Below are 55983 nucleotides of genomic sequence, written 5' to 3' on the forward strand. Positions count from 1 at the left end.
CACCGGCGCCGAGAAACCGTAGCGGACCATCGCGGTGCGGTGTCGCGCCGCCTCCCAATCGAGCGCACCGCCCAGTCCGACGACGTCGCGAGACAAGACCCCGCCCTCCCCCGCCTCGACCCCGGCCAAGTCCCCCTCGACCGCGTCGCCCGCAACACCGTCGAGATTGCCGATCGGGATCAGCGTATGCCCTTCGATCCGGTACCCGGCATCCGCGACCAGCGCCTCCCACTGACGCCGATAGCCGATGCGTTTGGGATCATCGAACAGCCCGATCGATTCGGCTTGCTCGGTCAGGGCGACATACTCTGCACGGCCGGGATAATCGCCCGGCAGCAAAAGCTCCTTGCGATGCAGGATGGGTGGATTCAGCGAGTCTTCGTAAGTGCGATAGCCCGTCTCGCCGGTGGTAAGATCCACCCGCCAGCTCTCCTTCAGGGCCGGGAAGGGGGTCTCGAAAAAATCCGGATAGTTGAGAAATGCCACCTCGGAGCCGTCCTCGGCAACGCGCACGACATTGAATGCGGGCTCGACCGACGCCCGAAGCATCTCCAAGGCCGCGGCCACGCCGCTCGTCAACGCGGGCTCGGCGCTGTCGAGCAGCGTTCGATGCAGGTAACGCCGTCCCGCGACCGCCTTTCCGGAACCCATCGGTTCGTCAGTCTCCCGTGCTCATCAACGGATCCGTCTCGGGAGCCGGCCAGTGGATCTCCAGACCATCGACCACGCCGACAGAGGTCTGTCCTTCCAAAGCCTGCACGTCCGGCTTTCCGTAAGCGCCGTCCGCACCGAGCCGATAGATGGTCAGCACGCGATCCGTCGGGTGCAACAGCCAGTATTCGCGGACGCCATGACGCTCGTAGAGTGCCCGCTTACGGACCTGATCATGGACTGCGCTCGACGGCGAGAGGATCTCGACGATCCAATCCGGCGCCCCGCGGCATCCCTTCACGTCGAGTTTATGCGGATCGCAGATCACGGCGAGATCGGGCTGCACCACCGTGTCGACCCGAGCGTCGGACTCGTCGTGTTTCGGCAGACGCACGTCGAAGGGGGCGACATAGACCCGACAGCCGCTGCCCGCGAGTTTAGGGTGGATCTGCGCGGCCAGTTCGACCACAAACTCCTGATGCATTCGCGTCGGCGCAGGCGCCATGGCGAATGCTTCACCGTCGATCAGCTCCCAACGTTCATCCTCGGACCAGAGGCAATAGTCGCCGTAGGTGAAAGAACCGGTTTTGAGTGAGCTGTGAGGCATGACAGTCTCTCGGTTGCAACCTCGTCAACATAGAAACAACTTGAGCATAGCGCCGGCCGGAAGGTTGGACGAGCCGGCGTGAAGTGCAACAAACCCTTGCGCCATCGCATCGGCAGCCATCAACAGGGCGCCAATTGCAGGGCAAGCCACGCGAGCAGTTCCTGCCGGCGCTCCGTTCCCAATTGCTCGATCCGGGCCATGATCTCGTCCATGCTCATCTGATCGTAATGCGCGTTCAGCGCCTCGGACGGTCTCGGCATGCTCGACATGGCGCGCGAGATCTACCGCAAGTTCGGCCTGGTCTACGTCGCCCCGATCCAGCACGACGCGAACATCATTCACTCCAAGAAGCCGGTCAATTCGCTGGCGGATCTGCAGGGTATGAAGATCCGCCTGCCGGGCGGCATGGTGGCTGAGGTGTATCAGAAATTCGGGGTTTCCACGGTGTCGCTGCCGGGCTCGAACATCTTCCCGGCGCTTGAGAAGGGCACCATCGATGCGGCGGATTATGTTGGCCCCGCGGTGAACTGGGACCTCGGGTTCGGCCAGGTGACCAAGTACATCCTGTTCGGCCCTCCGGGCACCATGTCCCTCTACCAGCCGGTCGACCTGATGGATCTCACGGTCAACGCCCGTGCCTGGGATCGGCTGACGCCGCAAATGCAGCAGTTCGTCGAGGAACAGGTCCACGCCTATTCGCTGCATCACTACGTCACCATCCAGAAGCGCAACATGGCCGCGATGGACGAGTTCCTGAAGAGCGGCAGCGAGGTCTCGCGCTTGAGCGGCGCGGACGTGATCGAGTTCCGCAAGGCGGCCATCCCGATCTGGTTCGAATGGGCCAACAAGGATGCGGATGCCAAGCGGGTGTTCGACTTGCAGCTCAACGACATGAAGAACGACATCATGGTGTAAGTCACGGAGGCGGATCTGAAGGGACTCGTCTGATCCGTCGACCGCAACGCGAACCGATCCGGCTGTCGGGGCGACGGTATTCGCCCCGACAGCCGGCATCGGGGCCGATGCCGGCATGACCAACACAAGAGCTGGTTCGGGCCAAGCCCCGCAAATCGGCCGGAGAGTCGCGCGTCCCTCGTGATACCTCGCGGGGGCATCCTGCTGCCGCGAGGACTCGGTCCTTGGCGACCGCCTTTTGTGCCCGGGTTCGCCCTGCGGTCGCAGCCGTGCCCGACTCCCCGTTGGTCCGCCGGGCACGACAGCGCCCTCAAATGGCTTGACGGCGTGTGGGATGCGCTCTGCATGTTGCCTCCGCGGCGTCGGGACTCCCGCCCCTTCGCCACTGCGGCAACACGCTCGCGCCCACGCCTACCCAAGACTACGCGCCTTCGCTTCGCTCTCCATGGCGCGCAGCGCCGGAGGAGGAGTTCATGTCCAATCCAGAGGGTTTCGGTTTCGTTGTCCCGCACTGGGGCTACTGGGGCTGGCTGATGCTGATGCCGCCGGTGTTGATGCTGTGGTCTGCGTACAGCGAGCGGCGCACCAAGAGCCGCTCCGAGCGCGGGGACGAAGAGGAGCACGATCCTCTGGAGGTGCTCGCCGACGAGGATCCAACGGTCCATTCCGAGGGCAACGCCTTCACCCGCGTCATCGACTGGGTCTCGGAGCATTCAGGCATCTTCGTCGCGTTTTGGACCATCAACGCGGTGGTCGCCTACTTTTACGAGGTGGTCGCACGCTACCTGTTCAACGCGCCCACCATCTTCGAGTCCGCCGTTCGGCTATGCCCTCTTCTACATCAAGGGTGTCTGTCCACCCGAGGTGACCATAGCGACCATCTTCAAGTCGTCGCTGGTGTTCCTGGTGTTGCAGACCCTCGGATTGGTGCTGTGCATCCTGTTGCCGGGATTGATCCTCTGGCTGCCCGATGCGGTGTAACCCTAAGCGGCCCGTAGCCCGTAGGGTGCGGTGAGGGACGAACCGCACCGGGCGACGAAGGAACCGCACATCGGTGCGGTTCCTTCGTCACCACACCCTACAGCACGTGTATATCAAGGGTGTCTGTCAATCGCCCGCGCGCAGGATAAGGCCGACCGCCTGCCTCGGCGATCGGCTGCATGACGCCTGTCTCGTTGTTGGTGTGCATCAGCGAAACCACGAGGGTATCGGGCCGCAGTGCCGCGAGGATGGGCTCGGGTGTCACCCAGCCGCCGCGGTTCGGCTTCACATAGGTGGTTTCCACAGCGTCGGATTCCAGACCTCGACAACATGCGAGCACGGCCTTGTGCTCGATCGCGGAGGTGACGACGTGTCGCCCCTGCGCGCGATGGGCCAAGGCGATACCACGCAGCGCGAGGTTGTTCGCCTCCGTCGCACCGGCCGTGAAAACGATCTCATCCGCATCACATCCGAGCTCCGCAGCGACCGCTGCGCGCGCGGCCTCGAGACGTTGCGCCGCCTCCCGGCCTTGCGGGTGGTTTGTCGAGGAGGGATTCCCTGGGACGTTGCGCAGGACATCGATCATGTCCTCGATGACGTTCGGATTGACCGCGGTGGTCGCGGCGGTATCGAAATAGAGCGGCTGCATGGCTTATGGTGCGTTGGGTGTCGACATCGGACGGTCGTCCGTGAATGGCAGCCAACTTATCTGCAGTCTCAACCAATAAGCAAGGCGCGGGGCGCCCATTGACCTGCCCTCGGCAAGTGAACGGGCGCCCCGCGCCTTGTAAACCGACTCCCCCGTAACGCGGGGGATTGCAGCGATTTCGCGCCTCAGTGGCTTGCCGCACCCTCCGCACCGATGCCGGTTTCGCATCGGATCCGCTGGGCGAAGTAGGCCGCCCGATCGATCTTGGCTCGCTCGGAGTTGTCGAGGATCGAGAAGAGCCAGATGCAGAAGAAGGCGATCGGGATCGAGATGATCGCCGGATTGTCGAGCGGGATCAGCCCGACCGGAACGGCAACACCATCTGCATTGACCGCCGTGAAGCCGAGTACGTCGCCCCACACCGCCTTGGAGACGATCGTGAGGCCGACCGCGCTGAAGAGCCCGGCGAAACCGCCGATCATCGCACCGCGCGTCGTCATCTTGCCCCAGAAGATCGAGGCTACGAGCACGGGGAAGTTTGCGCTCGCCGCAATCGCGAAGGCCAGACCGACCATGAAGGCCACGTTCTGGGATTCGAACGCGATGCCCAGACCGATCGCGAGCACGCCGAGGCATAGAGTTGCGATACGCGAGACGCGGATCTCGGTCGTCTCGTTGCTGCGACCGCGCGCGATGACGTTGGCGTAGAGGTCATGCGAGATCGCCGACGCGCCGGCCAGGGTGAGACCCGCGACTACGGCGAGGATGGTCGCGAAGGCAACCGCCGAGATGAAGCCGAGGAAGAGATTTCCGCCGACCGCTTCGGCCAGGTTGATGGCAACCATGTTGGTGCCGCCCGACAGTCCGCTGATCAACTGATCCCGAATGACCGAGCCGTCTGCCGCGAGCGCTTCGGGTTTGAAGAACTGCGGATTCTGCGACAGCAGTACGATCGCGGCGAAGCCGATGATGAAGGTCAGGATGTAGAAGTAGCCGATGAAGCCCGTGGCGTAGAAGACCGACTTGCGGGCCTCTTTGGCATTCGGGACGGTGAAGAACCGCATCAGGATGTGCGGCAGACCGGCGGTCCCGAACATGAGGGCCAGCCCCAATGAGATCGCGTTGATCGGATCCTTCACCAGAGAGCCGGGGCCCATGATGGCGTCGCCCTTGGGACTGACCTCCACGGCCTGTCTGAACATCTCCTCCGGGGAGAAGTCGAAGGCGGCAAGTGCAGCTACGGCCATGAAGGTCGCGCCCGACAGCAGCAAGACGGCCTTGATGATCTGCACCCAGGTCGTGGCGGTCATGCCGCCGAAGATGACGTAGGTCATCATCAGGAGCCCGACGGACACCACCGCGATCCAATAGTCCAGCCCGAACAGCAACTGAATCAGCTTGCCTGCACCGACCATCTGAGCGATCAGGTAGAAGGCGACGACGACCAACGACGAGATGGCCGCCATGGTGCGGATCTGGGTCTGACCGAAGCGGTACGAGGTGACGTCGGCAAAGGTGAATTTGCCGAGGTTGCGGATCTGCTCGGCCATGAGGAACATGATCACCGGCCAGCCGACCAGGAAGCCGATGGAATAGATCAGGCCGTCGTAACCGGAGGCAAACACCAGGCCGGAAATACCCAGGAAAGATGCGGCGGACATGAAGTCGCCGGCGATGGCCAGGCCGTTCTGCATGCCGGTAATGCCGCCACCGGCGGTGTAGAAGTCACTCGCGGTGCGGGTCCGCTTGGACGCCCAATAGGTGATACCCAGGGTCGCGCCCACGAAGATGACAAACATGACGATCGCCGTCACGTTCACGCTGCTCTGAACGACCGTTCCGGTCAAGGCGGGGGCGGCGGCCAGCCCGAAGGGCACTAAGAGGGCGGCAAGCACGCCCCACATTCCGAGACGTGTCATTCGAAATCCTCCTGGATCTCTTTGGTGAGACGATCGAACTGCCCGTTCGCGCGGGCCACGTAGACGCCCGTGAGGATGAAGGCGCTCAAAATGATCAGGATGCCGACCGGCATGCCGACGGTCATGGTCCAGCCTTCGGCGACGGGAACGGCCAGCCATGCCGGCTCGAAGGCGATGACGAGAATGAAGCCGTAATAGATGATTAGGATGGCGGCGGTCAGGGTCCAAGCGAAGCGCTTACGCGCGCCGATCAGCTCCCGATAACGCGGATGTGCCGTGATGGCATCGACCGTGTGTTGCTTCATAAGGGTACCTTTGGAGGCGGTTGTTTTTGATCGTCCGACGCGCGCCAGACGGGACACCATCGATCGGCATCGAAGAACGGCACGTGAGGTCCGGGCCTGCGGCACCCGGGAGGTCTCGGCGGACAGGGGCGCAGTGTCCCCGATGGGATGATTCGATCAGGCGATCGCCGGGCTCTGGGAGCGCGCGATTGTGTGGGTCGTGGGAAGCTGCGTCAACGATACAAGCATTCTTTCTATCTATCCGAAGAATTGTTAGATCGGAAGGTGCGGCGCGGGGCACGCGTGGCTCGCGGGAGGGGCTGCGACGGAGACCTGAACGAAGCAATCCCCCGCGGGCCGGGGTGGAATCGGCGGCGCTGAGCCGCCGACCCCGCTGAGTTACATGAACGGGTAATCCGCGATACCCGGATTGCCTGTGACGTTCTTGAGCTTAGGCGTGTTGAGCTTCTCGATCTTGACCGTCTTGATATCGCGCAGATAAGTCGCGACCGTCTCCCAGATGGGCTCGCCCGGCGATTGACTGCCGACCGTCGCCCAACCGGCGACCACATAGGTCTTGTCGGCCTCGATCTTGGTGCCGTCGTCAAGCGCCATGTCCAGGATACGCTCGCCCATCGATGCGGTCGGATCGCAGACATAATCCAGCCCGCCGAGCCGCACCATGTCGCCGCCCTGCTGGACGTAGGGATCCGGGTTGAAGAGGTTGTCGCAGACGTCCTCGAGGATCAGCTTGATGTCGGCGCCGGTCATCTCGCGTCGGTAAGTCTCCGGGTAGGTAATGCAGGTCTGATCCATGACGTTGTCCATGGTGATCTTCTGACCGGGCAGTACCGTCGTACCCCATCGGAAGCCCGGCGAGAGACTGATCTGGGCGTCGTTGACCTTGCGCAGCGCGTCGCAGATGACCTGGTCGAAGGTACCGTTGAAGTTGCCGCGGCGGAAAAGCGTCTCCTCGGCGGTCGCCAGCTCCTCTTCCAGCTGTGCCTTATAGGGTGCACGCACGCCCGCGATGTACTCGACCATCTCCGCGTCCGGGGCGAGCAGATTGGAAAACACCGGCAGCAGGCGATAGCGGTAATCCTGCAGCTTGCCGTCCTTGACCTCCATGTCCATGACGCCGAGGAACTTGCCGTTGGAGCCGGCGTTGGTCACCAGGGTCTTGCCCGAGGCGTTCTCGACGATGGTCGGCGCCGGCATCCCGTCGTGGGTGTGACCGCCGAAGATGACGTCGATCCCGGTTACGCGCGAGGCCATCTTGAGGTCGACGTCCATCCCGTTGTGCGAGATGACGACAACCAGATCCGGCTTCTCGTCCTCACGCACCCGGTCGACGACCTCCTGCATCGAGCTGTCGTCGATTCCGAAGGTCCAGTCCGGCATGAAGCGTTGCGGGTTCGCGATCGGCGTGTACGGGAAGGCCTGCCCGACCACGGCGACCTTGACCCCGCCGACCTCTTTGATCGTGTAGGGCTTGAAGGCGCGCCCCAGATCCTCGTCGAAACCCGGGAAATCGGCGAAGCGGTAGTCGAAGAGCGCCTCTTCGCGCACCTTGACGTTCTGGGCCACGAAATCGCCCTTAAACTCGGCGATGTTCTTGATCACCTCCTCGTCGAGATAGGTGAACTCCCAGTGACCCGTCATGACATCGACGCCGAGCAGGTTACATGCGCCGACCATGTCCATACCACGGGTCCAGTAGGCGGTCCCCGAACCCTGCCAGGTGTCGCCGCCGTCGAGCAGCAGACTGTTGCCGTCGCCGCGCTCGGCACGGACTCGATCGACCAACGTCTTGAGATGTGCAAAGCCACCGACCGCGCCGTATTTCTCCGCACCGGCGTCGAAATCGAGGAAGGTGAAGGCATGCGCTTCGATGCCGCCGGGATCCACTCCGAAGTGCTTCAGAAACGCCTCGCCCACCACATGCGGTGCCTGCCCGAAGGCCGGGCCGATACCGAGGTTGACGTTCGGCTCGCGGAAGTACACAGGGTTCAACTGGGCGTGCGTATCGGTGATATGCAGGAGGGTCACGTTGCCGAACTTCGGCACCTCGTAGAGGTCCGCCGGCATCCGCTTTGCCGCGAAGACCGACGAGGGGAACATCCCGGCAGCGCCGGCGATTCCCATGAGTCGCATGAATTCTCTTCTTGATAGTGACATTGCTTTTAGAGTCCTCCGTTTGGCTGCAAGTACGCCCCCTGCCACTGGGGCCGGCGGCGTGATGAATCCCGACTAGTATGCCCGGTCATCGGTCCCGAATGCCATCTCCGGGCACGCCGTGGATCGGAGCCGCGTGCGCGAAATCTCGTTATCCGTCGCACTTTGGGAGTCGGACATTTTCAATTCGACGTGATAGGATTCGTCCGACAGAACATCGCGGCGTCACCGAACGACCGCGGGATGACCGCGCGACGACGCGGAGATCAGACAAGAAATCAGGCTCCGGAGCAACTCCGAGCCCATGTCGTTACAGCAGAGACCTCAGGAGGCTACACGCATGCTGTCCCAACGCCCGATCCGAGCGAGCGCTATCGCTCTTGGCCTTGGATTATCCACACTCGCCGTCGTCGCAGCAGCGACCGACATGCCTCAACTCGATCTCAACGGTGATGCCGCTGCGGGCAAAGCCGTTGCCGAGGACCGCGGCAAAGGCAACTGTATCGCCTGTCACATGATCGTCGGCGCCGAAAGCCCCGGTGCCATCGGTCCCGCCTTGATCGCGATGCAGACTCGTTACCCGACGAAGGAAGCCCTCGCCCGTCAGATCTGGGACGCGACCGTCAAGACCCCCGAGGCCGCCATGCCGCCGTTCGGCAAGCACGAGATCCTGACCAATCAGGAATTCGTCGACGTCGTCGAGTACGTCTGGACACTCTAAGAGCGATCCCCGGAGGCAAATCAACAATGTCAAAGCTATTGCTGTCGTTCACCGCTGTCGGTCTTGCTTACTCGCTCGCCGCCCCGGCCCTCGCATCGACACCCGAGGAAGACAAGGCGACTTTCCAAGCCTATTTCACCGAGCGTTTCCCGACCGTACCCGTGCAGGAGTTCGCCAACGGTGTCTATTCCATCGATGCAGTCGGGCGCGAGAACTGGGAGGCGATCGAGGAATTCCCCCCTTACGAGAACGCACTGACCAACGGCGAGGAGATGTGGAACACGCCGTTCGCCAACGGCAAGACCTACGCGGACTGCTTCCCGGAAGGCCCTGCGATTGTCGGCAAGTATCCTTACTGGGATAAGGATCGCGGGATGGTCATCACCCTGCCGCTCGCCATCAACGAGTGCCTCGAGGCCAATGGTGAGAAGCCGCTGGACTACTCAAAGGGTCCGATGGCGGACATCACGGCCTACATGGCCTACGAGTCCCGTGGTCAAGTCACGAACGTGGAGATACCGGAGGACGATCCCCGTGCGCTGGCGGCCTACGAGGCGGGTAAAGAGTTCTACTTCGCACGGCGCGGCCAGTTCAACTTCTCGTGCAGCCATTGCCACTTCGGTAACTCGGGAACGACGCTGCGCACCGAGATACTGAGCCCCGCCTACGGACACACCACGCACTGGCCGGTGTATCGCTCCAAGTGGGGCGAGATGGGCACGCTGCACCGCCGCTACAAAGGCTGCAACGAGCAGGTTCGGGCGGCAGCATTCCCTATGCAGGGCGATGAATATCGCAACCTTGAGTATTTCATGACCTACATGAATAACGGGCTGGAGCTCAACGGGCCCAGGGCACGGAAATAAAGCACGCCGATAACGCCGACCGCTAAAGGCACGAGGGCGCCCGCCTGCGGCGCGCCCTCTTGGAGAGCGCACGAGAGGAGTTCCAATAAGATGTCGATTCGCAGTGTATTCAAAACGATCCTGGTCGGAGGACTGTTGTTCGCTTTGCCGATGACCAGCGCATGGGCGACCCACAGGTCCGAAGCCGAGCAGGCGATCGAAGAGGCCCAGGCCGCATACGCGGCCGCCGTAAAAGCCGGTGTCGCCTCCGAGGAGACGGCATCGCTGATCAAAGAGGCAGAGGCGATCATGCCCGATCGCCAATTCACCAAGGCAAAAGAACTGGCCCTCAAGGCGATGAAGCAAGACACCTTCGCCGTCGAGCAGGCCCAAGGCGCCACCGTCGACGGCGGCGCGGCAAAGCAAGCCGAAGCGGCGATCGCCGCAGCCGAGGCTGCGCGCAAGAAGGCGAGCTCCGTCGGGGGCGAGTGGCGTGACACCGGCAAGATGATCAAAGAGGCGCAGGACCTCGCCAATTCCGGCGACTTCGCCGCCGCAATTGCTCTGGCCGACAGCGCAAGGCGTCAAGGCGAGATGGGCTACGAACAAGCCATCGGCCAGCAAGGCGCGACCTTCCCTACCTACGTGAAAAAACCGCAGTGACGGGATGACCGGGTCGCAGCAGACCCGCGACGGCCGCCCTTCTCAAATCGGAACAAGGAGACCAACGATGCCGAAACAGACCACCACAACGATGCTCTTGATCGTCCTCGCGAGCACCCTAGCTGGCTCCGTGCTCGCTGCCGACAATCGGATCTCGGCCGACCTCGAGAGCGTGGATGTCATCCACAACGGCCAAACCGTGACCATTCAGCGCGGGCATGACCGTGACGCAACACTTCCCGCGATGTTCCAAAAGACCGATCGCGGCTGCCCGCCCTTCTGCGTCCAGCCCATCGTCGCCCTTCCCGGCATCGGTACCATCGGCGAATTGGAAGTTTTGGACTATTTGCGCCGCAAGTCCCAAGGTGACGACAGCATCCTGGTCGTCGACTCGCGTACACCCGATTGGGTCATGCGCGGGACGATCCCGGGCGCGATCAACATTCCCTGGAACAGGATCAGCTCAGATGCCGCCGGGACCTTCGAAACGCCCGAGCAAGCGGATGCCTTCCGGCAGATCCTTGCGGACGAGTTCGACGGCACCTACGACGCCGAAAGCGATTCGTGGGATTTCACCGACGCGAAGACCCTCGTGCTCTTCTGCAACGGCCTTTGGTGCGGACAGTCCACCGAAAACATCAAGACCCTCGTCGATCTCGGCTACCCACTTCATAAGCTCAAGTGGTATCGCGGCGGCATGCAGGATTGGGTCAGTGTCGGCCTGACAACCGTCAAGCCCTGATCGATAATGCCGGTTGGCTCTTGAGGAGCCGATCGGCAACATCTCGCGGTGAGGCGCCCTCCGGGCGCCTTTCTTCGTCTCGTCCAAAACTAACCCTTTCCTCGGATCCGCAGTAGAATAGCGGCGCGCGCGGGTGGCGGAACTGGTAGACGCACTGGATTTAGGTTCCAGCGGAGCAATCCGTGGGGGTTCGAGTCCCCCCTCGCGCACCAATACTTTCAAAGGCTTGGGTCATCCGATCCGCGCCAATTCGGTAGCTTCGTCCGGAGCGTGACTAAAACGTGACATATCGAGCCTGCCGACGGTCGTCCTGAGATTTTCCGGGGCGAGGTGGGCGTAACGTTCGGTCATCATGATCGTGCTGTGTCCCAACAGATCCCGGATCTCGGCGAGCGGTGCACCACCGGTCACCAGCCAAGCCGCGCAAGTGTGGCGTAGGTCATGGAAGGTAAAGTCGGCAAGGTTTGCCGCCCGGCAGGCGGAGTAGAAAGCACCGCGAATATCCTTCGCCTGATGGCCGTCACGATACGCAAACACCCACTGGCTGTCGGGGCAATGCTCGGCGCGAAACCGAGCACGGCGCAGAATCGCCGCGCGTGCGGTTTCGCACAGTGGGACGCTGCGTCGCTTACCCGACTTGGTATGGCGTCCTTCAAGGTGGATCAGATTCTGCTTGAGATCCACGCGGGCCCAATCGAGACCGAGCAATTCCCCTCGCCGACATCCCGTATAAAGAGCAACCGTGATGAGATCCGCCATGAACGGGGCTCGCGGGGCTCTCCCTGCAGCCGCGATCAAGGCAACCGACTCCTCGCGGGTAATCCAGCGCACCCGCCCCTCCGGTTCGGCCAGCTTGCGACCCGCGACGGGATTCGGCAGCATCCACTCAAGCTCGACGTTGGCGTACCCGATCGCCGCCGACAGTAGCGCCAAGTCCCGATTGATCGTCGTGTCGCTGACTCCCTGCTCCCGTCTGCGCTCCACATACCCGCGCACATCCGCCGGTCCGAGCTCCTGCATGATTCTGCCGCTGAAGTGCCCGCGCAACGCGATCACGCGATACTTGTCCGTCTCGGCGCTGCGCTTGTGCCTGGCCGTTGCGTTCAGATAGACGACCATCAACTCTTCGAAGCTGCGCTTGGGTTGTTCGCCCCATTGTCGCTGGCGGTGAGTTTCGAGCTTCCATTTCGCAAGGAGTGCGTCGGCTTCCTGCCGGTCGCTCGTTCCAGTAGAGCATCTAACTCGCTGGCCGCTCGCGTCGGTGTAGGACGCCCACCACTTCTGGGAGTCGGAGCGACGATAGAGGCCATCTTGGTCTTGCTTACGCTTTCTAGGCATGTGCTTCTCTCCCGCACAGCCTGCCCCGCGCGGTTTGGATTATTACTCGGAGCGTTCTCCCCGTCTACGAACTGCCGCAGGCTGGCCGCACTGACCCGCACCGCACGGCCGATCCTGATGCGCGAAAGCACGCAGTTCGGGTCGTCGAGAAGTCGGCGCACGGTGCGCGGGCTCACCGACAGCGCCAGGGCGGCGTCCTGGAGTGTGAGGGCAAGGGGTTCTTTCATTGGGTCGATGTCCTTGATGTATCGGAGCTGTCGCGATCGCCGCCGCATACTGCAGGAGCGCAGCCTGTGCACCCGGTGGCCTTTGATGGTTTGGTTCTCAGCGCAAAGATCGCTCTTTCGAGATATATACTTTGGTTTTCGCTGTTTGTTGTCAAGAAAAAACATAATAACGCGAGACAAAATCGCTCGACTCATAAGCACATAACATGAAGTAATGTATGTTTTATCGATCATAGATATCTATAAAAAATTATTTTTATTATTCTTCTTGCCGTTCTTTCAAGAGAAGCAGAAGTTTTCACAGACCGTGATTTCGCTCTAAAGAGATTGCTATCCTCGCTTTAAAGTAACCCTTCCTCAGTTATCTCTTCTGGATGCGCAGCGTTCGTAGATCACGTGTGACGATCGAGCATCTGGGCGGCCATCGTCTGAACTATGCGGTTTCCGACTCCGGTTAGACGCCCAATCTGCTGGGTAGGCTGATGTTTGGCCTCGCCTAAGGGGTGCCGCCCGAGTGCATCTGCGTCCTCGCCTTCAACAAATCCGCCACCCGTGCCTTTGCTCCAGACCAAGGCGCCGCCAGCGACGGCGAAGGCCCCGATGTTCTGCACCTCCCGTGATCCACGTCGGCGGCTGGCCCGGCGGCCCGGATATCACAGACAACGATTCGGAGCCCGGAATGAACAGCACCATCGGAGGAAACCTCCGTTACCTGAGCAGGCGACCCGGTCGGACCCGGGCGGAGATGGCCAAGCGTGCCGGGGCCTCGCAAGCCTGGGTCTGCCGCATCGCTCGCACTCTGGATGTCGAGGTCATGGAACTGCTGCAACGCCGCGCCGAGCAGACGCGCGATTGGGCCTTGAGTCGGCGGAGACTGACGCTCGCTCAACGGCTGGTGCTGCTCGCGCTGGTTGAGTATGCCGACGAACGGGGAGAGCAGTGTCTCGCCCCCTCGGTCTCCTGAAACGGATAACGGAGCTCAGCCGCCGCGGCATCATTAAGGCCCTGGGCAGGCCCGATGGCACCCTGATCGAGCGCGCGAGAGGCGAACCCGGACGAGCGACTCACTACCGGCTTCTGTTGTCCGCGCAGAAGGATCAAGGGTGCCTGGAATCGGGAACACCAGTTCCCGGGCGAGGGCAGGAAACCGGAGTCTCAGGGAACCCTGTACACAGCGCAGGGGAACCCAGTGCCCTATCCGGAGTAGGGAACACCGTGCCCATGGGTAGGGAACCCGGTTCCGTCCCCAGGGAACCCGGTTCCGTCGGTAGGGAACCGAGTTCTCTTTGATAGGGAACACAGTTCCCCCTAACCGGTATATTAACCGTCATAGAACCGTCAGTAAGTCGACGTCGTCGCGCGCGACCCCCGCTTTTCGCACGACACCCCGAAAGGGTCCACGATCCGGCGCGCCCGATTCCGCCCGACCGGGGATCCCGGCGCGCGTCGCCTCCCGGTCCGACACCGGAGCGAACTGCGCGCGTCGGGACGCCACCGTCATCCAGCGCCTGCAGACGCTTCGGCACGCGGACAAGACCCCGACTCGACCGCTTGGCATCCGCCACTCGCACAACGCACACGCCACCCTCCCCGGATCCACCGCGCACGATCGCGCACGGTCTCGCCGGGGCCGTCCGGCCCCCGGGCATTCTTCGACCGGCGGAGGTTCCGCCCTGCCCTGTCCGGCGCTTAGCCACCTCGAGCACAGGTTATCCACACGACCGACCACAGGGATTGTGAACAAAAAGGCCGGCGGCGCTTTGACGACCTCCCCGCTGCGCCGTCTGCGCAACGGCCGACACACCTGCGAGTAAAGCCGCGTTTTCGATCGCTTAGCGCCATCGCCGTCACGCCCGTCGGCCGGCACTCTGTCCGCACCTTCACCGACCGGGCAGCGGCATGCGACAGAACCTCGATTCACCCTTCGACGAGACACCCGGGCGTATTGCCCGACACCTCGCTGCCTCGCTGGCCGCCCTCGGGCTGGCGGCGGCGTCGTCGCTCGCGAACCCCGGCATGGCCGAGCCGTTGCCGAGGGCCTCGATCGCGCGCATGGCCCAGCTGCCGTCCGGCGGGCTGCAGGCGGTGGAGACCACCGACGGGGAGCTGCTGTTCTTCTCCGAGAACGGACGCTACGTGCTGCGCGGCAGTGCCGTGGATCTCTGGCACGGGGCCAAGCTCACCGCGTTCGATCAGACCCAACGCCTCGCCGGGCGCATCGATCTGGCGCGACTGAAGCTCGACGTGGCCGATCTGGGGGCGATCGACTTCGGCGAAGGCCCTGAGGTGGTGGTGTTCGTCGATCCCTTCTGCCCCCACTGCAGCGCACTCTACGCCGACCTGGCGCCGCTGCGCGCGACCTATCGCTTCCGGCTCGTCCCGATTCCGGTTCTGGGCGAGCCCTCGCAGCGCGCCGTGCTCGCGCTGGCGTGCCTGTCCGGATCCGCTCCCGAGCAGGCGCGCGACGCGCTGCTCGGCGGGCTGACGGCGGATCTCACGGAGCCCGCGGCGGGATGCGGCGAGTCGGTTGCCCAACGCACCCTGATCGCGGCCCAAATCCTCGGGATTCGCGGGACGCCGTTCCTGATCGCGCCGGACGGGCGCCTGCATCAAGGCCGCCCCGCCGACCTGGCAGCCTGGCTCGCCGCAGTCGAGGAGCGCGGCGAATGATCCATGCCACACCCCTGCTGCTGTGCGCAGCCCTGCTCGGGGGTTGCGCCTCGGGCAACCCCGAATACGCCTGTCCCGGCTATCCGGGCAAACCGCTCTGTCTGCCGCCGAGCGCCGTCTACAGCCTCAGCGACGGGGCCGGGCCACCGCCCGCGTCCGTCGCACGCGCCCTGCCGATCGAAACCGAAAGCGGGTTTGCAGCCGGGTCCGGTTGGGCGTGGACCACACGCCTGCGCGATTAGGAGACCGCCATGACCTCACGCCTCACGCTGCCGCTCATGCTCTCGGCGCTCGCCGCCCTGAGCGGCTGTGCCACCCGAGCGCCCGTCCCGGAACCGGTGGCGGCCAAAGACCAACGCCCCGCCGAGTATCAACCCAAACGCGCCGCCGCCTCGGCGATGCAGGCCTGGATCGCCCCCTGGGAGGATGCGACCGGCGATCTGTATCCGCCTTCCACGGTGTACATCGAGGTGCTGCGCGAGCACTGGCACTACGACGGCACTGCGCACGGGCGCTTGACCGTGCTGCGGCCGTTGCAGGTGCAGCCGCGATCGCCCGCGCCGAGCGGTCCGCCGGTCATGCCCCCGGATGCTGTCGGGGCGGATCCGGCACACGCACCGGTGCACCTGCCGCGGGAGCAGAAGCGCGGCGCCTGAACACCGTGGTCCGGCGCAGGCCGGACGATCGGCCCCCTCGAACCCGCGCGCGACGCGCGGTCATCAACCCTTCGGAGAAGCGCTTCATGTTGTCCCCGCCCCCGTTGTCCGGCCGCGACCGCCGGACCCTCCTGTTCACGGGCATCGCCGCGACGCTCGTTGTCGTGGCGATCTCCGCGACCGCCACGGCCGGAACCACCGGCACCGAGTTCTCGGCCCTCTACACCCTGCTCACCGGCTGGATGAGCGGTTCTCTGGGTCGTGTGGTGGCCGTGATCTTCATCATCATCGGCGTCATCGCCGGTGCCGCACGCCAGTCGATCATGGGCTTCGTCCTGGGGATCGCCGCCGGTGTGGGCATGTTCCTGGCCCCGGCGATCGTCGACGGCGTCGTCACCGCCACCCTGCCCGTCCTCTGATCGGAGTCTTCCGATCGCCCGGACCCCGACCATCGGGTCCATTGCCGGGTCCCGACCACGGGACCCTTTCCACGCGAGGTCTTCATGGTCGGATTCGACAGGCGCGCCATTGCCGGCGTGGCTCTCCTCATGGCGGTCTCGGTCGCGCACGCCGAGGTCGCTCCGCGGCTTCCCGAATCTCTGATCGGCGCGTTGCCCGGCGTCGGCGATCTCGTTGTTTATCCGCGCTCGGGCGAGGTCCACGTCTGCCGGCGCATCCCCCCGCGCGCTCCGGCCTGCACGAGCGCACGGCAGGTCATCGACGGTGCGCTCGCCAACCACGACGCCTGGCTCACCCGTACCGCCGATCTGCTCTATCCGAACGATCCGGACATCGCGGTGCTCGATCGCGCCATCGCCCTCGCGCCGGATCGCGCGGACGGTCTTTTCCTCGTCGCCTATCGACTGGCACGGCACCGCGTCGCCGGCGTTGGGTCTCGGTCCCGGACGCTCGTCGTCACCCGCTGTGCGCCGATCCGGGATTCCGACGTCGGATCCGAACCGACGGCGCTCTGCAGCGAAGCGGAATATCCCGTTGAACCGTCCGACGACGCGCAGACGACAGACGCGCACGCACGCGACGGTACCGGTCGCCTCGCCGTCGCCACGACCGCGCACGGCGTGGCCATCCTGCTCCCCGATGTTGGCGCGCTCTTCACGGCCGACGCGGTCGACCCGCTCGCCTGGGGCGCGGCGCACATCCGACGTCACACGCAGCCGGTGTTCGAACCGGCCTCCGCAACCGCGACCGAGCAGGCCAGCGAAGCGCACACCGCCGTCTTCGGACTGCATGCGGCCGAGCGCGGCGACGCGCTGATCGTCACGCGCGAAGCCCGGCTCGTCGCGCGCGGCGCACGCCTGGTATCGCACGGCATGTTGAATCCCGACCCGTGGGCCTCCGACCCGATGATCCGGGTCGAGGAGATCGTGCTGTTCGACCCGAACGAGAAGAGAACGCCATGAGCCGATCCCGCACCGCCCCGGTCCAAGTGCGCTCGCCCTCCGGCAAACCCTTGAGCGACTGCGCCCGCCGCCGCGCCCGGGAGATGGTCCGCCGCGGCCGCGCGACCTGGATCTCGACGCAGCCCCCGATCATCCAACTGACCGAGAAGCTCTCATGACGAACCTGCGTCGATTCACCGGCTCGCGCGCCAACGCGCTCTTCCCGACCCTGGCCTACGACCCGGACAGCCATCTGTTTCTGCTCGACGACCAGTCGCTCGCCTTCGGCTATCTGTGCGAGCCCTTGTCCGCCGCCGATCAGTCCAACGCCGACCGCCTGCTGGTGCTCGGCAATCTCGACTGGCCGCCCGAGACCCTGCTGCAGGTCGCGCTCTGGACCTCGCCGGATGTCGAGGAGACCGTCGCCCGCATAGAAGGACTGCGCATCGAGACCGCCACCGCGCTGTTGCGCGAATCCACGCGCCGCACCGCCGCCTATCTGCGCGCCGGTAGCACCGCCCCGCTCTCCCCGTCCGGGGATCTGCGTCTGCGCGAGCTGCAGGTGCTGGTCACCGCCAAGCTGCCGCTCGCCGCCCCGCAGCCGAGCGCCCACGAGCTGCGCGATGCCCGGGAGTTGCAGGCGACCGCCCTGCAGGTGCTGGTCACCGCCGGGATGCGCCCGACGAGCCTCACGGCCGATCGCCACGTGCGGATTATGACGACCCTGCTCAACTGGGGACCGCAGGCGGGGTGGCGCGACCGCATCACGCCCGAGTGCGATGCCCGGCGTCCGGTGCGCGATCAGTATCTGGACTACGACGTCGGCATCGACGTCGACGCCAAGGGGATCACGCTCGGGGAGCAGCGCATCCAGACCTTCTCGGTCAAGCGCTTTCCCGATCGGGCCGGCTTCGGGCTGGCCGCGCGCTTCCTCGGAGATTCCTTCTCGGGCTCGCGCGGAGTGCGCCACAATGCGCTGATCACCCTGAACCTGCATTTCCCGGACCCCGAGGCGACCCGGGTGAATCTCACCTCGCGCGCGCAATGGGCGGCCCATCAGGTCAGCGGCAATCTTTCGCACTACATGCCGAGGCTCGCCCACAACAAGCGCGATTTCGACGCCTTGTTCGCCCGGCTGGATCACGGCGACCGGCCGCTGCAGGCGTACTTGGGGATCGTGCTTTTCACCGCCCCGGAGGAGGCCGCCGGTGCGGCCTCGAATCTGCGCACCTATTGGCGCGAGCTCGGTTTTCAGATCCTGACCGACCGCTTCTTTGTGCTGCCGCTCTTCCTCAACTGTCTGCCGTTCGGGGCCGATCGCGGGGCGATCCGCACCAGCTTTCGCTACCGCACCCTCTCCGCCGCCCATGCCGTCGCGCTCATGCCGGTCTTCGGCGACTGGAAGGGCACCGGCACCCCGGTGCTCAACCTGATCGGGCGCACCGGTCAGCTCGTGGATCTGAGCCTCTTCGACTCGGCGACCAACTACAACGCCGTGATCGCCGCCTCCTCGGGCTCGGGCAAGTCGTTTCTCGCCAACGAGCTGCTCTCGACCAACCTGAGTGTCGGCGGGCGCTGTTGGGTGATCGACGTCGGGCGCAGCTACGCCAACCTCTGCGAATCACTCGGCGGGCAGTTCGTCGCCTTCACCGCCGACTCGGACATCGTGCTGAATCCCTTCGAGCTGCTGCACACGTGGGAAGAAGACGCCGACGTGATCGCTGCCATGGTCACGGCGATGGCGGCCCCGACCGAGCCGCTCGGCGACTACCGCACCGCCGGGCTGAAGCGCGCCCTGCGCGAGCTGTGGGACACCCACGGCACGGCGATGAACGTCGATCTGATCGCCGCCGCCATGCTCGCCTGCCCCGACGAGCGCCTGCAGGACGTCGGCGTGCAGCTCTACCCCTTCACCTCGCGCGGGGAATACGGACGCTGGTTCCACGGGCGCAACACCATGGACTTCAGCGCGGATCTGGTGGTGCTCGAGCTCGAAGAGCTCAAAGGACGCAAACACCTCCAGCAGGTCATCCTGCTGCAGCTCATCTTCCAGATCCAGCAGGCGATGTACCTGGGCGAGCGTTCTCGCCAAAAGCTGGTGCTGATCGACGAGGCCTGGGATCTGCTCACCCAAGGCGATGTCGCGACCTTCATCGAGCACGGCTACCGGCGCTTTCGCAAGTACAACGGGGCCGCGATCACCGTCACCCAGTCCCTTGCCGACCTCTACGCCAACCCCACCGGGCGGGCGATCGCCGACAACAGCGCCCACACCCTGCTGCTCGCCCAGCCCGGCCATGCCATCGATCGGCTCAAGGCCGATCACCGTCTGCCGATGACCGCCGCGGGCGCGGAGATGCTCAAGACCGTGCACACCGTTCCCGGTGCCTACTCCGAGATCATGACCTTGACAGACAGCGGCGCGGGAATCGGTCGGCTGATGGTGGACCCCTTCCGGCAACTGCTCTACTCCACCAAGCCCGCGGACGTGGCGGCGATCCGGCGTCTGCGCGAGCGCGGCATGAGCGTCGAGCAGGCGATCAACCGCTTGCTTGCGGGGGCCGAGACGGAGGCGTCCGATGCCGCCTGAGACCCTGCCCGCTCCGGCGGGAAAGACCGACGGCATCCTGTTGCTCGCGGTGATCCCGTTCTTGGCCCTCGCCGGCGGTTACCTCGGTGCCGAGATCGCGTCCCGGCCGCTGCGCGAGGCCATCGCCACCCGCCCGCCGGTGCTGATCGTCGATGTTGCCGCCGCCCTGGAGGGGATCGCGCCGGAGGCGGTGGGCGAGGCGATTGCGGACCTCAGGACAACCGCCGTGCGTCTCGCCGACGGGGGCGTTCTGGTCTTGGACGCCCAGGCCGTGCTGGCGGCACCGCAGGACGCCTATGTGTTGTCGGGGAAGCAGCCATGAGCGCACGCACGGACATTGCCGCTTCACCCGAGGCTCGCCTGGCGCGCACCATCCGACACGGTCTGCCGGTGCTGCTCGTCGTGCTGGCCTTGATGCTGTATCTCGGGACGCGCTATCGCATCGCCATCAACGATCAGGTCGACAAGTGCTTGCCGCCCTATACGGTCTTTCTCGTGGATCGCCACGACAGTGCCCTCGAGCGCGACGGCCTCTACGCCTTCCCCGCCGGCGAGCGCATGGCGCCGTTCTTTCCGATTCAGATGCAGGTCATCAAGCGGGTTGTCGGATTGCCCGGAGACACCGTCGCCGTCACTGAACAGTCTACTCGGGTCGACGGCCGAACGGTCGGCGAAGGACTGGATCTGGCCGGCACGCCCGGCAGGCCCGTGGCGACGTTCGTTCGCGAGGTCGTGGTCCCCGCCGATGCGCTCTGGATCATGGGTGCCACCCGCGACAGCTTCGACTCGCGCTACTGGGGGCCGCTGCCCCGTCATCAGATTATCGGGCGGGCCTATGCAGTGTTCTGACCTTCGCTACCCTGCCCTGCTGGCTTTATCGTTTCAGCTCGTCTCGACGGCCTCCGTTCAGGCGAGCGAGCGCTCTGACCTGCGGGCGCTTCGCGACCAGGCCGGAGCCGTCCAAGAGGCGGTCTCCGGCACGACGCTCCCGGACTGGTTGCGGGCGGGCTCCGGAGCGTCGGCGCGCGCGGGCGAGACCCTCGGCACGGCCGAGCGCGAACGGCTGCACCGACTGACCACCGCGCAAGTGCCCGCCCTCCCCGACGCGCAAGCGACCGCGACCGCAACCCCGACGCAGACGATCACGCTCCTGGTCTCGCGCGCCTTGGGTGCGGCTGCCCTGCGCGATATCTTCGCCACGGCGGCCCGACCCGACATGCGGGTCGTCTTTCGCGGTGTGGGCGAAGGCGAACCGCTGATCGACTTCATGCGCGGGATCCACGCGGAGCTTGAAGGGCTCGATCCGATGCCCGCGGTCGCGCTCGATCCGACACCCTTTCGCGAAGCCGGCGCCGAGGCCGTCCCGCTGATGATCCTGTCCGGACCCGACGGGGAAATTGCACGGGTGGCCGGCCTGTCGGATCCCGCCTGGCTGCAGGCGCAGGTGGCGGCCGGTCGGACCGGGGATCTCGGCGTGCGCGGCCCGGTCGAGGCGATCTCGGAGGCGGACATGCTCGAGGAGATCGCGCGCCGGGTCGCCGCGCTCGATCTCGCTGCACTGCGCGAGCAGGCACTCGCGCGCTACTGGACGCGCGCGGTCTTCGAACATCTGCCGACCGCGCGGGAGCCCCGCACGCGGGTGATCGATCCCGTGATCGAGGCCAAGGCCGACATCGCCCTGCCGGACGGCACCCTGCTGGTGCGCTCCGGCGAGCAGCTCAATCCGCTCGATCGTCTGGCCTTCGGGCTGCGTCTGGTGGTGTTCGATCCGACCGAGCCGGCCCACGTCCGCACGGCCCGTGCTCTGGGAGCCAGTGCCGGGGCGCTGCGCCCGGTGTATCTGGCGACCCGTTTGAATCGCGAGGCCGGCTGGGAGGGCTTTCGTGCGCTCGAGGATGCCCTGGACGAGACGGTCTATCTGCTGACCCCGGACCTGCGCGAACGCTTCGCCCTGGAGCGCGTGCCGGCGAGCGTCGAGGCCGCGGGGCGTGTCTTCCTGGTGCGCGAGCATCCGCCGGAGGAACCCCGATGAAGGCACCCACCCTGCCCCGCCTCGCCGGACTGCTCGCGGTTGTCCTCGCCCTGTCGCAGTCCCCGGTTCGGGCCGCCGACCCCGCCTGCCCGGACGCCGAGCTGTTCTCGGGCAAGCTGATCACCGATGTCTGCTGGGCCTGTTTGTTTCCGATCCGCATCGCCGGCATGCCCCTGTTCGGCGGCGCCGCACCGGCGGGTGCGGCCTCCGTCCCCTTCTGTGCCTGCAACGACGGTCTCGGCGTGCCGCATCCGGGCTTCACCGTCGGGATGTGGGAGCCCGCACGGCTGATCGAGCTGGTCCATGCCCCGCGCTGCGCCCCGGCCTTGGGCGGAATTCGCCTGCCGCTCGGCAGTCGCCGTCTGCTCGGCACCGCGGGACAAGCCGAATACGACGCGAGCGACACGGCCTTCTACAACTTTCATTGGTACGCCTTCCCGCTCCTGATCCTGCTGGATCTGTTCTGGGACGACCGCTGCAACCCGGACGGCTACGTCGATCTGGACCTGCTCTATCTCTCCGAGCTGGATCCGACCTGGAACCACGACGAGCTGGCCTTCTTCACCAACCCGGAGGCCGCCTGGCTCGCCAATCCGGTCGCCCTGGCCGCCTGCCTGGCCGATGCCGCCGCGTCCACCGCGGGCACCCCGATCGATGCGCTCTTCTGGTGTGCCGGGACCTGGGGCAATCTCTACCCCTTCACCGGTCGCGGGCCGACCGTCGGCTCGCGGGCCCGCGAAACCAGTCTGGCCTCGGCCCGGTCGCTGGCGGCCCTGCATCGGCGCGGACTCGCGCGTCGCACGATGGGCAACGACGCGCTGTGCGGCGCACCGCTCGCGCCCTTCCTCCCGAAGAGCCAGTACAAGCTCTCGATGTTCTACCCCCTGCCCGAGACGCAGCGCGCCCACGTGATCGGCGAAAGCCCGCTGACCTGGGGGGAATGGCGCAACATCCCCGCCCTCGGGGAGGACCATCTCTATCTGCTGTGGCGCTGGAACGACTGCTGTGCGACCTTCTGAGCGGTATCCCCTCCCGGTTCGGGTCCTGACCGGCCTCCTCTGCATCGCCCTGGCATGGACCCCGTGGGCGTTGGTCTGGGGCGACGACTTCGCCGACGCCATCGACGCCGGCAAGGAAACGGGACGCGCGGCGGCCGGCGCGCTGACGGTGCCGGCGCTCTCCGGCGAGACACTGACGCTGCCGGGCGGGGATCTGCGTCTCGACGCCCTCTTCCCCGGCGCCGCCGGGGGCGACTCGGCGAACTTCTCCGGGCTCTACGGCAATGACCACGGCACCCTGATCCAAGGCCAACAGGCCCAAGGTGCGCTGCTCTCCGAGGGCTCGGCGACCGGCGAGGCCTATCGCACCCTGCGCGGCTCGGTCGAGCGCTCCAGTCCCGACGTGCGCATCGACCCGCTGTGGGTGCAGACCGACGACGTGCTCGACAACTTCGAGGCCATCGCCGAGACCTTCGGCCATTGCGAGACCGAGACGACCTTCGAGAACGGGACCCGCGAGGTCCACATCCCGGACCTGCGCACCTGCGATCGGTTGACCCCGCAAGGCGGGTCCTGCTCCTGGTATCACGATTACGAACTGCCCGCGCCGGACAGCCTCGTCACCGTGACGGGCAGTGCTGCACTCGAAGACTGCGGACCCGGCTGCAAGCGGGTCGTGCTTGCGCGCGCTGGGTCCTGGCATGGATCCGCGGTGCTGGCCCTGCAGACGCCGTTGAACGGCGGCTTCGGGGTGAGCGATCCGTCGCGCGTGACGGATATTCGGGTGACCCTTGCCTTCGAGGACCGACCGGCGCAGCCCGAACCCGAGGAAGGATTTTTCTTCGAGCGCTATCAAGGGCGGTATACGGCGACCTTCCCGGGCGTGAACCGCGTGCAGAGCACCGCGTTCGGCTATTCGGCGCAGCCGATGACGCAGGCGCTGCGCAACGGGGGCGATTTCACCCTGCGCCACGGCCATGTCTGGACCTTCGACGACGGCACCCTGCCCGAGCCGGGCTGCGCCTGGTGCATTCCGCAGGTCTACGACGCCGCCTGGACCGGCGGGATCCGACTCGAGGTGGAGATCCGCTACGTCTCCCGGCCGCTGCGCAGTCTCTGGGGCGCAAACGACGGCTGCTACGACCTGCTCGAGACCCTCGGCAGCGACTTCTGCAGCGGGAGTGTCGAGTGCTTGGGCTCGCCCCCGCTCGCCGCCGACGGCTGCTACGAGAACGCCGACGTGCGCATCTGCCCGGACGCCATGGCGGCCCCGCCCGTGGCCGGTCAAAACCCCTTCTGTACGCAGATCAAGGTCACCGCGAGCTGCTCGGGCTTCAACCAAGGGCCGATGCCATGCTGGACCGATCCGCAGGGGCAGCTGCAGTGTCCCTACAACGACGGCGATCAACCCTCCGACTGTATCGCCCTGGAGGCCGATCCCGCCTGCGGCTTCATCAAGTCCGAGTGTGTGGAGGGGGCCGTCGACAACCGTGGAACCTGTTTTCTGTTCGAGGAGACCTGGGACTGCGGCACCGCGCGCACCATCCCGGTTCTGGAGCGCAACCGCACCCTGGACTGTGCCGGTCCGGTGCGCTGCCTCGGCACCGACTGCGCGGAATTTCCCGAGGAGCAATCCGCGGACTTCGCCAAGGCGGTCGGGGCCTTGCAGACGGTGCAGATGGCGGTCTCGGACATGCAGTGCACGCCGGGCGGGACCTGTCGGGTGTTCTCGGGCAGCGCCCATCAATGCAAGCGCGCGGTCGGGGAGATCGTGAACTGCTGCACGCGTCCCCAAGGCGTGTCGCTGGCGGATTACATCAGTCTGATCTTCGCACTCGGGAAGATCGATGCCGCGATCATGGGGCTCGACAAAGGAGCGGCGATCCGCGGCTCGTGGGAGACGCTGCGCCAACCCGTCACCGCCACCTGGAGCGCGGTCAAGGAGTCGTTCACCAGCGTGGCCAACAGCTTCACCGGCAAGACCGCGGCGTCCGCCACCGATGCCGCGGCCGAGGTCGGCCTGAGCGCCGTCAAACAAGCCCTGCTGAAGCAGACCGCGGAATGGGCCGCACAGCTCTTCGGCGATGCCGCGGTGAATGCGCTGTTCTCGACCACGAGCGGTGGAGTGGCGGTCAGCGGGGGCGCGGTGGCGGAAGGCTCGGTGTTGCAGCTCGGCGGCGGCACGGCCTGGCTCGGCACGGCCATGGCTTGGGCCATGTATGCCTACATGATCTACACGGTCGTGATGATCCTGATCCGAATCATCTGGACCTGCGAGCAGAGCGAGTTCGAGCTGGGTGCCAAACGCGAGCTGCGCGCCTGTCATCGCGTCGGATCCTACTGCAAAAAGGAGGTGCTGACCTGGTGCGTGGAGAAGCGCGAGAGCTATTGCTGCTTCAACACCTCGCTCGCACGGATCCTGAACCAGCAGATCCGCCCGCAACTCGGGCGCGACTGGGGCGAGGCGCAATCACCGGAGTGCTCCGGGATCGACATCCGGGATTTTGCACGGGTTGATTGGAATCAGGTCAATCTCGACGAGTGGCTGGCGATCCTCTACGAGACCGGGCACTTCCCGACCCCGGAGACCCTCACCGTCGAGGACCTGACCGGCGGGGGCAGCCCCTTGGCCGTGCATGCCGTCGGACGGGCGGATGCGACGACGCGCGCCGTGCAACGCAGCGACGGACTCGACAGCGAAGAGGTCCGCAAAGATGTCGAGTCCGAGCTGTGGCGCGGGACGCTTCCGGCTCTGCCGGCCGAGTAGGCGGGACTCTTGACATGTATTGCAGAGCGCTATACGTTTTCCGGCATCATGATCGATCCGAGGATGCCGATGACCAGCCCGTCGACCACTCTCATGGTCCGTCTCGACGCCGTCAGCAAGGACAGCGTTGCGCGGGCGGCGAAGCTGCGCCACGTCAGTATCAGCGATTACGTGCGCACGGTCGTCGTCGCGCAGGCGCAACGCGAGCTGAGCGCCGCGGAGCAGCGCGTCATCGCCCTGACCGCCGACGAGCAGCTCGCCTTTTGGCAAGCACTCGACGAGCCGGCTCGGCTCACCGAGGCGCAGCACGCACTCGGTGCCTTGATGCGGGGCGAATGAACGCTGTCCGTTTCCCGGACGGCTACCGTCTGGAGGCCCTTCGCAAGAGCCACCCGCGCGCGGCGTTCCGCTGCGGCCAAGCTCAGGTCGACGACTGGCTCGCCACCAAGGCGCTGCAGAATCAGGACAAGCGCCTGTCTGCAACGAAGGCGCTGATCGCGGCAGCGGGCGACATTGCCGGGTTCTATACGCTCGCAACCGCTCAGGTCGACTTCTCCGACCTGCCCCCGGAGCTCATCCGACACCTGCCCCGCCGGGATCTACCGGTGGCGGTATTGGCCTGGCTCGGCGTCGACGTAGGTCACCGCGGTCTGGGTCTCGGACACCGCCTGCTCGCGCAGGCGCTCGTGGATTGTCACCTGGCGAGCCGAATCTTCCCGGTCGTGGCGGTCATCCTCGACTGCATCGACGAGCCGGCCAAGGCGTTCTATCGGCGCTGGGACTTCCGCGAGCTGCCGGGATACCGGCAACGCCTCTATCTGAGTTGGAAGCAACTCGACGCCATGATGCAGGATCAATGAAAGGCCGGTCGTTCAACGCCCGTCCAGCGTGGCCGCGCATTCTCCTCCTGGCCCTTCTGCTGCCGGCTTCGAACGCGCTCGCCGCGGACTGGACGCCTGCCGGGGAGTCGCAGCGGCAGGACATCGGCGCGGACCTCGCCTACGCCAAGCGCACCGCGGCGCGCCCGTCCGACGGCAAACAAGTCAGCGCACACATCGCCTTCTTCACCTCGCGAGCGTTCCGCTTGGAGGTCATCGATCTAGGGGCCGGCCCCGAGCCGGCATACCCGACACTGGAGTCCGCCTTCCGCAGCGGGGGCTGCGTGGCCGGGGTCAACGGCGGCTTCTTCCATCCCGATCGCCAGCCGTCCGGGCTCGTGATTCCCAAAGGACGACGGATCAATCGCTTCGAGAGACCGCAAAACTCCTGAGCGGCGTGATCGACAGCGACGAGCGCGGCATCCACCTCGCCCGGCGTGGCCGGTTCCGAGATCACCCGCACATCGCCGCCTTGTTGCAGACCGGGCCCTATCTCGTGGAAAACGCACGCCCGGTGCGGGGCCTGTCGGCCACCGATCCGCGGCGGCGTACCTTCATCGCTACGGATTGGCGCGGACACTGGGTCATCGGTACGACCACAAGCAGTCTCACCCTCGCCGAGCGCGGCGAAATGCTCGCTTTCCCCGACGTCCCGACGCCTTGGCGGGTGGATCGCGCCATCAACCTCGACGACGGATCCTCGAGCGGATTCTTCTTCGAGCGCGGCGCCGACCGGGTTCCCGTGACCCTGCAACCCTGGAAACGCGTGCGGAACCTGCTCGGAATCTACCCGCGTTGAACCGTGCCGAGGGCGCCGATACCGATTGGTCAGCACCCCCCTGTGAAGGCGGATTCCGGAAAGCGACATCGGCGTCGGCACGCTGAGACCCCAAAGGGCAGGAGCCGGCGATGCCATCACCGGCGTCCGGCGGTAAGCCGACTGTTGCCACGAGTCTGCTCGACTCGGTGGACGCGGTCTGCTGGCAGTCGAGTCGCCGGTATTCGTGTCCCCTCCGCCCCATTATGTAGAGCGCTACATAATGGGGCGGAAGAGTCATTTGGCTGGCTCGGCTTATTGGCAGGAGTGGGTCGTCAGTACGCGCCTGGGCTAAGCGCCTTCGGTGACAGCTACGCGCGTTTACCTGTCTGTCGCCTCGCCGGGATCGGCGACGGTTGGGCCACACAGGCGGCCACTGCGGCATGAACGCACAAAAAAGCCCGCCAGGCAGCCGGCGCGAAACCTACCAGCTGGCACGGGGCGACGGAGGAAGGCACGGGGCTCCAGGATGCCATCGAAGGACTGGACCAATCCCCGTGGCAGGGCTTGGCGGACTTCGAGGCCCTGTCCGGGCGCAACGCGCACCAGACCTATCTTGAGCGGGAAGCGGCGGCGTTCGAGTAAGCGACCGCAAACCGGGGAGACCATCACGGCCGGCGACGCTCAGACGGGCTGGGAGACGAGGCCGAGCGCCACCGCGGCGAGAAGCGTGACCACGACCACCAGCCAGGGCGGCGCCTTCCATGCCGTGAGCAGGATGAAGGCGGTCAACGCGACGGCGAAATCCGAGGGCGACGACACCGCGCCGGTCCACACCGGCTGGTAGAGCGCTGCACCCAAGATACCGACGACCGCGGCGTTGGTGCCGGCCATGGCGGCGCGGGCACCTTCGTAGTGACGCAGCCTGTCCCAGAACGGCAGCACGCCCATCAATAAGAGCATGCCCGGCAGAAAGATGCCGAGTAAGGCAATGGCCGCGCCAAGGATCCCGTTCGATCCAGGCTCCGCGATCGCACCGAGGTAGACGGCAAAGGTAAACAGCGGACCGGGCACGGCCTGCGCCGCGCCGTAGCCGGCGAGGAAGGCGTCGGCGCTCACCCAGCCGGGCTCGACCAGCCGCATCTCAAGCAGGGGCAGGACCACGTGCCCGCCGCCGAAGACCAGGGCGCCGGCCCGATAGAAGACCTCGAACAGCGCGAGCTCCGGCAGGGACCACAAGGCGGCGATCGCGGGCAGTCCGAGCAATAACAGCAAGAACAATGCGAGGAGCACCATCCCGGCGCGCCGGGAGATCGAAACGGGCAGGTGCCCGGCAGCATTCCGATCGACCCGGCGACACCGGAGAGTCCCCGCGACTGCCCCGGCGCCGATCGCGGCGATCTGTCCGAACGCGGTCGGAACGAACACGACGACCAGCACGGCGGCGAGCGCGATCGTCGCCCGTTCCCGGTCGGGCGCCAGCGTGCGCGCCATTCCCCAGACCGCCTGGGCGACGATCGCCACCGCCACCAGCTTGAGACCATGGATCACGTCCTGCCCGATCGGGCCACCGAAGGCATCGGCACCGAACGCGAACGCCAGCAGCAACACGGCCGACGGCAGCGTAAACGCCGCCCAAGCCAGCAGCGCGCCGGCCAAGCCGCCGCGCAAGTACCCCAGCGCGAAGCCGACCTGGCTGCTCGCCGGCCCCGGCAGGAACTGACACAGCGCGATCAGGTCCGCATAGGCCGCCTCGGTCAGCCAGCGCCGGCGCACCACCAGCTCGTCGCGAAAGTAGCCGAGGTGAGCGATCGGACCGCCGAAGGAGGTCAGCCCGAGCTTGAGAAAGGCGCGGAAGACCTCGCCCAGGCCACCGGTCCCTTCTTCTTGTTGCTGATCGATCTGGTCCGTGGCCATGGGCTGAGCCCCGATCCGATAGGGTTTGATGTGGTGGCCGGCCACGCTCGCACATGGTCGCAACGCCGTGGTCAATGGCTGACGGTGCTTCGTCCTGCCACCTCCGCCGGAGGATCCGGCACGGAGCAAACATGCCGTTCAGCGCAAAATATCGCCGCTACGGGCAACCGGACCGGCTCTCCCGTCGTTCAATAACCGGTAGGCAATGAACGTGAGGACTCCAACGTGACAACAACAATATATGCGTCGCTTTCGGAATTCCTGATCGTCTGGCTATCTCTAAATGTGATCAAGGTGAGGCGGACAAAGCAAGTAAGCGTAGGTGATGGCGGCGATGCTGAATTGAAGACTGCGATGGCAGCGCAGTCGAATGCGCTGGAATAGCAGCCCCGACCCTTGGCTCGTGCCGAAAGCGGACTTGCCCGTGCATTCTTGTCCAAGCCGTAGCCCTTCTGCCAAACGCGGCCGCCAGGGCCGAGCCCAGAGCGTCAGTCGGACAAGCCCCGAGAGACCTCTATTCCGCTTCGTCGTGAACCCCTCCTTGGTGCTCGATCCTCTTCCTTTGGACTGTAATGGCGCTTGAGCCACGCTGTCAGCCCCTCCAATCCCGGGAACAGCACCCGCTCGGTGACGTTGGACTGATCCAGCTTGTCGCGGATCTCCCACTTGAGACCGGCGGGGATGACGATCTTGCGTGCTAGACCCGGATGCTCGGCGAGCCAGTGGTCCATGGTGGCCTTGGCGTCCGACATCACCGAGAAGAAGGCGAACTGATTGACGATGCGATCGTCGATGGAGGGCGGCTCGAAGAACAGCGCGAAGGGTCGCGGGCAGAGCGCGTCCAGCTCCTCCAAGGACCCTTGACTGTCTCCGACAGCATCTCGACGGTGAAGACGTTGGCACCCTCTCGCGCCAGGCGCTCTGCCAGCCGCTCGGGCACCAACTCGTGGGTCCGCAGGTAGTTGGCGCCCCAGATTGCGCCGTCGCGGTCAAATTCCTCGATGTTGGCGGTGGCGAAATGCAGTGCGGCGAAGGGCGAGTAGGTCCAATCCATGAGCCGTGTCGGCAGGCCGTAGTGCTGCGCCACGGACAGCCAGTGCCAGACCGAGTCCCGCTCCACGACGCGACGATGGGCATACTTGCGAAAATTGCGCAGCAGATGGCGCTCCAGGCCCGCATAATCGCCGCCCAGCCGGAAAAGCGTGGTTTCCAGTCGATAGCCGCGGTCGGACAGCCCGCGGAAGGCGTACCGGGAGCGGTAGCGTCCAAGTTCCGGGATCCAGGCCTCGGCGAACAACGCTTCCTGGAGGTCGTTCCAGCTCTCGACTCGGGTCTCTTCCATCCCGGCACGCGTATGGTGGGCGTCAGCGCAGTTGAAGCGTACTGCACGCGCATGACGACTGGGCTACCGACTGCACGGTCATCCCCGAGGAGCATATCGCCCCTCTGCCGAACGCGATGAAGGAGCTCGGGTTAGAGACATGACCGCCACCGGAGCTTGCCCGGAAACTGTTGAAGGCCGTCCGAGCCTGGCTGAGTGACGACTCCCTCAAGACGTTGCGTCGATGATCAGGCTGAGCAACTCCGAAGGAAAACGGCGAGCAGATCGATTGCGGCACCGGTGGTGTCGCCGCCCGGGTCCCGTTTCACGGGGCGACTCACGGCGAGTCAGGTCCGCTCTGGGTTCCTCCGGGTTAGACTGGCGCTTCAATGTCGCATTCGCGCACACCCCGTGACAACGCCATTCATTGCCCGGCGAGCAAGCGTCCGCCGATGTGCGGATCCTATCTTCTTATCGGGGATTGGAAATGACGCTGCGAAGCCCGCCTGATGGGGAATCGAACCCATGACAGCGTCCGGAAAGTCATTGCCGCTGGTTCTTGCCGGCCCGATGCTGCGCCGGTCCTCGCCGCAGCGGCTGGTTCTCTGGCTGGCCGTTCGCGAGCCGGTCCGCGCGCGGATCACGATTGGTCCCGACGAGGGTCAACCGCTTGACCGGGTGCTCGCACCCGGCCAGGCGGGCTGGCGATGTCTGACGGCCGGTGCGCATTTGCACTACCTGTTGATCGATCTACGGTTCGACGAGCCGTTGCCGCGGGATCTCTGGATCAGCTACGTGGTGCAACTACAATCCCTGACGGCACCCGAGGGCCGCTGGTCGGACTGCGCCGATCTGGCCCCCGACCTCTGCTATCCGGGAAAGACCTCGCTCGGTTTCGTGCTGCCGTCGCGGATCGGTAGCCTTCTGCACGGGTCGTGCCGTAAGCCGCACCACACCGGGGGCGACGGTCTGGTCGAGGCCGATCGGCTGCTGAACCGCTGCCTCGGGCGGGGCTCTCTGCCGGCTGGGCGGGAAGCCGCGGAGACGGGGCCCGCGGACGAGCTGCCGACTTGGCCTTCGGCCTTGGTGCTGACCGGGGATCAGGTTTATGCGGACGATGTCGCCGGTCCGATGCTGCATGCGATCCACCAAGTGGTCGCGATGCTGGGGCTGCCCGACGAGCCATTGGCCGGCTGCGACCTGACCTGGCTGGACAGTGCACAGACCCTCTACCGTCACCCGGCCGGTTTCTACCGGCGCGAGACGCTGCTGCCGCGCCACAAGCGCAACTACGCCCTGATCGAGGTGCTGTTCGGCGGGGTCGAGAAACCGGTCTTCACGACCAACAGCGCGCACAATCACCTGATCACGCTCGGGGAGGCGCTGGCGATGTACCTTCTGGTCTGGTCACCGGCGCTGTGGCCGCTGATCGACCTGGATCCGCCGCCCGAGTTGGATGTCGCCTCCCGGTTCCTGTACCGGACCGAACGCCTGGCGATCGAAGAGTTCGTCGCCGGGCTGCCGAAGGTCCGCCGACTTTTCGCACATGTGCCGACGGCGATGATCTTCGACGATCACGACATCACCGACGACTGGAACCTGAGCCGCGAATGGGAGGAAGTGGCCTATGGCCATCCGTTCTCCAAGCGGGTGATCGGCAACGCCCTGTTCGGCTACCTGCTCAACCAGGCGTGGGGTAACAGCCCGGATGCCTTCGACGAAGAACTCCTTGACCAGGTCCAGGCGGGTCTCGACTCACCCGGCGGCAAGCCGCACGACGACCTGATCGACCGCCTGCTGCGCTTCGATCACTGGCACTACAGCTGGCCGACCACGCCGCCGCTGGTGGTCGTCGACACCCGGACCCACCGCTGGCGCTCGGAATCGGCGGCCCGCAAACCCTCCGGGCTGATGGATTGGGAGGCCCTGACCGACCTGCAGCAGACGCTGCGAGGGCAGCCGGCCGTGCTGCTTGTCTCGCCAACACCGATCTTCGGCGTCAAGCTGATCGAGACCATACAGCGGATCTTCACCTGGTTCGGTCAACCGTTGTTGGTGGATGCCGAGAACTGGATGGCCCATCCGGGAGCCGCACACGCGATCCTCAACATCTTCCGCCACCCGAAGACCCCGCGGCACTTCGTGGTCCTCTCGGGCGATGTCCACTATTCTTTCGTCTACGACGTCGAGCTGCGCGGTCGGGTGCGTGGGCCGGACATCTGGCAGATCTGCAGCAGCGCGATACGCAACGAGTTTCCGTCGCAACTGCTGGATGTGCTCGACCGTGCCAACCGATGGCTTTATTCGCCGCGCTCGCCGTTGAATTGGCTGACGCGGCGGCGGCACATGCGTGTCATTCCGCGCAAACCCGAGGGCACCCCTCAAGGCCGCCGCCTACTCAATGGCAGCGGTATCGGCCTGGTCGAGCTCGACGAGGAGGGGGTACCATGGCGCATCCGCGCGCTGTTGACCGACGGGCGGATGATTGCATTTTCCCGGCGGGAGGCCGAGTCACGCTGGGATTGAGCCTTGCCCGGTGTGACCGCCCGAGCGATCCTGTGGCCGCAGACAGCGGTTGTCGAACCCTCGGCGAAAGCAGTGACAGAGCGCGTAACCGACACGCATCTCCCACCGGACCGATATTTTGCCGCCTGCAGGCGGAGGATCCCGGCGTTCGTGGAGTCCAACTACGGTTGGCCGGGCGCTCTGGCATTAAACCGGCGCGCATGGGGCATCGACGTGCTGGTCGCGCCGATCAATTTCCTGATGGGATTCCCCAACTTCCTCCTGCGTGTGCTCGCACTCCTGCTGGAACTGATGCGCGCCCGCCGGGCCGCGCGTTGGCTGTTGCGGTGCCATCTCGGTTTTCCGACGAAGGTTCAGGAGGCGTTGACACGCAGGATCATGGAGGACCTGCTGGCGCTGCCGACCCGCCCGGGGGAGGTATCGGATCCCTTTCTCCGCCGTGTTGCCGCTGCGGCAAAGGAACCGATTACGATCTATGTGCAGACCCGCAACGTGGCCGCCGACATAACGGCCGGGACGCTCGCGGCGATCGTGGGGGTTGTCGCGTTTAGTCAGTTCACGCCGGGCTCGATCTCCGCCGGTGCAGCGATTGCGCGGGCGGTCGCCCGGGAACAGGCGATATCCGAGTTCGCTCTCGGCGAGGTGGCCGGGCGCCTTTTCTACGCGATGTTCCCGGTTCATCCATCACCGACGCTCGTCGTCGTCACCCTGCTCGTCGTGACGGTCGCAATTGCCGTCGTCGCCGCTTTTTCGGGCTTTCTGCACGACCCCTTGCAGGCGCGTTGCGGTATCCACGCACGTCGTCTCACCCAGTTGACCGAGGCCATCGAGGCAGCCATGAGCCCAGCGGCCGCGAAGGCCTATCGACCGAAAGATGTCTTCGTTGGACGGATTTACGACGTTGTCGACTGGCTGAAGGGATGGCTGTCGTTCTGGTGAGCGTTTTGGTCGTGATCCATGCCCTCCCCAAGGAGGACGGCGACGCTTGAAGCCGCTCGACGCTGCCCACGAGCTCGCCGCGACGCTGCCGCCGGATGCTGCGAGACCGGGCCGCGTCAAAGAGGAAGGCATCCGAACAACCGCCTCCGATTCCTCCCGATCGGCGGGTGCGGAGTATAGCCCTCGCCCTCGGCAAGACCGCTCACCCTCAAAAGGCCCCCGAAGGCCGAGAACGCAAGCCGGGACGTTTTCGTGCGCGAAGCCCGGAAATCAATGCGTGTCCGCCTGCTTGCGTCGCTCGCCAGGACGGCCACCTGTAACGCGAGCGCGGATGACGGCCCGTCGATGCTGATGCCGAGCAGCCTGCCTCGGTAGCCGAAGATCCGCTGCCCCGGGACAAGTCCAGCCCAGGTGCCGCCGCTGGAGGTGGCGAAGACCATCCAATCCACCTCGCCCCCCTGCGCGAGAACCTCCTGCATCGCAAAGGCATCACACAGGGCTCCGGTCGCGCTGCTGCCCCCGCAGGGAACCAGGTAAGGGGCTTTTCCATGCGCCGGAGTGCGAACGGTCCGGATCTCATCGATGGCCAATCGGTTTCCCTTTATCGCACGGCTCATGTGCGGCCGGGAGGCGCCGACGGCAGTCTCCATCGTCTGTTTGATCATCGTGGCAAGGGGAAACGGAAGCATGGCCGGAGCTCCGGTCAGCGGCATGGTCTGAAAGCAGTCACGCCTATTCGACTGCTCTGGGACAGCACGGCCCCAGGAGCGGTCTGTCGCGGCCGCTCAGATTTGTGGTCCCGAAGGGTCTTTTTTGGCCGGTTGCCGGCGCTGGCGCGTTGCTGGTTAGGATCCGCAATCGAGTGGGCAGCAGACACTGAGTAGATCTACGAGTTACATATGCCGTCCCCGCAACTCCCGCTTGATTCTCCTCCGGGTGCGACTGATGAGACCTTGACTGACTACGAGCGCGTCAAGGTGGACAAGATCGAAATCCCCGGGGATGAGCGCCATGTCCGGCGCTGAGTACGTCAACAGCACTATCTGGATCGATGCCCATCGGGACAGCCCGGAAGATGCATTGGGGGCCGGCATACATAAACCCATCCACCACGAATCGCAGCACCGCACGATGTATTGCAGACAGCCAATGCCTCTTCCAGCACCTCAGAGAAACTCGACCTCACCCGTGCTGAGATTGTGCATCGCCGGCACCACCTTGATCTCGCCTTGATCGACTAAAGCCTTGAGGATCGGGCTCTGGCGCAGGATCTCGGCGACCTGTAGCTTGGTGTTGGCCGCCGTGACGGCCTCGACGAAGTCGGCATTGCTCGCGTTGCGTTGCGCATCAGCGGAGACCGGTGTCGCATCCACGGCAGGCATGATCTTGGCCAACAACCCGGTGAGATGGCCCAGCTCGACGCCATCGCAGGCACCCATCACGGCCCCGCAAGCGCTGTGACCCATCACCACGATCACCTTGGAACCCGAGACCTTGGTCGCAAACTCGAAACTTCCGAGCATGTCGTCGCTGATCACGTTGCCGGCCACCCGCGCGACAAAGAGATCGCCAAGGCCTTGATCGAAGATGATCTCCGGCGCCGAACGCGAGTCGAGGCACGAGAGGATCACGGCAAACGGATACTGAGCAGACGCCGTGCGCTGCGCTTGGGCGGAGAGATCTCGGTTGTGCATGGTTCCGTCAACGAACCGGCGATTACCTGCCTTCAGCTTGTCGATCGCCATCTCCGGCGTCATCGCATCTTGCTTCGCTGCATTAAAGGTCACGTAGGGGCGATCAGAGGGTAAGTCCGTCGCCAGCGCGATCCCAGCGACCAGGAGCAACAAGACCAATGCAGTCGAGAACAATCGGTGTGTCATAAGCAGACCTGCGAGATGATGGGGATGATGGGAAGACAACGCGACGCGTTGCTGTGATCCGCACGCAGAACGGCTGACCGTTGCGACATCCTGGGGATAAGGGATAAGGGATAAGGGATAGGATATTCGACCGCACGGCGGCTGGGGACGCAGGAAAACTTAGCATCGAAGGAAGGTGCTCTGCAAGGACACAGTGTGGCCGGTGGGGAGGCCCGCAGGGAGGAAACCGCCGGTTGGGAGGACACTCTCGCGAGCCTTGGCGCTGCGAGGCGGGGCACGATCACAGCGGTTGCAGGGAGGGGCGCGTCTCCTGCACGACCAAGCGATGGAAGGAGGCTACCACTGCACCTGCCGGTCGAAGATTTACATGGATTGCGGTTGGGCCAGAGCATTCCAGTCGGGTACGGCCTCGACAAGCGGGTCGTCCCACGCGGGCAGTCCACGGGCCGAGCTGATTCGCGGCGGATCGGCGGGCTCGCAGATGTGGGTGAGAATCCGCCGCACGGGGGCGGCCGCGGTGCTGAAGGCGACGATGCTCGCAGTGTCCGCTAGCCGTTGGATTGCCGCCTCGTTGGTTCACAGGGGCAGCGACCATCTGGGTCGTGACAGGTCCGTTGGTCGCCGGACGGCGTGTGACCGGTATCATGATCGAACGGTCACTCGTGGTCTCTTCGGCACTGACCGGTTGCGGGGCCAAGCGGCACTGGGCTGGCTCGCCCCACTGACCCGGAGAGGAGCAATGAGGACGCCCGATGGCCGAGCCTGTGCGCCTTTATCGGGTATTGGCCCGCCGCTGATCTGCCGCCCTTAAATGCCGCGTTCCTGCGGAGACCGGATCGAAGAGAGCCCGACTCGCGACAAGCCCGGTCTCGGTCTATGGTGATCGTTCGGAGCACAGAGCAACTCCGAGCCGAAAAGGGCGATGCGCCTGAATCCGAGGAGACTCGCGAGCTTACCCGGGGCGGTGTGTCGAGAAGATGCGCCCCGCGGCACCGAGACCCGCACACCACAGGAGGCCAACCGATGACGAAGACACCGACAACCCTGCCCACCCTGTCCATCTTGCTCGCCTTGGTCGTTGCGAGTCCGAGCGGACCTGTATATGCCGACACCGCCGCTGCGCCGATCCAAACGACCGGCTCGGATCTCGGCAAAGAGCTGCGTTGGCGCGAGCAGATCGTCGACAGCCTGATGGACGGCGAGGCCGTCGATCTCGAGGCCGGCGAGGCGAGCTTCCTTGGGCTTTATACCGAGGCCGAAGAGGACTCGGGCCGGGGTGCGATCATAGTGCACGGCATCGGCGTTCACCCCAACTGGCCACAGGTGGTCTATCCGCTGCGCACCGCGCTACCCAGGGACGGCTGGAGCACCCTCGCCATTCAGATGCCGGTCCTGGCAAACGAGGCGACCGGGGCCGATTACGCGCCGCTCATCGCCGAAAGTGCGCCACGCCTCGCTGCCGCCGTCGCCTACCTGAAGGCACAGGGCGCCGAGCGCATCGTCATCGTCGCGCACAGTCTCGGCGCCACCATGGTCAACGACGCTCTCGCCGCCCGTCCCGACGACGTCGATGCGTATGTGGCCATCGGCATGTCCAGCAGCGGACTTCAGGCCGGTCGCGACAACGTCGAACTGGTGCGCAGGATCACCATCCCGATGCTCGACCTGTTCGGCCAGAATGATCTGCCGGCGGTCGTCTCGGGGGCCCGGGAACGCGCCGAGACCGCCCCTGCGAACCCCGGTTATCATCAGGTGCAGATCCCCGGCGCGGACCATTTCTTCGAGGGATATGAAGAGCCCTTGATCGAGACCGTCGTTCAGTGGCTGGACCAGACGGTGCCGACCCCGTAAGGCCGGGGACCGCCTCACGGGGCGACCGCGCAACGACGGCGACGCGGGCTTGGTGACGCCTCGACGACGCCGACTCCGATCAAGTGGCCTGCCCGCCTGACGCTCGAACCGCAGGCACAGGCCGACAGGCGAACGTCGGCGATCGCCATGACCGGATCGACGGAGCTCAGGGGAAGCTGATTACGTGGCAACCTCCTCCTCGTCTCCCGCCAACTCGCCCTGCTCGTCCATCACCACCACGGATGTGGCCGCGGCATCCCCGGCGGCGATCTCCGCATCCTTGCCTTGGCGGCGCGCAAAATCACGGGCACGCGCTTCGATCTCGACGATGCGTCGACCCACGGAGAGAAGCTCGTTGCGCCAGGTGTAGACCGCATCGGCGCGCTGGCGGTTGCTGAAGAGACCGCTCAGCCAGAGGGTGTCGATGCCGACGGTGAGGCGGTCCAGCGCCTGGATCAGGTTGGCGTATTGGGAGAGCTGGGGCGAGGAGATGCGGAAGGTGACCCGGCTCGGATTGGTGTAGCGCGGCACGGCGGCGATGCCGTTGGCGCTCTTCAATGCCTCGACGCGGGCGATTTCTGCATCCAACCGTTCGGCGAAGGCGCCGAGCAGGCCATCGACCAGACCCTCGACCTCCTCCATTTGCCGGGCATCGCCGATCGCGTGGAGCACCACGTCGATCCCGTAGAGGGCGCGCGCGACACGGATCAGGCTGCGGCCGACGACGCGGTGGGCATGTGCCGATTGCAGGGTGACGGGGACATGGAACTCGGGGCGGCTGTAACCTCTCGGGGCGGGCATGAGGATGCTCTTTGCGGCTGATCGGGGTCGCCAGCCTATCCCGACCACGAGCGTGTTCGCACCGGTGAAAAGAGCCCTGAAACGATGTTTTTCGACCAGGCGGCAGCCTTGCAATCGCCCTTCACCTGCGCTGGAATAGGTGCGCGGTAGCTGGCCGCGGCTCCCCGGGAGCCGAAACGTCCGCCCGGACGTAACAGCCGAAACCAGGTCTCCTTGATCGCGTCCCCTTGATCGCAAGCGGTCGCTGCGAAGGCCACATGCCTTCAGGTGTCGTCGACAGTCCTTCACGTCGATCGCGCACCCGTCTTCATCGAACGTTCCGCAACGCACCGACCTCACCCCGAGGATCGACACCGCGCCGTGTCGCTCCATGCGCCTGCACGCCCTCCTTCAAACCCCATCGATTCCCCTGTCCCCTGCGCACCGACCACGTCCGTGACCCGCACGGTCCGCAGCGGACAGGCGATTCACGCGTCATCCGTTCGGTTCTCCCTGCACGAGACCGACCGACGGGGCCGCTGACCCCGGGCGTTTGCCCGAACACAGCCGAAACCAACCGCCGGCCCTGCCGGCTCACCCGTCCCGGGGAGACTGCCGCTCCCCCGGGGAGAGGTGTGTCTCCTCGGGTTCACCCATCCCATGGAGACCACACCATGGCTACACGCCGCAACAGCCCGACCCAAGCCTTGACCACCTCGCTCGTTCCGAGCCGCCTCCCGGTCGCCCCGACCGTCCTCGCCGAGATCGGCCTGGACGCCGGGACCTGGGCGGTGCTCGCCGACTCGATCTTCCCCAACGCCATAACACCCGAGGGCGTGATCCTCGCGGTGCGCTATTGCCAGGCGCGCGGCCTGGACGTGATGAAGCGCCCGGTGCATGTCGTCTCCATGTGGTCGACGGCCCTCGGACGTTATGTCGAAACGGTCTGGCCCGGCATCGCCGAGGTGCAGATCACGGCGGCGCGCACCGGCCTGTGGGCCGGGCTCGACTCGCCGCGTTTCGGACCGGAGCTGACCAAGACCTTCACCGGGACGGTCAAGCGCGACGACAAATGGACCGAGGTCGCCGTCACCGTGACCTTCCCCGAGTGGGCCGAGACGACGGTCTATCGGATGGTCAACGGCGTGCGCTGCCCCTTCTCCGAGATGGTCTTCTGGGCGGAGACCTATGCCCGACAAGGGCGCGCGGAAGTGCCGAACGAGATGTGGCAGAAGCGTCCGAAGGGACAACTGCTCAAATGCGCCAAAGCGGCGAGCCTGCGGGCGGCCTTTCCCGAGGAAGCCGGCTACACCGCCGAGGAGATGGAAGGCAAGGCCATCGAGGGCCATGCCCTCGTGGACGCCGCCGTGATCGAGGCCGAGATCCTCACCGCGCAACCGACCACGATCCAACCGCGGGTAACTCCGACAGTCGTCGACACCGCGTCGGTCGACACCGCGCGGCCAAGTCCCGTCGAGGAGACCTCCGTCTCCGAAACCGCCCCGACGGATCCCGCGCATCGGGATGCCGTCATCGACGCGCAGGTGGCCAAGCAGGTCGCCATGCTCGTGGAGCGCGCCTGCAAGGTCGGCGCCTGGGGTCAAGCCGAGGACTATGCCCGCGCCCGCTTCAACGGGGCGCATTTGGCCTACGCCCTCGCCGAGTTGGAGCAAGCGGCCGCGTTGTCGGTCGTCACGCGAAAAGAGCAGACCGCCGACGCGCCCGTCGCCGAGGCTGCCTAAACCCCATGACCGCCACGGACGGCGGTCATCGGATTCCGATCATCCACCCCCGGGGCACCCGCTGCCCCTCGGGGACGTTGCCCCCGTTTTTTCAGGAGCACCCCCATGCACGTCATCGACATCACCCAACGTACCCCCGACTGGCACGCCTGGCGTAACGCCGGGGTCTCGGCCTCCGATGCCGCAGCCGTTCTCGGCGTCTCGCCCTACAAGACGCCGTGGCGGCTTTGGGCGGAGAAGATCGGGATGCTGTTGCCCGAGGACCTGAGCGGCAATCCGATCGTACGACGCGGCAATGCGCTCGAAGACACCGCCCGCCGGGGTTTCGAGGAACGCCACGACACCCTGCTGCTGCCGCTCTGCGGCGAGTCCGACACCCATCCCGTCATCCGCGCGTCCTTCGACGGTCTGGACGACGACGGAATCCCGGTCGAGCTCAAGGTGCCGCACGAGAGCACCTATCTGCAGGTCCTGGAGCACGGGGTCGCCTCGGAGGCCTACCGCCTCTATTGGCATCAGGTCCAGTGCCAGATCCATGTCGCCGACGCCGCCGAAGGCTGGCTGGTGTTTCATCGGGCGCCGGGCATCGCGGTCGACTTCCGCATCCCGCGCGACGAGACCTTCATCCGGGACACCCTGGTGCCGCGCTGCCTGGAGTTTCGGAAGCGGGTCGAGAAAAAGCACGAGCCCGAGCGCGATCCCGAGCGGGATCTCTACACCCCGTCCGGCATGGAGCTGGCGACCTGGACGCGGCTGTCCGGGGAGTACCGCATGCTTGCCGCCGAGAAGGCCAAGCTCGACGCCGCGCTCAAGACCCTGAAGTCGGGTCTGGACGGCATCGAGTCGCAACTGGTCGCTCTGCTGGGCGACTTCGCGATGGGCGAGAGCGCCGGGCTGAGGGTCCTACACTACGCCGTGGCCGGAGCGATCGACTACAAGGCCGCCCTCGCGGACGTTGCACCCGCTGTCGATCCGATGCGCTTGGAGCGCTATCGCCGCGCGTCCTCCGACCGGGTCAGGATCACGACCCTGAAGGACGGCACGGCAAGCGTCCCGTTCAGTGAGGCCGAGGTCGAAGCGCTGCAGGACGCCACCGAGACCGACATGGGCTTTTACTTCTAGCCATGCGGATCCAGGCTCAAGGACGGGCCCCGGATCCGCGGATCCATTCCAAGACACCCAGGCCCCGGCCGGCGGCTGTCCCGTCCGGACTGATGCTTAAGCAGTCCCGATCGGACAGCCGAATAACGTGATGTCCCTGCCGGACATGACGACTCCGCGAGCTGAACGGGCCGATTCTCGGCGACACAGCCAACCCCAACCCTCTGCAACCCAAGCCCCCCGGGGAGACCTGCGCTCCCCTCATGGGAGGCGTGCGTCTCCTCGGGTTCACCCACCCGATGGAGACCACACCATGACCGCCAGCCAACGTTTCGATGTCGCGACCACCTTCAACGTCAAGGCCCGTCCGGGTCTGGAAGTGCTCGGTTTCGCCGACGACACCCACCCGCACATCCCGGTGCGCAAGCCCTACGTCTTCAGACCCGAGCTGCTGCGCGACGTGCTGGCCTTCCTGCACGAGGCCGGCGGCGACGGCCTCTTCCTGACCGGCCCGACCGGGTCGGGCAAGACCAGCCTGATCCTGCAGATCGCCGCCCGGCTCGCCTGGCCGGTGCAGTCGGTGACCTGCCACGGGCGCATGGAGCTGGCGGCCCTGGTCGGCCAGTTCGTATTGGTCGAGAGTTGCACCCGCTTCGTTCACGGACCCCTGTCCACGGCGGCGCGCGACGGACACCTCCTGGTGCTCAACGAAAGCGACCTGATGGACCCGGCCGAGTTGGCGGGTCTGAACGACATCCTCGAGGGTCAGCCCCTGGTGATTGCCGAGAACGGCGGGGAGGTGATCCGTCCTCATCCGAAGTTCCGGGTCGTGGCGACCGGCAACACCGCCGGTGACGGCGACCGCTCGGGACTCTACCAAGGGGTGCTGCGACAGAACCTCGCCTTCATGGACCGCTTCCGGGTGGTGCAGGTCGGCTATCCGGAGCCCGACACCGAGAAGGATCTGATCGCCGCGGCGGTCCCGAAGCTGCCCGCGGAGATCATCGAGAAGATGATCCTCGTGGCCGAGGAGGTGCGGCGCCTGTTCCTGGGTGCCGACACCGAATCCGCGGAGCTGACCGTGACCATGAGCACTCGGACCCTGGTGCGCTGGGCCACCTTGAGCCTGGCGTTCAAAGGCGCACCGAACGTCTTCGCGTATGCCTTGCAGCAGTCCTTGACCGCCCGCGCGGAGCCGGAGCAACGCGAGGCGATCCACCGGATCGCCGCCGATGTCTTCGGCGACTACTGGGGTGCGAAACCATGAGCCCGCTCTATCGGCTCTACCGGTACGAGCACGGCGACGGGACCGCCAAGGAATGGGCCTACGCCGATCTCGGCAACGGGACGGCACGGATCCGTTGGGGACCGGCCGGTCGCCTGCGCCAATCCCAATCCAAGCCGTTGCGGATCGCCCTGGAGCGGGCACGCGAGAAGACGCTCAAGGGCTACGTCGCCATCGGACAGGCGGACATCGATGCGACCGGGGCCGTCGCGCTCCTGTCCCGGGAGGGTCCGGATCATCGGGATCCTCCTACCGTGGCCGCTGCGCCCACGCCCGACCCCAAGCCGACCCGCGACATCGCCGCCCTCCTTGGCGGGGACGACGACGGGTTTTACTTCTAACCGATCTCGACACACGGCCGATCGCGGCGCACGTCTTCGCCGTCCGGCGATCGCGTGCGTCGTCGTTCGGCGCGGAGCCCACCGATGCACACGATCACCCACGTCACCGACCGGTTCACCCTGGTCATGTTGAACGTCGCCATCTGGTCCGGACGCAAGAAACTGCGCGCCGAGGACCTGAAGCTCGGCACCGAAGTCCCGCCCGAGGAGTTGGTCTCCCTGGGCTCGAAAAGGGTCTGCGACCCCGAGCCGTTGAGGATCTTTCACAGCATCAAGAAGGGTGCGGAGCGCACCTGTCTGCAGGTCGGAACCCGCTTTCTCGGCGGGTTTGCCGTGCCGCATGCCCAAGCCGAGTCGATCGCCGAGAGCTTGGCGGCGCTGAAGGTGGAGTTCGACGCCGAAACACGGTCCTTCCTGGCCGGCTACGACCGGGCGTTGGAGGAGTGGATCTCCAATCTGCCCGCCTGGGAGGAACCGATCCGCCGGGCCATCGAGCCGGCGGAGGTCGTCGGCACGCGTCTGCGCTTCGGCTACCAGATCGTGCGGATCGCCCCGGCGGAGCAACCGGGGACGCTCGAGGAGGAGGTCCAGGGGCTCGGCGACGGCATCTTCGCCGAAGTCGAGCAGATGGCCCGCGAGCTCGAAGGCAGCTTCGAGGGCAAGGAGAAGCTGCATCGCCGTGCGCTCGGCACCTTCCGACGCATCCGCGAGAAGCTCGCCTGCCTGTCCTTCGTGGACCGGCGGATCCAGCCGGTGGTGGACACCCTCGATCAGTGGTTCGCCCGCCTGCCGACGGACCGCCCGATCGAAGGCCCGATCTTCAACGAAGGCATGGGGCTCGCGCTGCTGCTGTCGGACGCCGAGCGCATGGCACGCCACGGGGCGGGCCAGTGGGCGGTGCAGCAGGACGGCGTGCCGAACGACAGCGACAGCGACATGGAATCGGACGCCACGCCGACCGAGGTGACGCCGTTGCCGCTCGCCGTGCAGTCCGCGATGGACTTCGAGGCCGAGATGGACGCCTTGTTCGGCGATGGGCCGGTCGAGGCCGACATCGACGTGCAGGACGACCCACCGCAGCCCGCGTTCGCCAGGCCCGTCGAGGAGACGGTCGCGGACGTCGAGGGCTTCTTCTTCTGAACCGAGCCTGAACCCGAGCCGGCGCATCCGCGCCAGCTTCGCATCATCCCACCCGACCGGGGTACACCGCCCCCGCCGGGGTGGTGTGCCCCTTCTTCACTCAGGAGCACACCATGACACCCAAGACCTTGACCGACGCACTGCCGATCGTCGCCGCCGCCTACGGGCGCAAATTCGGCATCCCCGTGCGGATCGGCGGCACGCAGGCCTGCACCGACGGCGGCGTAATCGTCATTCCCGCGATCGGGACCGACCCGAGGGCTCGGACGCTGGCGTGGGGCTATCTGGCCCACGAAGCGGCCCATGTCCGCTACACCGACTTCGCCCTGCCGAGGGCGCACACGCCGCTGGAGCGGTTCATCCAAGGGGTCATCGAAGACATCCGGATCGAGGCCGAGCTGATCGCCGTCTATCCGGGCACCCGCAGGACGCTGGATGCGGTCGTGGCCGCTCTGGTGGCCGACGGCTCGCTGTCGGCGGTGAGCGAGACCGAAAGCCCGTCCGACATCCTCGGCAACGGGTTCCTCGCCCTGGCCCGGCATCGCTATCGCAAGCAGGACGCGCTGGCGAGTCATGCAAAGGAGGCCGATCGCGTCATGCGGGCGGTCTTCCAACCGCGCTTCGTGCATCGGCTGCAGGGACTCATGTCCGAGATCCCGAGGCTCGCGAGCACGGCGGCATCGATCGACCTCGCCCGGCGGATCGTCGGGTTGATCGATGAGGAATCGCAAGAGCCGCCGCCTCCGGCGCCGATCCAGCCCACTTCGCCGTCCGACGGGGATAGCGATACGGACTCGGATGCGGGCTCCGCGACGAGTGAACGCGGAGACGACGCCGAACAGGATGATGCCGGAGACGGAGGATCCGAGAACGGCGCATCCGCAGACGATGGAGGAGCGAATCGGGCCGAGGAGGACGAAAGGGGCCAGGACGGTCGAAGTGCGGACTCCGGGACAGGCTCGTCCGAACAGAGCTTGAACCAGGGTCGAGAGACCGAACAGACCACCGACCCCGACGGCACCACGGCAGGCAACGACGCCCGCCGCACACTGCAACAAGCGCTCTCCGCTACCGACGCCGACCTCCCGGAGGATCTCTTTGCCTCGGTCGCCCAAGCCCTGAACGGGCAAACCCGCGATCCGGCGACGCTGCTTCCCGCAGCGGAGACGTATTTCGGGGACCTCCGATCGGGGCGGATGGCCCTAGACCGCGTCAAGGGACAGTCGGCAAAGCTTGCGGCGCGTCTGCAGGGCTTGATCGAGACCCGAACCCTGGAACGCTCCCGAGCGGGTCGACGTGGACGGGCGTTGAGCCCGAGCCACCTGCACCGCGCCGGTGTCGGCGACCCGCGGGTGTTCCGGATCCGCGAGCAGGCGATCGCGCCGAATACGGCGCTTCACCTGTTGGTCGATCTGTCCTCGTCCATGCGTGCAGGCCGAGATGCGATCGCGTTGGATGCGGCCGCAGCCCTGGCGCTGGCCCTGGAGCCGGTCAAGGGCGTCTCGCGCGCGGTGACGGCGTTTCCGAGCCTGCAGGGTCACGACGACAAAGTGACCCGGATCCTGGCGCACGGCGAGCGGACGGCGTCCCGCGTCGGGGCGTTCGTCCAACGCGGTCGCGGCGGGACGCCGATGACCGGGGCGCTGTGGTTCGCCGCGGCGGATCTGCTGGCCCGTCGCGAGACGCGCAAGGTGATCATCACCCTCACCGACGGACAACCCGACGATGTGTGCACCGCCGCCGAGCTGATCGAGCGCGCCGGCGCGGCCGGCATCGAGATGATCGGCGTGGGCATCGCCGTGGACGTCGGGCGTCTGTTCCCGATCGCCGTACGGATCGACGCCGTCGCGGACCTGAAGACCGCGTTGTTCGGGATTGCCGAGCAGCTTCTCCTGACCTGAGCCCAGCCATCGGGACCGCGGGCCGGTCGTCCTTCGCGGACGGTCGGTCCGGGTCCGGGAGGTGTGCTCGCCGTGGGCGCGCTCGCGCGTTCATCGCAAGCACGGTTCCCCGGATCCTCGCTGTCGAGGATCTCCGAGAAGCGGTCGCTGGCCGCCCGGTTTGCCGGAAACACAGCCGAACCCACAGCAGCAATCCACCCCGCGGGGAGAGGCACTCTCCCCCGGGGACGGTGCGTCTCCCCGTCACCGGAGAGACGCATGTCCACACCCCACCCCGCCCGCGCGCTTGCGGGCCTGATCGAAACCCTCGCGCGTCGCGGCGACCATCGCCCCGACGAATGGCTGCGCTTCCTGACCATGGATGTCCTCGCCGGCTTCGGCGAGCGACTCGAAACCCCCTGGGACGAGCGGCGTCACGCGGCGCTGTTCGAGCTCTCCGGCCTCTACGGACGGCTCGTCGCCGAGAATCCCTGGCGCGACATCCTGGGCGCCGTCTACATGGAGCTGAGCGCACACGGTCAACGCAAATGGATGGGGCAGTACTTCACGCCCCAATCGGTCGCGGATTTCATGGCCGAGATCAACACCATGGATATGGATCCGTCGGCGCATCCGAAGGACCGCTTCATCACGATCCTGGAGCCGACCAGCGGTGCGGGAATCCTGCTGCTGTCGGTCTGCAAGACCATCGCGATGAAACACGGTGCCGAGGCGCTGCGGCGTCTGTCGCTCACGGCGATCGATCTGGATCCGCTGTGCGCGCGCATGACCGCCTGCCAGCTGCTCGCCAATGCGGCCCTGCATGGACCGCTCGGGGAGATCCTGGTCTACCGCGGCAACGCGCTCGGCAACCCGGCCGATCTGGAGGTGGTGACGCATCGCCTCGCCGCACCCCGACGCGTCGGCGGCCAACCCGAGCCGGTCCCCGAGGTCCTCCCGGCCCGCGCACCACAACGCCTCGCGGCCGTCACGGCGGCTACCGAGAGCCGTCAGTTGAGCCTCTTCGACGACGCGGCGCTGCCGCCGCTGCAACGCACGGCCTAACGCGCCGACAGCCATCCACCCCGCGGGGACACCCTTCCCCTCACGGGGGAACGTGTCTCCCCGCTCGACCCCGGAGACACGACCCATGAAGAAACCCCAGCTGTCACTCCCCCTGGAACCCGACCACATGCGCCGGGCCAACCTGCCGGAAAGCGATCGGGAGCTGGTGGCCAACGCCATCCGCTGCCTGGAGCAGAAGTACCTGGTCAAGCAGGACTGCCTGACCAACCCGGAGGCCACGCGCAACTTCCTCAAGCTGCGCCTCTACGGGCTGCACTACGAGGTGTTCGCCTGCCTGTATCTGGACAACCGCCATCGCGTCATCCGCTACGAGGAGTTGTTCCGCGGCACCATCGACGGGGCCAGCGTGCATCCCAGAGAGGTTCTGCGCAAGGTGGTGGAGACCGGTGCGGCGGCGGTCATCTTCGCCCACAACCACCCTTCGGGTGTTCCGGAGCCCTCCCAAGCCGATCTGCGCCTCACCCAGCGACTGCGCGAAGGCCTCTCGCTGTTCGACGTGCGGGTGATCGATCACATGATCGTCGGCGACGGCGAGGCCGTCTCCATGGCCGAGCGCGGCGTGCTCTGAGGGTCGCACCCGCGTCGCCGGCGGACCTGACCAGCGTAGTGAACCCAATCCACCCAACCCCGCGGGGCCGATCTCCCCGTCGGGGAGGTGTGCCCCGCCCAACCTCGGAGACACACCGCATGAACCACTCAAGACGACCGATGACCATCGACGCACAGACCGTCCGCGAGCACGCCCGCGGACGTTGGATCGGCATTCTCGGTCGGCTCGCGCCGACCCTGGAGCCCGCCCTGGCACGGCCTGGTCGCCACGTGCCCTGCCCTGTCCATGGCGGATCGGACGGGTTCCGGGTCTTCCGGGACGTGGAGGAGACCGGCGGCGGGATCTGCAACAGCTGCGGCCCCCGGCGCGACGGCTTCGCGTTGCTGATGTGGGCCAACGCTTGGGGCTTTCGCGAGACCCTGGAGGCGGTCGCCCGTGATCTGGGGCTCGACACGGGATACCCGCGGGCGATCGCGGCGCGACCGAGACCCGTCGTCGTCGCAGGAACCGACCAAGACCCGACCATGGCCGAGGCAGCCCTGCGGCGCGTCTGGTCCCAGACCCTGGACCCGGACGACCGACGGGCACTCCCGCTGCGGCGGTATCTGTCCCGTCGCGGGATCGATGCCGAACCCGACCCCCGCGTCATCCGGTTTCATCCGGAGCTCGTCTACTACGAGGACAAGACGCGCGTCGGCACCTTCCCCGCGCTTGTGGCCAAGGTATCGGATGCCGACGGTCGACCGGTATCGCTGCACCGGATCTACCTCGATCGCGCGGGACACAAGGCCCCGGTCGCGCATCCGAAGAAGATGATGCCGGCGATCGGCACGCTCTGCGGGGGAGCCCTGCGGCTCTACACGGCCGGTGCGACCCTCGGGATCACCGAAGGAATCGAGACCGCGTTGGTGATCCGCCAGCGCACCGCGATGCCGGTCTGGGCCGGGATCTCCGCGACCCTCCTGCAGCGTTTCGTGCCGCCGCCCGGGGTCGAACTGGTCGTGATCTGGGCCGACCTGGATCGCTCGGGGACCGGGGAGCAGGCTGCCCTCGCGCTGCGCGAGCGACTTGTCTCCCGAGGCATCCGGGTAGCGCTGCATCTACCGAAAGGGCCGATCCCGGAAGGGAGCAAAAGTCTCGACTGGTGCGACCTGTGGCGGCTGGACCTGCGCGCCGTGGCCTGACCGAGCGGTGAGCGCATCGACCCGCACCCCGACGGGTGCATGATCGGCGAGGTCATCCGTCAACCCAAGCAAACCCGCCGGGGCGAAAGCGCCGGTGGGTTTTTTGTTGCGTCGACGATCGACGCGCGATACTGAGGGCTTCGCCTGTTCACCGACGATGCGCGATGACCGAGACGACAATGCTTGATTGGTTCGACGCCGGCAGTCGCGTCCTCGAGGGCGCTCGCACACCCGACCTGTTCCCGCCGCTCGACGACGCGCACGCCCAGCGCGCATGGCTCGCTGGGTTCGCGGGCGCCTGGGCGGAACGCAACGGCGAGGAGGCTGCCGAGGATGCCCTCGTCGCAGCGCTGGAGGGGCGCCCTGCCCTGCTGAGACAGCTTTGGGAGCGAGGTCCGGGAAAGATCACGCGCAACTGGTCATGATCCGGGTGAAGGCAAACGGCGTCGCCTGTCATGACCGGAGCGGCGCCCCGCCCGACGGCGCGCGCTCGGTACCCGACCCGGCAGTGTCAGTCCGACAGGTAGAGCGCGAGAAGCGGCGCCAGGTTCAGCAGCAGGATGGCAAGCTTGTAGGCGGCCATACCCGCATAATGGATCGCGTCGAAGGTCTCGACCGAGAGCCTGAACCATCGGCTGTGCAGGCGATACATCCAGTCGTGAGCCAAGGCGAAGCCCACGAACCACAGAAGCAGAAATCCGTAGTTGATACCGACACACCAGAGCAGGAAATCCGTGATGCCTGTCGTCGTCATACCTCACCCCTCATAGCGGCCGATCGCAACAGCTCCGGCGAGCCGGCAGGGTCCGCTGCAAGTCGTCCCCGGGCCGACCGATGGCGTGGCTTCGCGCAGAATCGGGTCAGAGGGGCCGGAGCCCCGTCTGCCCACAGAACCGTGCGTACGGATCCGTACACGGCTCCTCACGTAAGGCGTATCCACCGACTCACATCAAACGCTTCCGGAATCCCGACCGCCAGGTTCTTGGCGAGTAGGTTTTCGAAGAGTCTGTGCTCGTCGGTCAATAGGTCCCTTCCGCTCATTTCACTCTGTTCTTTGCATGAGCCTTTCCGCAACCGCACCGACGATTCACCCGATGTCTACGTCTCGGACACTCGCCGGCTCCCAATCGGGCTGGTCTCGGGCCCACGGTCTTTAACGAGCTTCATCGACCGCTTACGTGTTCCGCCCTTCACCTCCGACGTCCCTGCCGCTGACCCGATGTTTTACCCTCGGTGACGTCACCGCCACCTCATCGGCACCGGGTTTTACGATTACTACGGCTTCATCTGCAGGCCCCCGTCCCATCACGGATCGCGTCTCCGCGCCGCTTAGGGCTTAAGGTGTCGCGGTTACACCGACCCAAGATCGACGGCCCTTCGCCGGGTAAGCTAGTCGCCTCTGTCCTCGCCCACCTACCTTCTCTACGTCCGGGGATTACGGGGAGATCATCGGGCTTCGGTGATCCACGGCACCTCGCCCAACCCCACACGCCTCAACAAAGGTTCGCTCTCGCTTAGGTGGCGAGTTTGGACTCCGGCTTCCTTCAGATCCCTCATTGGCTCCCCTCCGGTAGCGGCCTTGCCATCGCCCTCGCCCATGAGGTGCAGGGGGAGTTTCTTCGGGCACCCTTGCCTTCGCCTACGTGTTCCCCTCTCCCTAAGGCCACGGTTGGACTTGCACCAACTAGCCGACTAGCATGCCGGTCACACGCGCAGACCTCGCCTGGCTCGGTCCGCGCTTGTCATGAAAGTGTGTATCCGCCGGAAAGCAGAAGCAATTTCTTCGGCTGAACGGACATGCTGCGCCAAGGTCGGGCACCGTGCATGTCGTGAGGCACTTTGAGGCAGCGTCGTGTGCGCGGATATGCCCGTGGGTGATATCCTCGTTGAACGTCCTGATCAATGGTGGCACGTCTTGGGATGCCTGTGGTCTCGCAACAGGGGCAGCGCTGGATCAATCCCGAAAAGGCCCGCTATTACCGGGTCGTCCTGGAAAAGGACCTGTTCGGTACCTGGAGCCTGATCGCCTGCTGGGGTGCATTGCACTCGCGGCGCGGCGGGATGCGGGTCACCGCGCTGACATCGCTCGATGCCGGGGTCGCGGCGCTGGAAGGGATCGCCAAGCGACGGCAGCAGCGGGGATATGTGCCGGTGACCCCGCCGCCCGACCCCTCGGCGTGTTGAACGCAACCGCTGCAGAACCCATGGAGACTTGAGCAGCTGACGTCGGGGCTGACTATTACGAATCACTGGTCATGGAGGCAAATCGCAAATTTCATGACCTGATCGCCAACCTGCAGGAAGCCATGACGTGCGGCGCATCACCCAAAAGTGAGGAACCTTGCTACGGCGGTGCAATGATCAAGCAGTTGGAATCCCTGCGTGAACTCAAACGTCGGGTGCGCTACGATCGGGTGGCGGTGTCATTGCAGGTCGTCACGATACTCAGCTCCAAGCGTCCTGACGAATATCCAGATCCCGAACGGGGCCAACAGGGTCGAGCATCGTGAGGGCTCGGAGTACCCGGCCGCGGTCATCCCGCTGGCGACTCAGCATTACACCTTGTTGCAGCGCAATCTACTCTACACGGCGGTGACCCGCGGCAAGCGCTTGGAAATGCTGTCGCTCTGCCCAAGGCGGTCGCCATGGCGGTGAAGCAGACCGGGGTCGGGCGGTAGACGCGCTTGCGGGAGCGGTCGGTTGAGGGGTGAGGGTTTCGAAGACCAGGGCGGGGAACTCCCGGTTGGCCGACGGAGCGTCTCTTGGAGGATCGAGCGATCAGGCGCGCCGATCCGATCCAGGTCTGCGAGGCGGTGGCATTCGGCTAAGAGCCCACGCTCGGCATAAGTCTCTGCACCGACCGCTTGACGCGCTTTGCGGACTCCCAGGGCTGCTGCACCCAGCGATCACTTCACCCCGCGCACGGGGTCGCCAGGAATAGGGTGATCGACAGACCGGTCTTGTTGCACAGCCGCCGCTGGCAAACACGCTAACCTTCCGTTGCGAGCCTGCCAAAGCGGACACGCAGCGCAAGGGGTAACAGGCTGCTGCACGCCGATTTCCGAGGTCAAAGCGGAATGGGGCAAGGGCAGCGATTGAATCCTGGGGCTCTAACGACGCTGCCCAGAACGCGAACCCTGAAGCAGCCTGATCGAGAGCGAGGACTGCTTCAATGCGTCGCAGTTTGTGCGCTTCGTGAGTTGATTTCCTTGCGTTCCGCTTCCACCGAAAGCGCCCGAACTGGGGAGGCTGGCTCAGCGATTCGCCCCGGCTCCGCCTATTCCGGATCAGCAAACTTCAGAGTCAGCGTGTTTCCGCTAACTCTAGTTCCGCTAAATGAGGCTTCTGGTCCCACTGTCGCGCCGTACGCGTCGAACTCGAAAGACAATCCCCCTTCGCGTTTCCTAGTTACCTCAAAGGAAGAGGTGACTGTTAACTCACTTAGCTCAAGAGATCTCACAAGGCCAGTCGCTGCCGCCGATGCCAAGATCTGTTTCGCGATACGGTTGCCGTCGATTGGGGCAAGCTCCGCACTTCGTTTTCTCGGCCTTAGCTTTAACTCAAGAGAGTTGCTGTTCACCAATTTGTGACTCAGTGCCCCCGATACAATAACCACTTTTACCTTACCGTCGGCGGATGTCTCTGTCTTCGTAAGCAGGGAAACTGTTGCTTCTTTGAGGTCGGGTAACGGCGTAACTGTCGAGTCCATTGCAATCGCGTCGACAGCTTTCTGGAGTTCCATTAGCACTTCTTCTAGTGTTATATTGGTAACCGTCGCCGAGGGCATCGACACGCAGGCGCTTAGGCTCAAAACGGTCAAAAGTGAAAATAAGATCTTCATGAGTTAATTCTCCTAATTGTCATCTGTTTCCGTTATCTGAATGAATCAAGGAAGCCAGATTCCCGTTAAATATCAACGGGGTGGGTGCAAAATGAGCGCATTCCTAGACTCACTCGGTAGGTGCCACGTTCCAGCAGTGCATCCTAACGGAATCCGACGCGGATCTCACCTCCAGCTCCGACCTCGCCCTCATTTCCAGGCATGGTGTTGCATGAATGCACCGATCTGGCGGCGGATGCGGCAGATTCTAGCTTGCTATGTGGCGCTGCTGTGTATGGGCAAGATCGACTTCTAGGCCATCAACGGGTTACGGGAGGATACCCTGGCCGGGCCAACGGAATCCCTTGGGTTGGCAATCCGAAACCAAGAGATCCGATGAAGAGAGTACCACCATTGACGCAGCTCAGAGCAGCGATCGAGGAGCCGTTGCAGGGCGGTGCCGACGACATGGGCCCTCCGCGTAGCACGCTGTTGCGGTTGGCCCTGCAGTACATCGTCGAGGGGGCTACAGAAAACGAATTCTTCACCGCCGGAGACGCCGTAAGCGTGCCGGCACCCAACTGCCCCGCATTACCTCGATCGTCGCTTCGATGGATCAATCGACAGCGAGTCCGCAACTCCAGCACGGAAGTAATCCCGGAACCCCCGCAGAACCACGTGGCCGGCCTCGATCTTCGATAACTCGCTACCAAGCTTGCGGGTGTCGCGCCCGGTGAGGACCTCTGTTGCCACTTGCCGAACCGCGCGGGGATCGAAGTTCGACTCCTTCACCGCCTGCAGCGCGTCGTCGAGCGTCTGCCCCTGCGGCAGCTTCTTTTCTGCCGCTGCGTGGGCAATGGCGCGTCCGAACGATTCAGCCTGAGAGTCGGATGCGACCTCGATACCCAGGATCTCGATCGCCGCGGCCGCCAGGCGGGGCTCGTCCTTGGCGAGTTCGGCGGCTGCCTCACGCAGCAGCACAGGTCGCTCGCGCAGCCTGCGCAGCATCTCATTGTCGAGCATGGCGCGGGCATCGCGGCGCAGCACTGCGCGCTCTTCGCGCGCCTTGGGATGCAGCTGCCGATGCAGCCTCAGCGCGGTGACCGCGACGCGGAAACGCAGCAGCCGACTGCTGCTGTGAACCGCCACCGCCCTCGCCTCCTTCAGCGTCGCTTCCGCCGCCGCCAGGCTCCCTCGACCCTCGTCGATGACCACCATGCGCAGCAGCAGTTCCAAGGCCATATCGATCGCGCCGTCGGCGGTGGCGGACTCGACACCACGCCGGGCGACGGCCAACGCCCGGTCCGGCTCGCTCAGGAAACGGTACACATCCGACTCGATGCCGAAGAGGGCACTCCTCGGCAGGCGTGCGGACCGCTCCTGAAGCACCTTCAGGGCGTCCAGTGGCGCCTGGCCCTTCAGATATCGATTGGCCGAGCGCTCCACCTGCGCCTCCCAGGCGGACTGGTCCGCCGACTGCCGCGCGCGCGCGTCGAGGGTCACTCCGAGGCGCTCTGCAAGCCACAGCCGCTGCTCGGCTGCAAGCTCGTCGAGCGCGCCTTTGAGTCGTGAGCCCGCTTGGTCGGTCCAGCGCGGGGAGATCGTCCTCCACGCTTGCCGCAGGCGCAGCCGGTGATAGATTTCCTCGGCGCGGGCAATGACGTCATCCGTATCCTGCTTCGCGTAGTGCTTCACCGCGTTCTTGTCGATCGTCTCGACGACGGATGCCTCGACGTGGTCGGTTAGGTCCTCCAGCATGGCGCGGCGCACATCGGGTCGATGACGCAGGCTGCCGTCGATCGGATCGACCTCGACAAGCGCGGCCTCCTGGGCGAGGTCGCTCACGATTGAGGCGGGCGTGAGCCCGTCTTTGAATTCGAGGCCGCAGGGCTCGGCAAGGACCTGCTCCACAACTGCCGCGTCGATCCGGCGCACGACCAAACCGGGATAGGCGACCTTGCGCACATCATCGGCGTGCAGGTGAAGCAGAATGCGCCCATAGAGCAGGGCCTGAATCTTCTCGGCGCGCAGCTTGGTAAGCAGCGCCGCGCGGTCCTTCGCGAGCGCATCGACGCCCTCGTCGCGCAGCAGGCGGGCGGCAAGCTTGAGGCACATCGGGTTGCGGCTCACGACGCGGACGATATCGTCGAGGTCGCGCTCCGGAAGAGCTGCCATCCCCGAGGCCGCAATTGAGTTGGCGAGCAGCCGCCGGGCAGATTCGTCATCCAGCACGTCCAGGGTGATCGGGCGCTTGGCCTCGGGGATGCGATCGAGCGGCAGGGGATCATCCGGCGATTCTCGCGGCTGGTGCAGCAACTGCCCGGCAACGCGGGCGATGTACTCGTTGGGCAGGGTGCGACCCGACAGCAGTACCCGCGCGTTCGGCGCGCGCTTTTGCAGCTCGAAGGCGAAGCTCAGGAACGACTCGGTTACATCGGGCCCGAAGAACTGCACCTCTTCGAAGGTGTCGACCACGATCAGCACGGTGCGTCCCTTTGCCCACTCGGTCAGCCTATCGCCGAAGACCTCCGCCCCCGCCCCGGCAACGTTGACGGACTCGAAACTACGTTGCCCCTCGTATCGCCGTAGCTCGTACTCGAGTTCCTTGGCTGTACTCTCAAAGTAAAGCTTGGGTACCTCGAGCTGGGACTGCAGCTGGCCCAGTGCATCCAGCAAGAAGGTTTGCGGAAGCTCGGGCCGAATAGTCGGGCGGTCCACATCAAGGTAGGCAATCAGCAGATCCTGCGTCTCGACCTGATCGAGGATGAATTGGGCGAGCAGCGTGGACTTTCCGACTCCGCCGGGACCGTGCACGAACAGCGGCGCCCCGGGCGGCGGACCTGCCACGAACTGCTCGAGGCGGGCAAGCTCCTCGTCGCGGCCCACGAAGCCGGCGGCTGTCAGGCGGCGCATCGGCGCCAAGAGGTCGTGTCTATGCAGTGCCTTGTCTATCGCCCCCGGGGCCGGCAGTCCATCCAGTATGCCCGCGAGCCATTCCAGCACCGTGTGCAGCGAGGCGAGCTCATCACGCGAGAGCGATTCGAGCGCATAGGGCCCCGGCTGAAGCAGGCGCTCGAAGCCGCGCTGCAGGGCACTTTGCTCGCGCGCGGGGTTGGCCGCGAGTGCCTCGATCATCCTCTCGCGCGTCCCCAAGCGCATCAGTGCCTTGCGTCGC

Annotated in this window: 55 protein-coding genes, 1 tRNA gene and 1 pseudogene (1 of these 57 cut by a window edge); 41 read left to right on the forward strand and 16 right to left on the reverse strand. The window is 65.6% G+C overall.

What is annotated here, in order from left to right:
- The 3 genes from LT988_RS24195 to LT988_RS24205 all read right to left on the reverse strand — a co-directional run.
- A protein-coding gene (locus LT988_RS24195) for a DNA phosphorothioation-associated putative methyltransferase (protein ID WP_232408065.1) crosses the window boundary here: on the reverse strand, window positions 1–651 show its 5' end (the start). 1992 nt of this gene lie to the left of the window's left edge; 651 of the gene's 2643 nt are visible here — the first part of the coding sequence; it begins with the start codon at window positions 649–651; the stop codon falls past the left edge of the window.
- A gap of 7 nt (window positions 652–658) precedes the next feature.
- Entirely contained in the window at window positions 659–1258 is a 600-nt protein-coding gene (locus LT988_RS24200) for a Uma2 family endonuclease (protein WP_232408066.1), read from the reverse strand.
- A gap of 119 nt (window positions 1259–1377) precedes the next feature.
- Entirely contained in the window at window positions 1378–1518 is a 141-nt protein-coding gene (locus LT988_RS24205) for a hypothetical protein (RefSeq protein ID WP_232408067.1), read from the reverse strand.
- Here LT988_RS24205 and dctP point away from each other — a divergent pair.
- Together dctP and LT988_RS24215 are read left to right on the forward strand one after the other, a co-directional pair.
- Window positions 1517–2173, forward strand: coding sequence for a TRAP transporter substrate-binding protein DctP (gene dctP / locus LT988_RS24210; protein WP_232408068.1), 657 nt, complete (start codon window positions 1517–1519; stop codon window positions 2171–2173). The genes LT988_RS24205 and dctP overlap by 2 nt on opposite strands.
- A gap of 473 nt (window positions 2174–2646) precedes the next feature.
- A complete protein-coding gene (locus LT988_RS24215; protein WP_232408069.1) occupies window positions 2647–3171 on the forward strand; it encodes a hypothetical protein in 525 nt (174 codons plus the stop codon).
- Window positions 3172–3251: 80 nt separating this feature from the next.
- Here LT988_RS24215 and LT988_RS24220 read toward each other — a convergent pair whose 3' ends face one another.
- The 4 genes from LT988_RS24220 to soxB form a co-directional block, all read right to left on the reverse strand.
- Window positions 3252–3803, reverse strand: coding sequence for an aminotransferase class V-fold PLP-dependent enzyme (locus LT988_RS24220; RefSeq protein WP_232408070.1), 552 nt, complete (start codon window positions 3801–3803; stop codon window positions 3252–3254).
- Between the two features lie 185 nt (window positions 3804–3988).
- Window positions 3989–5722, reverse strand: a complete 1734-nt coding sequence (locus LT988_RS24225; RefSeq protein ID WP_232408071.1) for a cation acetate symporter — start codon at window positions 5720–5722, stop codon at window positions 3989–3991.
- On the reverse strand, window positions 5719–6027 hold the full coding sequence (locus tag LT988_RS24230) for a DUF485 domain-containing protein (RefSeq protein WP_007195451.1): 309 nt from the start codon (window positions 6025–6027) through the stop codon (window positions 5719–5721). The genes LT988_RS24225 and LT988_RS24230 overlap by 4 nt, the downstream gene beginning before the upstream one ends.
- A 378-nt stretch (window positions 6028–6405) precedes the next feature.
- The gene (gene soxB, locus LT988_RS24235; protein ID WP_232408072.1) at window positions 6406–8184 is read right to left on the reverse strand and encodes a thiosulfohydrolase SoxB; all 1779 of its coding nucleotides are present in this window, start codon (window positions 8182–8184) and stop codon (window positions 6406–6408) included.
- Between the two features lie 337 nt (window positions 8185–8521).
- Here soxB and soxX point away from each other — a divergent pair, with 337 nt between their 5' ends.
- The 5 genes from soxX (at window position 8522) to LT988_RS24260 (ending at window position 11364) form a co-directional block, all read left to right on the forward strand.
- Window positions 8522–8902 (forward strand): sulfur oxidation c-type cytochrome SoxX, encoded by a 381-nt coding sequence (gene soxX / locus LT988_RS24240; protein ID WP_232408073.1) that lies wholly within the window; start codon window positions 8522–8524, stop codon window positions 8900–8902.
- Window positions 8903–8928: 26 nt separating this feature from the next.
- Window positions 8929–9768, forward strand: a complete 840-nt coding sequence (soxA, locus tag LT988_RS24245) for a sulfur oxidation c-type cytochrome SoxA (protein WP_232408074.1) — start codon at window positions 8929–8931, stop codon at window positions 9766–9768.
- 135 nt (window positions 9769–9903) lie between these two features.
- Window positions 9904–10410, forward strand: a complete 507-nt coding sequence (locus LT988_RS24250) for a hypothetical protein (protein WP_232408075.1) — start codon at window positions 9904–9906, stop codon at window positions 10408–10410.
- 67 nt (window positions 10411–10477) lie between these two features.
- Window positions 10478–11152, forward strand: coding sequence for a rhodanese-like domain-containing protein (locus LT988_RS24255; protein WP_232408076.1), 675 nt, complete (start codon window positions 10478–10480; stop codon window positions 11150–11152).
- 127 nt (window positions 11153–11279) lie between these two features.
- Window positions 11280–11364 (forward strand) — tRNA-Leu (locus tag LT988_RS24260).
- A 19-nt stretch (window positions 11365–11383) separates the two neighbouring features.
- Here the strand turns inward: LT988_RS24260 and LT988_RS24265 are convergent.
- Complete coding sequence (locus LT988_RS24265) at window positions 11384–12490, reverse strand: tyrosine-type recombinase/integrase (RefSeq protein ID WP_232408077.1); 1107 nt, start codon at window positions 12488–12490, stop codon at window positions 11384–11386.
- A 906-nt stretch (window positions 12491–13396) separates the two neighbouring features.
- Between LT988_RS24265 and LT988_RS24270 the strand changes: the two genes are divergently transcribed.
- The 17 genes from LT988_RS24270 (at window position 13397) to LT988_RS24350 (ending at window position 27507) form a co-directional block, all read left to right on the forward strand.
- Entirely contained in the window at window positions 13397–13681 is a 285-nt protein-coding gene (locus LT988_RS24270) for a hypothetical protein (RefSeq protein ID WP_232408078.1), read from the forward strand.
- A gap of 935 nt (window positions 13682–14616) precedes the next feature.
- Window positions 14617–15387: a DsbC family protein gene (locus LT988_RS24275; protein ID WP_232408079.1), complete on the forward strand. Its 771-nt coding sequence runs from the start codon at window positions 14617–14619 to the stop codon at window positions 15385–15387.
- The gene (locus LT988_RS24280; RefSeq protein WP_007191254.1) at window positions 15384–15629 is read left to right on the forward strand and encodes a hypothetical protein; all 246 of its coding nucleotides are present in this window, start codon (window positions 15384–15386) and stop codon (window positions 15627–15629) included. The genes LT988_RS24275 and LT988_RS24280 overlap by 4 nt, the downstream gene beginning before the upstream one ends.
- Window positions 15630–15638: 9 nt before the next feature.
- Complete coding sequence (locus LT988_RS24285; RefSeq protein WP_232408080.1) at window positions 15639–16043, forward strand: TraV family lipoprotein; 405 nt, start codon at window positions 15639–15641, stop codon at window positions 16041–16043.
- A gap of 86 nt (window positions 16044–16129) precedes the next feature.
- Window positions 16130–16462, forward strand: coding sequence for a TraA family conjugative transfer protein (gene traA / locus LT988_RS24290; RefSeq protein ID WP_232408081.1), 333 nt, complete (start codon window positions 16130–16132; stop codon window positions 16460–16462).
- A 129-nt stretch (window positions 16463–16591) separates the two neighbouring features.
- Entirely contained in the window at window positions 16592–17464 is an 873-nt protein-coding gene (locus tag LT988_RS24295; RefSeq protein WP_232408082.1) for a hypothetical protein, read from the forward strand.
- On the forward strand, window positions 17461–17622 hold the full coding sequence (locus LT988_RS24300) for an RRXRR domain-containing protein (RefSeq protein ID WP_232408083.1): 162 nt from the start codon (window positions 17461–17463) through the stop codon (window positions 17620–17622). Before LT988_RS24295 ends, LT988_RS24300 begins: the two co-directional genes overlap by 4 nt.
- Complete coding sequence (traC, locus tag LT988_RS24305; protein WP_232408084.1) at window positions 17619–20033, forward strand: type IV secretion system protein TraC; 2415 nt, start codon at window positions 17619–17621, stop codon at window positions 20031–20033. Before LT988_RS24300 ends, traC begins: the two co-directional genes overlap by 4 nt.
- Window positions 20023–20355: a hypothetical protein gene (locus tag LT988_RS24310; protein ID WP_232408085.1), complete on the forward strand. Its 333-nt coding sequence runs from the start codon at window positions 20023–20025 to the stop codon at window positions 20353–20355. The genes traC and LT988_RS24310 overlap by 11 nt, the downstream gene beginning before the upstream one ends.
- The gene (gene lepB, locus LT988_RS24315; RefSeq protein ID WP_232408086.1) at window positions 20352–20882 is read left to right on the forward strand and encodes a signal peptidase I; all 531 of its coding nucleotides are present in this window, start codon (window positions 20352–20354) and stop codon (window positions 20880–20882) included. The genes LT988_RS24310 and lepB overlap by 4 nt, the downstream gene beginning before the upstream one ends.
- A complete protein-coding gene (locus LT988_RS24320) occupies window positions 20869–22065 on the forward strand; it encodes a TrbC family F-type conjugative pilus assembly protein (RefSeq protein ID WP_232408087.1) in 1197 nt (398 codons plus the stop codon). Before lepB ends, LT988_RS24320 begins: the two co-directional genes overlap by 14 nt.
- Window positions 22062–23084: a TraU family protein gene (locus LT988_RS24325; RefSeq protein ID WP_232408088.1), complete on the forward strand. Its 1023-nt coding sequence runs from the start codon at window positions 22062–22064 to the stop codon at window positions 23082–23084. Before LT988_RS24320 ends, LT988_RS24325 begins: the two co-directional genes overlap by 4 nt.
- Window positions 23071–25830: a conjugal transfer protein TraN gene (gene traN, locus LT988_RS24330; protein WP_232408089.1), complete on the forward strand. Its 2760-nt coding sequence runs from the start codon at window positions 23071–23073 to the stop codon at window positions 25828–25830. Before LT988_RS24325 ends, traN begins: the two co-directional genes overlap by 14 nt.
- Window positions 25831–25899: 69 nt before the next feature.
- Window positions 25900–26169, forward strand: coding sequence for a type II toxin-antitoxin system TacA family antitoxin (locus LT988_RS24335; RefSeq protein WP_232408090.1), 270 nt, complete (start codon window positions 25900–25902; stop codon window positions 26167–26169).
- On the forward strand, window positions 26166–26690 hold the full coding sequence (locus LT988_RS24340; protein ID WP_232408091.1) for a GNAT family N-acetyltransferase: 525 nt from the start codon (window positions 26166–26168) through the stop codon (window positions 26688–26690). The genes LT988_RS24335 and LT988_RS24340 overlap by 4 nt, the downstream gene beginning before the upstream one ends.
- Window positions 26687–27100 carry a phosphodiester glycosidase family protein gene (locus tag LT988_RS24345; RefSeq protein ID WP_232408092.1) on the forward strand — a complete coding sequence of 138 codons (414 nt, stop codon included), beginning with the start codon at window positions 26687–26689 and terminating at the stop codon, window positions 27098–27100. The genes LT988_RS24340 and LT988_RS24345 overlap by 4 nt, the downstream gene beginning before the upstream one ends.
- Before the next feature lie 5 nt (window positions 27101–27105).
- Window positions 27106–27507: a phosphodiester glycosidase family protein gene (locus LT988_RS24350; protein ID WP_232408093.1), complete on the forward strand. Its 402-nt coding sequence runs from the start codon at window positions 27106–27108 to the stop codon at window positions 27505–27507.
- Between the two features lie 642 nt (window positions 27508–28149).
- On the opposite strand, the gene chrA is transcribed toward LT988_RS24350, so the two are convergent.
- Complete coding sequence (gene chrA / locus LT988_RS24355) at window positions 28150–29382, reverse strand: chromate efflux transporter (RefSeq protein ID WP_232408094.1); 1233 nt, start codon at window positions 29380–29382, stop codon at window positions 28150–28152.
- Window positions 29383–29607: 225 nt separating this feature from the next.
- Between chrA and LT988_RS24360 the strand changes: the two genes are divergently transcribed.
- The gene (locus tag LT988_RS24360) at window positions 29608–29766 is read left to right on the forward strand and encodes an MAPEG family protein (protein WP_232408095.1); all 159 of its coding nucleotides are present in this window, start codon (window positions 29608–29610) and stop codon (window positions 29764–29766) included.
- 104 nt (window positions 29767–29870) lie between these two features.
- Here LT988_RS24360 and LT988_RS24365 read toward each other — a convergent pair whose 3' ends face one another.
- Window positions 29871–30236, reverse strand: coding sequence for a hypothetical protein (locus LT988_RS24365; RefSeq protein WP_232410678.1), 366 nt, complete (start codon window positions 30234–30236; stop codon window positions 29871–29873).
- The gene (locus LT988_RS24370; RefSeq protein ID WP_232408096.1) at window positions 30134–30724 is read right to left on the reverse strand and encodes an FRG domain-containing protein; all 591 of its coding nucleotides are present in this window, start codon (window positions 30722–30724) and stop codon (window positions 30134–30136) included. Before LT988_RS24370 ends, LT988_RS24365 begins: the two co-directional genes overlap by 103 nt.
- A gap of 504 nt (window positions 30725–31228) precedes the next feature.
- Between LT988_RS24370 and LT988_RS24375 the strand changes: the two genes are divergently transcribed.
- Entirely contained in the window at window positions 31229–33229 is a 2001-nt protein-coding gene (locus tag LT988_RS24375; protein ID WP_232408097.1) for an alkaline phosphatase D family protein, read from the forward strand.
- 72 nt (window positions 33230–33301) lie between these two features.
- Window positions 33302–34168 (forward strand): DUF6635 family protein, encoded by an 867-nt coding sequence (locus LT988_RS24380; protein WP_332460507.1) that lies wholly within the window; start codon window positions 33302–33304, stop codon window positions 34166–34168.
- A gap of 1166 nt (window positions 34169–35334) precedes the next feature.
- On the opposite strand, the gene LT988_RS24385 is transcribed toward LT988_RS24380, so the two are convergent.
- The gene (locus LT988_RS24385) at window positions 35335–36048 is read right to left on the reverse strand and encodes a carbonic anhydrase family protein (protein ID WP_232408099.1); all 714 of its coding nucleotides are present in this window, start codon (window positions 36046–36048) and stop codon (window positions 35335–35337) included.
- Between the two features lie 1023 nt (window positions 36049–37071).
- On the opposite strand from LT988_RS24385, the gene LT988_RS24390 reads away from it, so the two are divergent.
- Entirely contained in the window at window positions 37072–37899 is an 828-nt protein-coding gene (locus LT988_RS24390; protein WP_232408100.1) for a DUF3530 family protein, read from the forward strand.
- Window positions 37900–38079: 180 nt separating this feature from the next.
- On the opposite strand, the gene LT988_RS24395 is transcribed toward LT988_RS24390, so the two are convergent.
- The gene (locus LT988_RS24395; RefSeq protein WP_232408101.1) at window positions 38080–38700 is read right to left on the reverse strand and encodes a plasmid stabilization protein; all 621 of its coding nucleotides are present in this window, start codon (window positions 38698–38700) and stop codon (window positions 38080–38082) included.
- Window positions 38701–39353: 653 nt separating this feature from the next.
- On the opposite strand from LT988_RS24395, the gene bet reads away from it, so the two are divergent.
- The 10 genes from bet (at window position 39354) to LT988_RS24445 (ending at window position 49413) form a co-directional block, all read left to right on the forward strand.
- Complete coding sequence (gene bet / locus LT988_RS24400; RefSeq protein ID WP_232408102.1) at window positions 39354–40421, forward strand: phage recombination protein Bet; 1068 nt, start codon at window positions 39354–39356, stop codon at window positions 40419–40421.
- 105 nt (window positions 40422–40526) lie between these two features.
- The gene (locus LT988_RS24405) at window positions 40527–41543 is read left to right on the forward strand and encodes a YqaJ viral recombinase family nuclease (protein ID WP_232408103.1); all 1017 of its coding nucleotides are present in this window, start codon (window positions 40527–40529) and stop codon (window positions 41541–41543) included.
- Window positions 41544–41835: 292 nt separating this feature from the next.
- Window positions 41836–42789 carry an AAA family ATPase gene (locus LT988_RS24410; RefSeq protein ID WP_232408104.1) on the forward strand — a complete coding sequence of 318 codons (954 nt, stop codon included), beginning with the start codon at window positions 41836–41838 and terminating at the stop codon, window positions 42787–42789.
- Window positions 42786–43148 carry a hypothetical protein gene (locus tag LT988_RS24415; RefSeq protein ID WP_232408105.1) on the forward strand — a complete coding sequence of 121 codons (363 nt, stop codon included), beginning with the start codon at window positions 42786–42788 and terminating at the stop codon, window positions 43146–43148. The genes LT988_RS24410 and LT988_RS24415 overlap by 4 nt, the downstream gene beginning before the upstream one ends.
- An 84-nt stretch (window positions 43149–43232) precedes the next feature.
- On the forward strand, window positions 43233–44288 hold the full coding sequence (locus LT988_RS24420; RefSeq protein ID WP_232408106.1) for a DUF3150 domain-containing protein: 1056 nt from the start codon (window positions 43233–43235) through the stop codon (window positions 44286–44288).
- A 113-nt stretch (window positions 44289–44401) separates the two neighbouring features.
- Complete coding sequence (locus LT988_RS24425) at window positions 44402–46189, forward strand: VWA domain-containing protein (RefSeq protein WP_232408107.1); 1788 nt, start codon at window positions 44402–44404, stop codon at window positions 46187–46189.
- Window positions 46190–46447: 258 nt separating this feature from the next.
- Complete coding sequence (locus LT988_RS24430; RefSeq protein WP_232408108.1) at window positions 46448–47233, forward strand: N-6 DNA methylase; 786 nt, start codon at window positions 46448–46450, stop codon at window positions 47231–47233.
- Window positions 47234–47318: 85 nt separating this feature from the next.
- Window positions 47319–47822, forward strand: a complete 504-nt coding sequence (locus tag LT988_RS24435; protein WP_408648024.1) for a JAB domain-containing protein — start codon at window positions 47319–47321, stop codon at window positions 47820–47822.
- A 119-nt stretch (window positions 47823–47941) separates the two neighbouring features.
- Complete coding sequence (locus LT988_RS24440) at window positions 47942–48988, forward strand: DUF7146 domain-containing protein (protein ID WP_232408109.1); 1047 nt, start codon at window positions 47942–47944, stop codon at window positions 48986–48988.
- Between the two features lie 164 nt (window positions 48989–49152).
- On the forward strand, window positions 49153–49413 hold the full coding sequence (locus tag LT988_RS24445; RefSeq protein ID WP_232408110.1) for a histidine kinase: 261 nt from the start codon (window positions 49153–49155) through the stop codon (window positions 49411–49413).
- Window positions 49414–49499: 86 nt separating this feature from the next.
- Here the strand turns inward: LT988_RS24445 and LT988_RS24450 are convergent, their stop codons facing one another.
- Window positions 49500–49742: a DUF6868 family protein gene (locus LT988_RS24450; RefSeq protein WP_232408111.1), complete on the reverse strand. Its 243-nt coding sequence runs from the start codon at window positions 49740–49742 to the stop codon at window positions 49500–49502.
- A 1148-nt stretch (window positions 49743–50890) separates the two neighbouring features.
- On the opposite strand from LT988_RS24450, the gene LT988_RS24455 reads away from it, so the two are divergent.
- The 3 genes and pseudogenes from LT988_RS24455 to LT988_RS24465 all read left to right on the forward strand — a co-directional run.
- Window positions 50891–51172 carry a WGR domain-containing protein gene (locus tag LT988_RS24455; protein WP_232408112.1) on the forward strand — a complete coding sequence of 94 codons (282 nt, stop codon included), beginning with the start codon at window positions 50891–50893 and terminating at the stop codon, window positions 51170–51172.
- Window positions 51173–51243: 71 nt separating this feature from the next.
- Window positions 51244–51498, forward strand: a complete 255-nt coding sequence (locus tag LT988_RS24460; RefSeq protein WP_232410679.1) for a hypothetical protein — start codon at window positions 51244–51246, stop codon at window positions 51496–51498.
- Window positions 51494–51666: pseudogene (locus tag LT988_RS24465) on the forward strand (ATP-binding domain-containing protein); the annotation flags it as partial. The gene LT988_RS24460 and the pseudogene LT988_RS24465, both read left to right, overlap by 5 nt.
- Before the next feature lie 599 nt (window positions 51667–52265).
- Here the strand turns inward: LT988_RS24465 and LT988_RS24470 are convergent.
- Both LT988_RS24470 and LT988_RS24475 read right to left on the reverse strand, forming a co-directional pair.
- Window positions 52266–52829, reverse strand: a complete 564-nt coding sequence (locus LT988_RS24470; RefSeq protein WP_232408113.1) for a hypothetical protein — start codon at window positions 52827–52829, stop codon at window positions 52266–52268.
- A gap of 570 nt (window positions 52830–53399) precedes the next feature.
- On the reverse strand, window positions 53400–55943 hold the full coding sequence (locus tag LT988_RS24475; protein ID WP_232408114.1) for an AAA family ATPase: 2544 nt from the start codon (window positions 55941–55943) through the stop codon (window positions 53400–53402).
- Between the last annotated feature and the right edge of the window lie 40 nt (window positions 55944–55983).

The sequence above is a fragment of the Thiocapsa bogorovii genome (assembly GCF_021228795.1).
Lineage (GTDB): Bacteria > Pseudomonadota > Gammaproteobacteria > Chromatiales > Chromatiaceae > Thiocapsa > Thiocapsa bogorovii.

Excerpts from the sequence above, each read along its gene's own strand:
- LT988_RS24300 (WP_232408083.1), top strand. The coding sequence starts at position 17,461 with ATGAGCCGATCCCGCACCGCCCCGGTCCAAGTGCGCTCGCCCTCCGGC.
- LT988_RS24215 (WP_232408069.1), top strand. The coding sequence starts at position 2,647 with ATGTCCAATCCAGAGGGTTTCGGTTTCGTTGTCCCGCACTGGGGCTAC.
- LT988_RS24280 (WP_007191254.1), top strand. The coding sequence starts at position 15,384 with ATGATCCATGCCACACCCCTGCTGCTGTGCGCAGCCCTGCTCGGGGGT.
- LT988_RS24310 (WP_232408085.1), top strand. The coding sequence starts at position 20,023 with ATGCCGCCTGAGACCCTGCCCGCTCCGGCGGGAAAGACCGACGGCATC.
- LT988_RS24335 (WP_232408090.1), top strand. The coding sequence starts at position 25,900 with ATGACCAGCCCGTCGACCACTCTCATGGTCCGTCTCGACGCCGTCAGC.
- chrA (WP_232408094.1), bottom strand. The coding sequence starts at position 29,382 with ATGGCCACGGACCAGATCGATCAGCAACAAGAAGAAGGGACCGGTGGC.
- dctP (WP_232408068.1), top strand. The coding sequence starts at position 1,517 with ATGCTCGACATGGCGCGCGAGATCTACCGCAAGTTCGGCCTGGTCTAC.
- LT988_RS24205 (WP_232408067.1), bottom strand. The coding sequence starts at position 1,518 with ATGCCGAGACCGTCCGAGGCGCTGAACGCGCATTACGATCAGATGAGC.
- traA (WP_232408081.1), top strand. The coding sequence starts at position 16,130 with ATGTTGTCCCCGCCCCCGTTGTCCGGCCGCGACCGCCGGACCCTCCTG.
- bet (WP_232408102.1), top strand. The coding sequence starts at position 39,354 with ATGGCTACACGCCGCAACAGCCCGACCCAAGCCTTGACCACCTCGCTC.
- LT988_RS24295 (WP_232408082.1), top strand. The coding sequence starts at position 16,592 with ATGGCGGTCTCGGTCGCGCACGCCGAGGTCGCTCCGCGGCTTCCCGAA.
- LT988_RS24410 (WP_232408104.1), top strand. The coding sequence starts at position 41,836 with ATGACCGCCAGCCAACGTTTCGATGTCGCGACCACCTTCAACGTCAAG.
- LT988_RS24390 (WP_232408100.1), top strand. The coding sequence starts at position 37,072 with ATGACGAAGACACCGACAACCCTGCCCACCCTGTCCATCTTGCTCGCC.
- LT988_RS24285 (WP_232408080.1), top strand. The coding sequence starts at position 15,639 with ATGACCTCACGCCTCACGCTGCCGCTCATGCTCTCGGCGCTCGCCGCC.
- LT988_RS24270 (WP_232408078.1), top strand. The coding sequence starts at position 13,397 with ATGAACAGCACCATCGGAGGAAACCTCCGTTACCTGAGCAGGCGACCC.
- LT988_RS24345 (WP_232408092.1), top strand. The coding sequence starts at position 26,687 with ATGAAAGGCCGGTCGTTCAACGCCCGTCCAGCGTGGCCGCGCATTCTC.
- soxB (WP_232408072.1), bottom strand. The coding sequence starts at position 8,184 with ATGTCACTATCAAGAAGAGAATTCATGCGACTCATGGGAATCGCCGGC.
- LT988_RS24275 (WP_232408079.1), top strand. The coding sequence starts at position 14,617 with ATGCGACAGAACCTCGATTCACCCTTCGACGAGACACCCGGGCGTATT.
- LT988_RS24435 (WP_408648024.1), top strand. The coding sequence starts at position 47,319 with ATGAAGAAACCCCAGCTGTCACTCCCCCTGGAACCCGACCACATGCGC.
- LT988_RS24455 (WP_232408112.1), top strand. The coding sequence starts at position 50,891 with ATGGTGGCACGTCTTGGGATGCCTGTGGTCTCGCAACAGGGGCAGCGC.
- LT988_RS24265 (WP_232408077.1), bottom strand. The coding sequence starts at position 12,490 with ATGCCTAGAAAGCGTAAGCAAGACCAAGATGGCCTCTATCGTCGCTCC.
- LT988_RS24450 (WP_232408111.1), bottom strand. The coding sequence starts at position 49,742 with ATGACGACGACAGGCATCACGGATTTCCTGCTCTGGTGTGTCGGTATC.
- LT988_RS24220 (WP_232408070.1), bottom strand. The coding sequence starts at position 3,803 with ATGCAGCCGCTCTATTTCGATACCGCCGCGACCACCGCGGTCAATCCG.
- LT988_RS24320 (WP_232408087.1), top strand. The coding sequence starts at position 20,869 with ATGCAGTGTTCTGACCTTCGCTACCCTGCCCTGCTGGCTTTATCGTTT.
- LT988_RS24420 (WP_232408106.1), top strand. The coding sequence starts at position 43,233 with ATGCACACGATCACCCACGTCACCGACCGGTTCACCCTGGTCATGTTG.
- LT988_RS24405 (WP_232408103.1), top strand. The coding sequence starts at position 40,527 with ATGCACGTCATCGACATCACCCAACGTACCCCCGACTGGCACGCCTGG.
- LT988_RS24325 (WP_232408088.1), top strand. The coding sequence starts at position 22,062 with ATGAAGGCACCCACCCTGCCCCGCCTCGCCGGACTGCTCGCGGTTGTC.
- LT988_RS24415 (WP_232408105.1), top strand. The coding sequence starts at position 42,786 with ATGAGCCCGCTCTATCGGCTCTACCGGTACGAGCACGGCGACGGGACC.
- LT988_RS24470 (WP_232408113.1), bottom strand. The coding sequence starts at position 52,829 with ATGAAGATCTTATTTTCACTTTTGACCGTTTTGAGCCTAAGCGCCTGC.
- LT988_RS24225 (WP_232408071.1), bottom strand. The coding sequence starts at position 5,722 with ATGACACGTCTCGGAATGTGGGGCGTGCTTGCCGCCCTCTTAGTGCCC.
- LT988_RS24395 (WP_232408101.1), bottom strand. The coding sequence starts at position 38,700 with ATGCCCGCCCCGAGAGGTTACAGCCGCCCCGAGTTCCATGTCCCCGTC.
- LT988_RS24230 (WP_007195451.1), bottom strand. The coding sequence starts at position 6,027 with ATGAAGCAACACACGGTCGATGCCATCACGGCACATCCGCGTTATCGG.
- LT988_RS24425 (WP_232408107.1), top strand. The coding sequence starts at position 44,402 with ATGACACCCAAGACCTTGACCGACGCACTGCCGATCGTCGCCGCCGCC.
- LT988_RS24370 (WP_232408096.1), bottom strand. The coding sequence starts at position 30,724 with ATGGAAGAGACCCGAGTCGAGAGCTGGAACGACCTCCAGGAAGCGTTG.
- LT988_RS24445 (WP_232408110.1), top strand. The coding sequence starts at position 49,153 with ATGACCGAGACGACAATGCTTGATTGGTTCGACGCCGGCAGTCGCGTC.
- soxX (WP_232408073.1), top strand. The coding sequence starts at position 8,522 with ATGCTGTCCCAACGCCCGATCCGAGCGAGCGCTATCGCTCTTGGCCTT.
- LT988_RS24475 (WP_232408114.1), bottom strand. The coding sequence starts at position 55,943 with ATGATCGAGGCACTCGCGGCCAACCCCGCGCGCGAGCAAAGTGCCCTG.
- LT988_RS24340 (WP_232408091.1), top strand. The coding sequence starts at position 26,166 with ATGAACGCTGTCCGTTTCCCGGACGGCTACCGTCTGGAGGCCCTTCGC.
- soxA (WP_232408074.1), top strand. The coding sequence starts at position 8,929 with ATGTCAAAGCTATTGCTGTCGTTCACCGCTGTCGGTCTTGCTTACTCG.
- LT988_RS24440 (WP_232408109.1), top strand. The coding sequence starts at position 47,942 with ATGAACCACTCAAGACGACCGATGACCATCGACGCACAGACCGTCCGC.
- traC (WP_232408084.1), top strand. The coding sequence starts at position 17,619 with ATGACGAACCTGCGTCGATTCACCGGCTCGCGCGCCAACGCGCTCTTC.
- LT988_RS24255 (WP_232408076.1), top strand. The coding sequence starts at position 10,478 with ATGCCGAAACAGACCACCACAACGATGCTCTTGATCGTCCTCGCGAGC.
- LT988_RS24200 (WP_232408066.1), bottom strand. The coding sequence starts at position 1,258 with ATGCCTCACAGCTCACTCAAAACCGGTTCTTTCACCTACGGCGACTAT.
- LT988_RS24375 (WP_232408097.1), top strand. The coding sequence starts at position 31,229 with ATGACAGCGTCCGGAAAGTCATTGCCGCTGGTTCTTGCCGGCCCGATG.
- LT988_RS24460 (WP_232410679.1), top strand. The coding sequence starts at position 51,244 with ATGGAGGCAAATCGCAAATTTCATGACCTGATCGCCAACCTGCAGGAA.
- lepB (WP_232408086.1), top strand. The coding sequence starts at position 20,352 with ATGAGCGCACGCACGGACATTGCCGCTTCACCCGAGGCTCGCCTGGCG.
- LT988_RS24430 (WP_232408108.1), top strand. The coding sequence starts at position 46,448 with ATGTCCACACCCCACCCCGCCCGCGCGCTTGCGGGCCTGATCGAAACC.
- LT988_RS24385 (WP_232408099.1), bottom strand. The coding sequence starts at position 36,048 with ATGACACACCGATTGTTCTCGACTGCATTGGTCTTGTTGCTCCTGGTC.